Origin of the sequence: Streptomyces sp. AC550_RSS872, from assembly GCF_019049285.1 — a bacterium.
GTDB lineage: Bacteria > Actinomycetota > Actinomycetes > Streptomycetales > Streptomycetaceae > Streptomyces.
On the sequence record NZ_JAGMUL010000173.1, the window covers coordinates 40185 to 97855 of the forward strand.

Here is a 57671-nt window from a genome sequence, read left to right on the forward strand (position 1 = left end):
CGAGCCGGCGGCGGTGGTGGGGCACTCGCAGGGCGAGATCGCCGCCGCCTGCGTGGCCGGCGCACTCACCCTGGAGGACGGCGCGCTGCTGTCCGTGCTGCGCAGCCGGGCCCTGACCGCGCTCGCGGGCCGGGGCGGGATGATGTCGATCGTCGCCCCCGAGGCGCGGGTGCGGGAGTGGATCGCGCCGTTCGGCGAGCGGATCTCGGTGGCGGCCGTCAGCGGCCCGTCCGCCGTGGTCGTCGCCGGTGACCCGGACGCACTGGACGAGCTGCTCGCCGCCTGCGAGGCGGACGGCGTGCGGGCCCGCCGGGTGCCGGTGGACTACGCCTCCCACACCGCCCACGTGGAGGAGCTGCGTGAGGAGCTCCTGGAGTCCCTCGCCGGGGTGCGGCCGCGGGCCGCCGAGGTGGCCTTCCACTCGACCGTGACCGCGGGCCGCCTCGACGGCCCGGAGCTGGACACCGCCTACTGGTACCGCAACCTGCGGCAGCCGGTGCGGTTCGAGGAGACGGTCCGTGCCCTGGCCGAGGACGGGTACGGGGTGTTCCTGGAGGTCAGCCCGCACCCGCTGCTCACCATGGCGATCCAGGACACGGTGGACGCCGCCGCCCGCGACGCCGTGGTGGCGGAGACGCTCCGCCGCGACGAGGACGCGCGTCGGCGCTTCACCCTCTCCGCGGCCGCGCTGCACACCCAGGGCGTCGCGGTGGACTGGACACGGGCGTTCGACGGCATGGACGCGCGGATCGTCGAACTCCCCACCTACGCCTTCCAGTCGAAGCCCTACTGGCTGCGCGCGCCCGAGCCGCTGCTCGGCGCCCCGCTCGAACTGGCCGACGGCGATCGGACGGTGCTCACCGGCCGGCTGTCCCGGCGCACCCATCCCTGGCTGGCCGACCACCGGGTGCTCGGCCGGATGGTGGTGCCGGGCACCGCCCTGCTGGAGATGGCGCTGCTGAGCGGCCACGCCGTGGACGAGCTCGTCCTCCAGACCCCCGTCGTGGTGCCGGAGCAGGGCGGGGTCGAGATCCAGCTGGTGGTGGATCCGGCGGACGGCGGCGGCCGGGCGCTGCGGCTGTACGCCCGCGCACCGCAGGCCGACTGGCAGCTGCACGCCACCGGAACCCTCGTCGCGGCCGATGAGCCGGGCACCGCGATCGACTCCGGGTCGTGGCCCCCGCCGGCCGCCGAGCGGGTGGACCTGGCCTCCTGGTACCCGGACCTGGCCGGGCAGGGCCTGGAGTACGGCCCCGGCTTCCGGGGCCTGCGGGCGCTGTGGCGCCATGACGGCGAGCTGTTCGCCGAAATCTCACTGCCGGAGGCGGTCCGCCCCGCGCTGCTGGACGCCGCCCTGCACGCCCTGGACCTGAAGACCGAGCCGGGCCTGCCGTTCTGCTGGCGCGGCGTGCGGTGGCTGGACGTCGACGCGGCCGACGAGCTGTCGAGCGCACGCGCCCGGCTCACCCGGCTGGACGACGGATCGGTGGCCGTGCGGATCACGGACGACACCGGCCGCGGCGTGCTGTCGGCCGACTCCCTGACGCTGCGTCCGTTCGACGCGGCGCTCCTCGCCGGCCAGGGCGACGGCGCCCTCCACGAGTTGGACTGGCTCCCGGTGCGGCCGGGCACCCCCCGGGCCGAAGACGCGGGCGCGACCCTGCTGCCCCGCCAGGCCGTGGACGGTGTGCCGTCCGCCCGGGCCCTGGCGGCGGCCTCCGCGGTGCTCGCGGACTTGCAGGCTTGGCTCGCCGACGAGGACACCGGCGACGGGCGCCTGGTGGTCGTGACCCAACGGGCCGTGGCGACCGAAGCCGAGGCGGCGGACGCCGAGGCGGACCCCGCCGAGGCCGCGGTGTGGGGGCTGGTGCGTTCGGCGCAGACCGAGCACCCGGGCCGCATCGTGCTCGTCGACACCGACGACCCACAGGGCGTGCCCGAGCTGCTCCCCTCGCTGCCGGTCGGCGACGCGCCGCAGTTCCTGGTCCGCGACGGCGAGGTCCGGGTGCCCCGGTTGGTGCGGTCGAAGGACACCGGTACCCCCGCCTTCCCCACCGACGGCACGGTGCTCATCACCGGCGCGTCGGGCACCCTCGGCAGCCTGGTGGCGCGTCATCTGGTCGAGGCGCACGGCGTGCGCGACCTCCTGCTGGTCAGCCGCCGGGGTGCCCCCGAGCTCGCCGCCGAACTGACCGCGGCCGGTGCGCGCGCGACCTCGGCGGCCTGCGACGTCGGCGACCGCGCGGCGCTCGTTGACCTGCTGGCGGAGATCCCCGCGGAGCGGCCGCTGCGGGCGGTCCTCCACGCGGCCGGGGCGCTGGACGACGGCGTGGTCGGCTCGCTGACGCCGCAGCGCCTGCGGTCGGTGCTGGCGGCGAAGGCCGACGGCGCCTGGCACCTGCACGAGCTGACCCGCGACCTCGACCTCGGGGCCTTCGTGCTGTTCTCCTCGGTCGCCGCCACGCTCGGCACCGCCGGGCAGGGCAACTACGCTGCGGCCAACGCGTTCCTCGACGCGCTGGCGCGGCTGCGCCGGGGCGCGGGCCTGCCCGCCCTGTCGCTGGGCTGGGGCCTGTGGGCCGAGCGCAGCGCCCTGACCGGCCGGCTCGACGGAGCCGACCTGGCCCGCCTCACCGACGCCGGGGTGCTGCCGCTGGAGACCGGGGACGCCCTGCGGCTGTTCGACGCGGCCCTCGGCACCAACCGGGCCCACCTGCTCCCGCTCCGTACCGGCGGCACGCCGCCACAGCTGTTCCGCGAGACGGCCCCGGCCCGGCGCAGCCGGCCGGACGCGCCGCAGGCCGGTCCCGCGTCCGCCGCTCTGCCCGCCGGTCTCGGCGCCGTGCCCGAGACCGAGCAGGTCGTCGTCGAGCTGGTGCTGCGCGAGAGCGCATCGGTGCTGGGGTACGGCACGTCGGCCGAGGTCGACCCGGGTGCGGAGTTCCTCCGGCTCGGCTTCAACTCGCTGGCCGCGCTGGAGCTGCGTAACCGGCTCAGTTCCCGTACCGGCCTGCGGCTGCCGGCGACGATGGTCTTCGAGCACCGCACCCCGAAGGCGCTGGCCGCCTACCTGACCGGCAGGCTGTCCGCCGACGCTCCCGGGCCGGTGCAGGAGACGGCGGGCGAGGCCGCGCCGGTGGCCGCCGCGCAGGAGCCGGCCGACGACCGGATCGCGATCGTCGGCGTGGCCGGCCGCTACCCGCTGGCCAGGACGGTCGGCGAGCTGTGGGAGAACCTGGCCGCGGGGCGGCACTGCATCCGGGAGGTGCCCGCCGACCGCTGGGACGCGGACGCGCACTACGACCCGGAGGGCAAGCGCGGCGCCTACAGCAAGTGGGGCGGCTTCCTGGACGACGTGGACGCCTTCGACCCGCTGTTCTTCCACATCTCGCCGCTCGAGGCCGAGGCGATGGACCCGCAGGAGCGGCTTTTCCTGGAGACGGCGGCGGCCACCCTGGAGGACGCCGGCTACCCGCCGGCCCGACTCGCCGCCCAGGGCCCGGTCGGGGTGTTCGTCGGGGTGATGAACAGCGACTACGAGTGGCTGGCCGGCGAGGCGAACGCGTTCGGCGTGAGCACCGAGGCGCACTCCCGCCACTGGTCGGCCGCCAACCGGGTCTCGTACTCCTTCGACTTCACCGGGCCCAGCCTGGCGGTGGACACCGCCTGCTCGGCCTCGCTGACGGCCGTCCACCTGGCCTGCCAGAGCATCCGCGACGGCGAGTGCGCCGCCGCGATCGCGGGCGGGGTCAACCTGATCCTGCACCCGGAGCACCTGCGGGGGCTGGCCCGGGCGGGGATGCTCTCGCACGGCGACCGGCTCAGGGCCTTCGGGGCGGACGCGGACGGCTTCGTGGACGGCGAGGGCGTCGGCGCGGTGCTGCTCAAGCCGCTGGCGAAGGCGCTCGCCGACGGTGACCGGGTGCTCGCTGTCATCCGGGCCACGGCCGTCAACTCCGGTGGGAACAGCGGTGGTTACACCGTGCCCAACCCCGCCGCGCAGAGTGCCCTGGTCCGCACCGCGCTGGAGCGCGCCGGGGTGGCGCCGGACACCATCGGCTACGTGGAGGCGCACGGCACCGGAACCGCGCTCGGCGACCCGATCGAGATCGCCGGCCTGGTCGACGCGTTCGGTGGACGGATCGACCCGGCGCAGCGAACCCAGCGGCCCACGGTGGCGGTCGGCTCGGTGAAGACGAACATCGGCCACCTGGAGTCGGCCGCCGGGATCGCCGGCCTCACCAAAGTGCTGCTCCAGTTCCGCCACCGCACGCTGGTGCCGTCGCTGAACTCGGCGCGCACCAACCCGGAGATCGACTTCACCACCACGCCGTTCGAGGTGCCGCAGGCCGTACGGCCCTGGACCCGCCTGGAGCGTCCGGACGTCCCCGGCGGCCTCCCGCTGCGGGCCCTGGTGAGTTCGTTCGGGGCGGGCGGCGCCAACGCCTGTGTGATCATGGAGGAATACCCGATGGCCGACGAGCCGGAGCAGACCGAGGACGGGGCGCAGCAGCTCCTGGTGCTGTCCGCGAGGACCGAGGACCGGCTGCGTGCCTACGCCGGTGACCTGGCGGACCACCTGCGCCAGGACGCACCGGCTCCGTCGGGCGTGGGTACCGGCGTCGGCGCGGTGGGCGCGGACGCGGCCCTCTTGGACCCGCTGACCGACGCCCGCAGCCGGTGCCTGCGGCTGGCCGCCGAGCTGGCGGGGGTGGCGCCGGACTCCCTCGACCTCACCACCGACCTGATCGACTGTGGTTTCGGCCTGGCCGAGCGCGCCCGCTACTTCGCCCTGCTGTCGGAGGAGTTGGGCACCAGGCTGTCCACAGCGGCGGTCACGGCGGAGACCATCGGCGCGGTCGCTGAGGCGGTCGCCGGCCTCGGGCGCCGGGCCGAAGCCGAGGACGAGGACGAGGAGTGGGAGGCACCTCGCCGCCACCTGCGGCTCGCCGACATCGCCCACACGCTGCAATCGGGCCGTACCGCACACGAGTTCCGCCTCGCGCTGCCCGTGGGCTCGGTCGCCGAGGCGGCCCGGCTGCTGGCCGCGTACGCGACCGGCGAGGCCGTCGACCGGATCGCCACCGGCACGGTGACCCGTACCCCGGCGCAGCCGCCGGCCGCCGAGGCCCAGGCCCTGGAGGCGGCGCTGGCCGGCCGCGACCTGACGGCGGTGGCCGGACACTGGGTGACGGGCGCGGAGGTCGACTGGCCGCGGATCACCCCCGCCACCGCTCGCCGCATCGAGCTGCCCGGCTACCCGTTCGCCCGCAAGCGCCACTGGATCCCGGCCCTGCCGGACCGGCCCGAGCCTCCGCGCACCGCCACCGCCACCGTCACCGGCGCGGTCGAAGCCACCGGTCCGCAAACCCCGTCCGGCCCCGGCTCCGACGTGGCCGCCGTGCTGGCCGGCTTCGCGGAGCTGGACGAGGCCTCCAGGTCCGGGGTGTTCGGCGCCTACCGGCGGATGGGCGTCTTCCTGAGCGCCGGTGAGCGGTACCGCAGTGAGGAACTGCGGGCCAGGCTCCGGATCAGGGACAAGTTCCGGCGACTGCACGAGGCGCTGCTCGAGTTGCTGGTCCAGGCCGGCTTCCTGGTCCGGGAGGGCGACGAGCTCGTCACCACCGCCGAGGCGGCCGACCGGACGGACGCGGCCGGCGGCACGGACCGCTGGGAGGTCGAGCTCGACCGGCTCGTCGGCACCTACCCGGACATCGCTCCCACCATTACCCTCAACCGCGAGTTCCTACGGGTCTACCCGCAGCTGCTGCGCGGCGAGCTGGTGGGGACGGAGGTGATGTTCCCCGGCGCCTCGATGCAGCTGGTGGAGAGCCTCTACAAGGGCAACGCGCTCACCGACTTCTTCAACCTGCTGCTCGCGGACGAGGTCCGCGAGGCCCTGGCCGCCCGTCTGCCGGGGCTCGCCGACGGGGAGACGCTCCACGTGGTGGAGCTCGGCGCCGGGACCGGCGCCACCAGCGAGCGGGTGCTGCCCGTGCTGGCCGGGCACCCGGGCCGGGTCGGCTACACCTTCACGGACGTCTCGCCGCGCTTCCTGGAGCACGGCCGCGAGCGGTTCGCCGCCCGCTACCCGTTCGTCCGCTTCGACCTGCTCAACCTGGAACGCGGCCTGCCCGAGCAGGGGTTCGCCGACGGCACGGCCGACATCGTGGTGGCCACCAACGTGGTGCACGCCACCAGGAACCTGCGGGCCACCCTGCGCAAGGCCAGGACGCTGCTCAGGCCCGGCGGCCTGCTGCTCCTCAACGAACTCACCGCGATCCGGCCCTACCTGACCGTCACCGGCGGGGTGATGGAGGGCTGGTGGGCCTTCCAGGACGCCGAGCTGCGCATACCCGGCTCCCCGCTGGTCGCCCCCGAGGCCTGGCGCCAACTGCTGGCCGAGGAGGGCTTCGCCCGGACCCGGATCCTCGGCGGGACGACGGAACTGGGCCAGCACGTCCTGGTCGCGCAGAGCGACGGCCCGACGGACGACCGGCGTACGGCGGTGCCCGCTGCCGCCACCGCCACCGCCACCACTGCCGTGGCGGCCGTGGTCCCGGCACTGCCCGAGGCAGCCGGAGCGGCCACCGAGCGGCTGCGGGAGCTGCTGGAGCTGGTCCTGAAGCTGGACGAGCGCATCGACCCCGACCGCCGACTGGCCGACTACGGCTTCGACTCGCTCAGCGGGATGAAGATCGTGTCCGCCGTGGAGGAGGCGTTCGGCGTCTCGGTGCCGCTGGAGGAGTTCTTCGAGAAGCCGACGCTGCGCGACCTGGCCGCGCACCTGGTGGACGGCTGGCTGCCCACCGCGCAGACGCCCGCCGCCGGGCCCACGCCCGTCCTCGCCGGGCCTACGCCTGCTCCCGCCGGGCCTACGCCCGTCCTTGCCGGGCCCACGTCCGCTCCTGCCGGGCCTATGCCCGTCCCCGCCGAGTCCACGCCCGTCCTTGCCGGGCCTACGCCCGCTCCTGCCGGGCCTACGCCCGCTCCTGCCGGGCCTACGCCCGCTCCTGCCGGGCCTACGCCCGCTCCTGCCGGGCCTACGCCCGTCCTTGCCGGGCCTACGCCCGCTCCTGCCGGGCCTACGCCCGTCCCCGCCGAGTCCACGCCCGTCCTCGCCGGGCCTACGCCCGTCCCCGCCGAGTCCACGCCCGCTCCCGCCGGGCCTACGCCCGTCCTTGCCGAGTCCACGCCCGTCCTCGCCGGGCCTACGCCCGTCCTCGCCGGGCCTACGCCCGTCCTCGCCGGGCCTACGCCCGTCCTCGCCGGGCCCACGCCCGCTCCCGCCGGGCCCACGCCCGTCCCCGCCGAGTCCACGCCCACCCCCGCCACGTCGACCGCACCGCCCGTCTCCGCGTCCGTGGCCCGGGTGCTGCGCCCCCGGACCGACACCACGCTGAGCACCCACCCGGCCTCGCCGGGCCAGCACGCGTTGTGGGTGATCGAGCAGATCGCCCCGGGCAACCACGCCTACAACCTCCCGCTCGCCTTCTGGCTCGCCCCCGGCGTCGATGTGCCCGCCCTGCGCCTGGTCCTCCAGGACGTGCTGGACCGGCACGAGGAGCTGCGGGCCACGATGCGCACGGACGGCAGCGAACCGTACATCCGGATCGCGGCCGAACCCGAACTGCCCTTCCAGCAGGTCTTCCTGACGGCGGTGGCCGACGACGCCCTGCGGGAGCGGATCCACGCCGAGGCGAGGCGGCCGTTCGACCTCGCCCGGGGCCCGCTGCTGCGCGCCACCGTCTACACCCTCGGCGACGGCCGCCAAGCCCTGCTGTTGACGGTGCACCATCTGGTGCTCGACGGCCTGTCCATCCCGCTGCTGTTCCAGGAGGTGGAGCGCGGGCTGCGCGCCGTCGCCGAGGGCCGGCCGTTGCCGACCGGGCGGCCCGCCCGGACCTTCGGCGACTTCACGGCCTGGCAGCGCGAACAACTCGCCGGGCCGGAGGGGGAACGGCTGCGCGTGTACTGGGTCGACCGGCTGCGCGGCCGGCGGACCACGGTCGCGCTGCCGCTGGACCGCCCGCGCCCGGCGTTGCCCACCTTCCGAGGTGAGAGCGTGAGCGGGCGGATCCCGGCCGAGGTGTCGGAGCGGGCCCGGTCGCTGGCCGCCGCGGAGCGCACCTCGCTCTCCAGCGTCATGCTGGCCGCCTTCTTCGCCCTCCTGCACCGCTACAGCGGCCAGGACGAGATCGCCGTCGGCACCCCGACGGCGGGCCGCCCGCCGAGCGGTTACGACGACGTACTCGGCTACTTCATGAACATGGTCGTGCTGGCCGAGCGGGTCGACGCCCAGGAGGCCTTCCGCACCCTGGCACACCGGTTGCACCGGACGGTGCTGGGCGCGCTGGAGCACGGCAGCTACCCGCTGCTCACGCTCGCCGAGGAACTGCGCCGCCTGGACCCGGCGGCGTCGGCGGCGCCGTTCAACGTGGCCTACTACTTCCACAACTGGGCCCGAGACCTGGCCGGGGCCGGAACGATCCGGGACAGGGTCGAAGGTGTGCACCAGGAGGGCGAGTTCGACCTCACCCTGGACCTGGTCGACGTGCCCGGGGGCTGCCGGTACACGCTCAAGTACAACCCGGACCTGTTCGACGCCGGGACGGTGGAACGGCTGGGGCAGCACTTCGCCGCACTACTGGCCTGCGCGGTCGGCGCCCCGGGGACGCCGGTCGGCGAACTGGAGCTGCGCACCGAGGAGGAGCGGGCCGAGGAGGAGCGGGCCGCGTCCGCCGCGCGCGTCGACTACCCGGCCGACACGCTGGTCTGGGAGCTGGTCCGCGGCCAGGCCGAGGCGCGCCCGGACGCGGTGGCGGTGCGCTGCGCCGGAACCGAACTGACGTACCGGCAGCTGTGGTCGCGGGTGACGGACCTGGCAGCCCGGCTGACCGCCGCCGGCGTGGGCCGGGGCCGTACGGTGGGCGTTCTGCTGCCGCGCGACGTCGAGCTGCCGGTGGCGCTGCTGGCCGTGCAGGTGGCGGGTGGCATCTACGTGCCCTTCGACCCCGCCTACCCGGAACAGCGGCTCGCTCACATGGCGCAGGACGCCGGGCTGCATCTGATGCTCACCCGCTCCGGCATCCCCAGCGGCTACGCGGCGGTGCCTCGCCTGCTGCTGGACGACGCCGCCGCCGCGCCCGCCGCCCCCTCCCCGGGGCCCGCGGGACCCTCGGACGTCGCCTACGTGATCTACACCTCCGGCTCGACGGGCCTGCCCAAGGGCGTCCGGATCCCGCACCGGGCGCTGGTGAACCTGCTCTGGTCCATGGCCCGCGAGCCCGGGTTCGGACCGCAGGACACCCTGCTGGCCGTCACCACCGTCTGCTTCGACATCTCGGGGCTGGAGCTGTACCTGCCGCTGATCAGCGGCGGCACCGTGGAGATCGCGCCGAGCGAGACCGCCCGGGACGGCCTGCGGCTGCGCGAGCTGCTCGAATCCGGCCGCGTCACGGTGATGCAGGCGACGCCCGCCACCTGGCGGATGCTGCTGGCCGCCGGCTGGCGGGGCAACGCCGACCTCACCGTGCTGTGCGGCGGCGAGGCGCTCCCCGAGGACCTCGCGCAGGCGCTGCTCGCCGGCAACCGCGAGGTCTGGAACCTGTACGGCCCGACCGAGACCACGATCTGGTCGGCGGCGAGCCGGCTCGCGCCGGGCGAGCCGGTGACCCTCGGAACGCCGATCGCCAACACCACGATGCACATCCTGGACGGCGCGCGCCGTCCGCTGCCCACCGGGGTACCCGGCGAGCTGTACATCGGCGGGCACGGGGTGGCCGACGGCTACCTGAACCGCCCGGAGCTCACCGCCGAGCGCTTCCTGCCCGACCCGTTCGCGGGCGCCGCCGCGCGCCTGTACCGCACCGGCGACCTGGCCCGCCGACTCGCCGACGGGCGGTTCGAGTACCTGGGGCGGATCGACGAGCAGGTGAAGGTGCGCGGCTTCCGGATCGAGCCCGAGGAGATCGAGGCGGCCCTGCGGCGGCTGGACGGCGTGCGCGAGGCCGTCGTGGTGGCGCGCGGCCGCGACGGCGGCGACCGGTCCCTGCTGGCCTGCTACGTGTCGGCCGACGGGGCCGCCGAACCCACTCGGGAGCAGCTCGCGCACTGGCTCCCGGCCCACATGGTCCCGGACGTGCTGGTCCGGGTGACGGGCTTCCCGCACACCCTGAACGGGAAAGTGGACCGCACCACGCTGGCCGCGCTGCCGCTCGCCGAACTGCGCGCGCGCTTCGGCGCCGCGGGCGGGCACGGGTCCGAGGCCCCGGCGCGGTCCGAGGCCCCGGCGCGGCCCACGGACCGTGCCGAGGCACTCGCCGCCGAACTGGCCGGCCTGATCGGACGCCTGGCGGGGATCGCCCCCGAGGAGCTCGGCCCGCACGTCCCGTTCGGCGAGGCGGGCATGAACTCGGTGGGCTTCACCGCGCTCAGCGTGGACCTGCGCTCCACCTACGGCATCGAGGTCTACCCGACGGTGTTCTACAGCCGGGGCACCCTGGCCGCGCTCGCCGAGTACCTGTGGGACAACCACGCCGCCGAACTGTCCGCACACTTCGGCGCCGGCCTTCGGGAGGCCACCGCCGCGCCGCTGCTCCCGACGGTGGAGGCGCCGGCCTGCCCGCCGCGCGGCGAGGACGTCGCGATCATCGGGATGGCCGGGCGGCTGCCCGGCTCGGCCGACCTCGCGGAGTTCTGGGCCCACCTGCTCGCCGGGCACGACCTCGTCGGCGAGGCACCCGCGGACCGCCGCGGGCTGCGGGACCGGACGGGCTCCGGCCCGCTCCGGGGCGGCTTCCTGACCGACGTGGACCGCTTCGACGCCGCCTTCTTCGGGATCTCCCCCCGCGAGGCCGAACTGATGGACCCCCAGCAGCGGCTGCTGCTGGAGGTGGTCTGGTCGGCCGTCGAGGACGCCGGCTACCGGCCCTCCGACCTCGCCGGGAAGCGCGTCGGGGTGTTCATCGGCGTCGCCAACTCCGACTACCTGGAGGCGCAGCGGGCCGAAGGCTGCCCGCCCCGGGGACACACGGCGACGGGTGCGGCGCTGACGATGATCCCCAACCGGGTCTCCTACCTCCTGGACCTGCGCGGCCCGAGCGTCGCGGTGGACACCGCCTGCTCGGGCTCGCTCACCGCTGTGCACCAGGCCTGCGCCGCGCTGCGCGACGGCACCTGTGACCTGGCCGTCGCCGGCGGAGTCAACCTGATCCTGACGCCGAGCGTGTACGAGGTGCTCGCCGAGAGCCGGATGCTCAGCCCCGAGGGCCGGTGCAGGACCTTCGACAGCCGGGCCGACGGATACGTCCGCGGCGAGGGCGTCGGCGTGGTGCTGCTCAAGCCGGGCGGGCGGGCACGGCAGGACGGCGACGCCGTGCACGCGGTGATCAAGGCGTCGGCCGTCGGGCACGGCGGCCGGACCACCTCGCTGACGGCACCGAGCCCGGACGCCCAGGCGGACCTGCTGGTCGACGCCTACCGGGCGGCCGGTGTCCCCACCGAGACCGTCGGCTACATCGAGGCCCACGGCACCGGCACCGCCCTGGGCGACCCGATCGAGACCGCCGGCCTGAGCACCGCCTTCCGCCGACTGCGCGCCGAGCGCGGGGCGCAGCCCGGGCCCGCCTGCGCGATCGGCTCGGTGAAGAGCAACATCGGCCACCTGGAGGCCGCGGCGGGCATCGCCGGGCTTTTCAAGGCCGTGCTCGCGGTGCGCCACGGCGTCATCCCGGCCGGCCTGCACATCGAGGAACCGAACCCGTACCTGGAGCTGGACGGCGGCCCGTTCGAGCTGGCCGACACCGCCCGGCCCTGGCCGCGGCTCCGCGACGCCGGAGGAGGCGAGCTGCCGCGTCGAGCCGGGGTCAGCTCCTTCGGCTTCGGCGGGGCGAACGCGCACGTCGTGTTGGAGGAGTCGTACATGTCCGACGCCGGTGACGAGGACAGCGGCGAGCAGCTGTTCGTGCTGTCCGCCCGCACCCCCGAGGCGCTGCGCGGCGCCGCCGAGCGGCTCGCCGACCACCTGGCGGACCACCCGGTCCCGGCCGGCGACCTCGCGTACACCCTGCAACTGGGCCGCGAGCCGATGGCGCACCGCCTGGCCGTGGTGGCGGACGGGACCGCCGCCCTGCGGGCCGAGCTGACCGCCCACCTCGACGGACGGCCCTCGCGGGTGCGCACCGGTCAGGCGGAGCGCACGGCCCCGGGCGCGGCCGCCGCGACCGGTGACCCGGACCGGCTCGCCGACGCCTGGGTGGCCGGCGCCGAGGTGGACTGGACGGCGCTGCACCGGGGTGCGCGGCGGCGCCGGGTGCACCTGCCCGCCTACCGCTTCGGCGGAACCCGGCACTGGTTCCCCACCGGCACGGTGCCGCGGCAGGCCCCGGCCCCGCTGCACCCGACCCTGCTGGACGCCGACCTGTCCACGGGCACCGAGCGGGTGTACGCCAAGACGCTCACCGGCGAGGAGTTCTTCCTCCGCGACCACGTGGTCGGCGGCGAGATGCTGCTGGCCGGGGTGGCGTACCTGGAGATGGCCCGGCTGGCCGGGGACCTCGCCGAGGGCGGGCCGGTGCGCGGTGTCGACGGCCTGGTGTGGGCCACGCCGGTCCGGCTGCCCGCCGGAACCTCGCGCCGACTGCTCGTCCGGCTCACCGGCACCTCCTTCGAGGCCGTCACGGCCGGTGAGGACGGGGCCGCCCATGCCCGGGGCACCCTGCTGTTCGGCGAACCCGGGCCCCGGCCCGCACCGATCGACCTGGCGGCCGTGCGTGCTCGCTGCACCACCGTGAACAGCGGCGAGAGCTGCTACCAGGCGTTCTCCCGGCTGGGCTTCGACTACGGTCCGAGCTTCCGGGCGGTCGAGGAGATCGCCGTGGGGCAGCGGGAGGCGCTCGCGCAGCTGCGGCTGCCCGAGCCGCGGCTCGCCGACCGGGACGCGTACGTGTTCCACCCCTCGCTGCTCGACGCGGCGCTCCAGGCCGCGGGCCAACTGGTCCCCGGCGCGCGGGACTCCGCGCCGTCGCCGGACTACCTGCCGTACTCCCTGGGCTCGGTGCGGCTGTACGGCGAGCTGCCGCAGCAGCCGTACGCCTACGCCACCCCCAGCGCCCGCCCGCCGGCGGCCGGGACGCTCTGCTTCGACGTCCTGCTGCTCGACCCTTCCGGCGACGTGGTCGCGGCGATCGAGTCCTTCACGCTGCGCGCGGTGGGCCCGGCCGCCGGGGCGGACGAGGTGGTCGCGTTCGAACCGGTCTGGCAGGCCGCCCCGGCGGCCGGACACCAGCCGGCCGGCACCGTCCTGGTCCTGGACGCCGGCCGGGAGGGCCCGGTCGTGGCCGCCGCCCTGACCGCGGCGGGCCTGAGCGCCCGGGTCGTCGCCCCGGGGGCCGGGTTCGACCCGGCGGCGGAGATCCGCGCCGCCGGCCCCGGGCCGGTGCACGTCGTCCACCTGGCCGACCCGGACGGTGCCCCCGCCCGGGCGCTGGAGCGCGGCTTCCACCCGGCCGTGGCGTTCCTGCAAGCCTGGCAGCGGGAACGGCGCGGTGCGCTGCGCTACCTGTACGTGCACCGCGACCCGGCGCACTCGCCGGCCCACCCGGCCATGGCCGCGCTGGCCCGCTCAGTGCGCCAGGAACACCCGGCGGTCGACATCGGCGTGCTGGCGGTGGCGGACGGTCCGCTGCCCGAGGCGGTGGTGGCCGAACTCGCCGAGACCGGCGAGTCCGAGACCAGGGTGAGCGCGGCGGGCCGCAGCCGCCGCGCCTGGCGGCGGGTCGGCCTGCCGGCTGCCGGCGCGGGCAGCACCTTCCTGGGGGGCGGGGCGCACGTGATCACCGGCGGCACCGGCGCGCTGGGCCTGCTGGTGGCCGAGCACATCGCCGGCGTACGGCGCGCGGCGGGCGTCACCACGGGCGGGATCGTGCTGGCCGCCCGCACCGCCCCCACGCCGCAGGCCCTGGCCCGGATCGAGGCCATCGGTGCCCGGGTGGTCCGGGCCGACGTGGCCGAGCCGGCCGACGTGCGGGCCCTGCTCGCCGAGGCCCGGCGCGCGCACGGCACGGTCGGCGGTGTGCTGCACGCGGCCGGAGTGCTGCGCGACGGCCTGCTGCACGCCAAGCAGCGGGCCGACGCGGAGGCGGTGCTGGCCGCGAAGGTGCACGGCACGGTGCTGCTGGACGAGGAGACCCGGCACGACCCGCTCGACTACTTCGTGGCCTTCTCCTCCGCCGCCGCCGCGCTCGGCAACGCCGGCCAGAGCGACTACGCGTTCGCCAACGCCTTCCTCGACCACTTCGCCGAGCAGCGCGAGGCGCTGCGTCGCGCCGGGCAGCGGCACGGCCGCACCCTGGCGGCGGCCTGGCCGGTGTGGGCCGACGGCGGCATGCACGTCGACGCCGCCACGCAGGAGTACGCGGCCCGGGTGGCGGGCCTGCGCCCGCTGCGCAGCCGGGCGGCGCTGGAGGGGCTGGAGCGGGCGCTGGCGGACGACCGGCCGAGGCTGCTGCTCGCCGCCGGAGACCCGGCCCGGATCCTGGCCGCCCTGGGCAGCGGCCCGCGCCCGGTACCCGAGGCCCCGGCCGCTGTGGCCGCTGTGTCGGCTCCGGCGGTCGCGGCCGATCCGGTGGGCGTGCGGGCGCGGGCGGAGCGGCTGGTGCTGCGGATCACGGCCGAGGAGCTGAAGCTCCCCGAGGCGGAGATCGTCGTCACCGACCCCTTCGACCACTACGGCGTGGACTCGCTGATCACGCTGAGCGTGACCCGGCGGCTGGAGGATGTCGTCGGACCGCTGTCGAAGACCCTGCTGTTCGAGTACGTGACGGTCCGTGAGCTGGCCGAGCACCTGGCCGCCGAGCACCCGGAGGCGTTCACCGCGCCCGAGGCCCGGGAAGCCGCAGCCGAAGAGGCCCGGCCCGGCCCGGACGGCGCCCCGTCCGCCCCGTCCGCCGCGTCCGCCGCGTCCGCCGCGCCGGCTCTCCCGACCGGTGACGGTGACATCGCGATCATCGGCGTCGCGGGGCGCTACCCGCAGGCCGACGACGTCGAGGAGTTCTGGCGCAACCTGCGCGCCGGGCGGGACAGCGTGGAGGAGGTCCCGGCCGACCGGTGGCGCCACGAGCGGTTCCACGACGAGCGGAAGTCACTGATCGGCAAGACCTACGGCAAGTGGGGCGGCTTCGTGCGCGGGGCCGACCGCTTCGACCCGCTGTTCTTCCGGATGTCGCAGATCGAGGCGGAGCACACCGACCCGCAGGAACGCGTGTTCCTGGAAACGGTCTGGCACCTGCTGGAGGACGCGGGCTACACCCGCGAGGGGCTGCGCGGCTCCCGCACCGGCGTCTTCGTCGGCATGATGTACGGCCAGTACCAGCTGTACGGCGTCCAAGAGGCACTGCGGGGCGAGGGCCTGCCCCCGCACTCGTCCTACGCCTCGGTGGCCAACCGGGTCTCGTACTTCTACGACTTCACCGGCCCCAGCGTCGCCGTGGACACCATGTGCTCCTCCGCGCTGGTCACCATCCACCAGGCGTGCCAGGCCATCAGGGCCGGCGACTGCGAGGTCGCCGTCGCCGGCGGCGTCAACATCACCAGCCACCCGGCCAAGTACCTCCAGCTGGCGTGGCGCGGCTTCCTCGCCGAGGACGGCCGGTGCCGGAGCTTCGGTGCCGGCGGCACCGGCTATGTCCCGGCGGAGGGTTCGGGCGCGGTCCTGCTGAAGCGGCTGGACGCGGCCGTCGCGGACGGCGACCGGATCCTCGCGGTGGTCAAGTCCTCGGCCGTCAACCACGGCGGTGCGGGCCGCGGGTTCACCGTGCCCAACCCCCGGGTGCAGGGCGACCTGGTGCGCGCGGCGCTCGACCGGGCCGGCCTGCGCCCGAGCGACTTGGACTACGTCGAGGCGCACGGCACGGGCACCGAACTGGGTGATCCGGTGGAGATCACCGGGCTGCTGCGGGCCTTCGGGGACGACCTGCCCCAGCGGCTGCCGATCGGTTCGGTGAAGTCGAACATCGGACACGCCGAGTCGGCGGCCGGCATCGCGTCGGTCACCAAGGTGCTGCTCCAGATGCGGCACGGCGAACTGGCCCCCTCGCTGCACGCGCAGGAGCTCAACCCGAACATCGACTTCGCGGGAACGCCGTTCGTGGTCCAGCGCGAGCCGGAGCCGTGGCCGCGCCGGGTCGGCGCGGACGGCGCCGAGCGGCCCCGGACCGCGGGGGTCAGTGCGTTCGGCGCCGGGGGCACCAACGCGCACGTCATTCTCCAGGAGTACCTGGGAGCCGAGGCTCCGTCCGCCGCCGCGGCCGGTCCGCAGCTGGCCGTGCTCTCCGCCCGGGACGCGGACCGACTGACGGAACAGGCCCGGCGGCTGGCCGCGCGGCTGCGCGCCGAGGTCGCCGGGGCGGCTCCGCGAGAGGTCGCCTGGACGTTGCAGTCGGGACGCGAGGCGATGGCCCACCGGCTCGCGGTGGAGTTCGATGACCTGGACCAACTGGCCGACCGTCTGGATGAGTTCGCCGCCGGCCGGGCGCCGGCCAGGAGCTGGACGGGCGTGGTCGATCCGCGCCGGCCGGCGGAGGGCGTCGCCCTGACGGCTGATCCGGCCGCGTTCGCCGAAGCCTGGACCACGGGCCGGCGGGTGGACTGGTCCGTGCTGCACGGCGGGCAGAGGCCCGGCCGGGTGTCGCTGCCGGGCTACCCCTTCGGCGGCGGGCGGGTCTGGCTCGCGGCCGCGGACGTCGAACTGGCCGCGCTCGGGGCCGCTCCTGCCGGGGTCGTTCCTGCCGGGGTCGCTTCCACCCCGGCCGTTTCCGCCGCAACCGTATCCGTCGCCCCCGGGGCCGAGGAGCGGCTGCTCACCCGGCAGTGGGTCCCCGCCGGGGCCGCCGCGCGGCTGGCCCTGCCCGGCCGCACGGCTGTCCTGGCCGTCCCCGGCGCCGAGGCCCTGGCCGCCGCGCTGGCCGCCGCGCTGCCCGGCGCCGAGGTGCTCACCACCGCCGCGCTCGACGCTGACCTGGCGCTGGCCGGCACCCGCTGGGACCGCTTCGACGCCGTGGTGGACCTGGCGGGGTGCGCCGAGCAGGGGCTGCCAGTGGACCGGACCGCGTTCTACACCTGGTGGCGCTGGCTCCAGCGGCTGGTCGACCAGGGTCCGCGTGACCTGCGCGCGCTGCTGGTCTCCCGGGAGACGCCGGCCGGTGGTGGCGGCGGTGCGGAGCGGGCGGGTCTGTACCGGATGCTTCAGAGCGAGTACCGCCACGTGCGCTCGCGCCACGTCAGCCTGGGCACGTGCCCGGACCGGCAGGCGGTCGCCTGGACGCTCGACGAACTCGCCGGTGCCGGGCCGGAGGCCGAGGTGGCCTACCGGGACGGCGTCCGGCACCGGGTGCAGCTGCGCGAGGTGCCGGACGGCGCGTCGCGCCCGCCGCGTTTCGCGGACGGGCACGTGCTCTGGGTGACCGGCGGCACGCGCGGTCTCGGCCTGCTGACGGCCCGCCACTTCGTCGCCCGTCACGGGGTGCGCAAGCTGGTCCTCACCGGCCGGGAGGAGCTGCCACCACAGGCCGAGTGGGCCGCGCACGTCGGCGCGGACACCCGGCTGGGCCGCAAGCTGCGCCCGCTGGCCGAACTCGCCGCCCAGGGCGTGGAACTGGAGGTGCTCGCCGTCGACCTGGAGGACGAGGGTGCGCTGGCCAAGGCCCTGACCGAGGTCAGGCTGCGACTCGGCCCGGTGGGCGGGGTGGTGCACGCCGCCGGTTTCGTGGACTCCGAGAACCCGGCCTTCGTCCGCAAGCCGGTGGAGGGTACGGCGCGGGTGATCGGCCCGAAGGTCTTCGGCCTCGACGCGTTGACGCGCGCCTTCCGGGACGAGCCGCTGGCCTTCTTCGTCCTGTACTCATCGGTCACCGCCGCGGTGCCCCGGCTGGCGGTCGGGCAGAGCGACTACGCGCTGGCCAACGCCTACCTGGACGCGGTGGCCGAGGAGCGTCGGTACGGGCTGCCGCTGGTCAGCGTGCAGTGGCCGAGCTGGCGCGACACCGGCATGGGAGAGGTACGCAGCGAGGCCTACCGGGCCACCGGGCTCGTCGCACTGACGGACCGGCAGGGGCTCGCCCTGCTCGACCGCGCGCTCGTCGCCGGCGAACGGGTGCTGCTGGCCGCGGCGGTGCGGCCGGACACCGACTGGAGTCCCGGACGGCTGACGGACGGCGGCCCCCCGGCTGACGCCGAGCCGGCAACGGGATCCGCCGTGCCGGACACTGCCCGCCGAGCGCCGACGAGCGCCCCCGACCGGGCCGCGGCGCCGTCCGGCGACAGTCAGGGCGCGCGTGAGGCGGTGGCCTCGTGGCTGCTGGACCGGCTCGCGGAGGAGCTGCGGTTCGACCGGGGCGTGCTGGCCGAGGACGTGCCGGTTCAGGACTTCGGCATCGACTCGATCCTGGTGGCCCAGCTGCTACAGACCCTCGGCAAGCGGCTGGACGTGTCGCTGGACCCGTCCTCGCTGCTGGAGTACCCGACGGCCCGGGAGTTCGCGGACTACCTCGCCGCCGAGCACCCGGCGGAGCTCGCCGCAGCCTTCGGCGCCCCGGCGCCCGAGGCCCTGACCGCCCCGGTGGCCACGGTCGATGTCACCGCTCGTGCCACCGCCCCGGACGCCGCTCCGGCCGCCGCACCGTACGAGCGGGCGGACGAGGACATCGCGGTGGTCGGCCTGTCGTGCCGCTTCCCGGACTCGGGCTCCCCGGACGAGTACTGGCAGCTGCTGCGGCAGGGCGGCAGGGCGCTGCGGCCCGTCCCGGAGCGGCGCTTCGCCGACCTGGGCGGCTTCCACGCCGGGCTGCTGCCCGGGGAACTGCGCTTCGACCCGGATGCGTTCCTGCTCTCCGATGCGGACGTCGCCGCCCTGGACCCGCAGGCTCTGCTGCTGCTCGAGGAGGTCGACCGGGCCGTGCACCACGCGGGCTACCGGCCCGCCGAACTCAAGGGACGGCGGATCGGCGTGTACGTCGGCGGCCGGAGCACCGGCATACCGGACGAGACGCTGGTCGAGCGGGCGCAGAACCCGGTGATGGCGACCGGCCAGAACTACCTGTCGGCCAACATCTCCCAGTTCTTCGACTTCCGCGGACCGAGCGTCGTGGTGGACACCGCCTGCTCCTCCGCACTGGTGGCGATGGAGACGGCCGTGTACGCCCTGCGGGCGGGCGCCGTCGAGGCGGCGGTGGTGGCGGGGGTGAACCTGCTGGCCGACGGCCGGGCGCACCGGATCTTCGCCCAGCGCGGGATCCTCAACCCCGGCGCCGAGTTCCACCTGTTCGACCGCCGGGCCGCCGGGCTCGTCCTCGGCGAAGGGGTCGGCGTGGTCGTGCTCAAGCCGCTGGCGCAGGCGCAGGCCGACGGGGACCGGGTGCTCGCGGTGCTCCGGGGCATCGCGGTCAACAACGACGGACGCACCGCCGGCCCGGCCACCCCGAACCTCCTGGCGCAGAAGGAGGTCATGGCCGAGGCGCTGGCCCGCAGCGGCCACACCCCCCAGGAGGTCGGCTGGGTGGAGGTCAACGGCTCCGGTTCCACCGTCACCGACCTGCTCGAACTCAAGGCCCTCCAAGCGGTTTACGGCACCGATCCGGTGCACCCGGTGGCGCTCGGTTCGGTCAAGCCCAACATCGGCCACCCGCTGGGCGCGGAGGGCATCGCCGGGTTCATCAAGGTCGTCCTGATGATGCAGCACGGGGAGCAGGTGCCGTTCGGCTCCGGCCAGGAACCGCTCGAGCACTTCGACTTGGAGTCCTCGCCGCTGTACTTCCCGCGGGAGGTCGTGGCGTGGCCGCACCGCGCGCCGCTGGCGGCGCTCAACTGCTTCGCCGACGGCGGGACCAACGCCCACGTCCTGCTCGCCCCGGCTCCCGAAGCCACCCGCCCCACCCGCGAACCCCTGCCCGAACGCACGCTGAACCGGAGGATCGTCATCCGAGGGAACCCTGAATCCGACTCCGCCACCGGCGGCCTGTTCTGGGACGGCTACCGATGAGCGGCACCCGGCCCACCGTCTTCCTGTTCTCCGGCCAGGGCTCCCAGTACTACGGGATGGGCCGGGAGCTCTACGACGCCAACGAGGTGTTCCGCACCGAGCTGCGCCGCTACGACGCGGTGGTCACCGAGACATCCGGGCTGTCGGTGCTGGCCTCGATCTTCGACGAGGAGAAGCCGAGGAACCACCCCCTCGTCGACACCGCGGTCTCCCACCCGGGCATCGTCATGATCGAGCTCGCGCTGGCCGCCGCCCTGCGCGCCGAGGGCATCGAGCCGGACTACGTCCTCGGCTACAGCCTGGGGGAGTACGCGGCGGCCGTCGTCGCCGGCGCGCTGGACCCGGTCGACTGCCTGCGGCTGCTGGTGCGCCAGGCCGGTGCACTGCGCGCGAGCGAGCCCGGCGGGATGATCGCCGTGCTCGCCGGGGCCGAGGTGCTGCGGCGGGTGCCCGAGCTGCGGGCCTGCGAGATCGCCGCGCGCAACTCTCCGGAGTGCTTCGTGGTCACCGCCCCGCAGGCCGAACTGGACCGCGCGGAAGCCGCGTTGCGCGAGACCGGGGTCCTGCACCTGCCGCTGCCGGTCGAGTACGCCTTCCACTCCCGGTTGATGGACCCGGCGTTGGAGGCGTGCCGGGCCGACTTCGAGGGCGTGTCGTTCGCGGCGCCGCGGATTCCGTGGGTGTCCTGCGTGACCGGCGAGCTGGTGGAACGGGCCGACGCGGACCACTTCGCGCAGGTGGCCCGGCGCCCGATCGAGTTCGAGCGGGCGATGGCCTGGCTGCGCGGACGCGACGACTTCCTCTACCTCGACCTCGGGCCCTCGGGCACCCTGCACAACTTCGCCCGGACACTGCTGCCCGAGGCGGGACCGGCGCAGTCGCTGCCGCTTCTCAGCCCGTTCGAGCAGGACACCGTCCTGTTCGAGCAGGTCCGCGTGCACGCCGCCCGTACGACACCACGCCGGACGGAGGCCGCGGCACCGCGAGCGGGAGGCGGCGTGCACGGCACCGGTCGTCCGAAGGTCTACGGCTTCCCCGGGCAGGGCTCGCAGCGTCGTGGCATGGGCCGGGAACTGTTCGCACGGTTCCCGGAACAGACGGCGGTCGCGGACGAGGTGCTCGGCTACTCGATCGAGGAGTTGTGCCTGCACGATCCGGAACGCCGCCTGGGCCGAACCGAGTTCACGCAGCCCGCGCTCTACGTGGTGAGCGCCCTGGCCTACCTGGACCGCGTGGCGCAGGACCCGGTGGCACCGGACCACCTCGTCGGACACAGTCTGGGCGAGTACGCCGCGCTGTTCGCGGCCGGGGTCTTCGACTTCGAGACCGGGCTGCGGCTGGTGCTCCGGCGCGGTGAGCTGATGGCCGCTGCTTCCGGCGGCTCGATGGCGGCGGTGGTCGGCGTCAGCGAGCAGGACGTGACCCGCACCCTCGCCGAGCCCGCGTTCGAGGCGCTGGACCTCGCCAACCACAACGCCCCGGACCAGTTCGTGGTCTCCGGCCCGCGGCCAGAGCTCGACGCGGCCTGCGCCGCGTTCGAGGCGATCGGCGCCCGCACGGTACGCCTGACCGTCAGCGCGCCGCTGCACTCGCGCTACATGCGCCCGGTGGCCGAGGAGTTCGGACATTTCCTGGACGGCTTCGAGCTGCGCCCCCCGACCGTCCCGGTGCTGGCCGGCGTGGACGCCCTGCCGTACACGGCGGCGACCCTCAAGGAGCGGCTGACGGCGCAGATCGCCTCCCCGGTGCGCTGGACCGAGACCGTGCGCGCCCTGATGCGCGAGGGCGACTTCGAGTTCGTGGAGCTGGGCCCCGGCCAGGTGCTCACCAAGCTCGTCGCCCGCATCAGGGCGGCCACCGCCCCGCGACCGCAGGCCGCAGAGCTCCCGCCGCCCACACCGGCGGCCGGGGCCGCTGCGCCCGTCTCCCCGACCGCAGCCGTCTCCGTGGGGGGTGCCGACTCCGCCGTCACCGCCGGGGGCCTGGGCGCCCGGACGTTCCGCGAGCGCTACGGTCTGCGGCGCGCCTACGTGCTGGGGTCGATGTACGCAGGCGTCTCGGGCCCGGAGCTGGTCCGCGCCGCGGCCAAGGCCGGCCTGCTCGCCTTCCTGGGGACCGGTGGGCTCGCCCTCGCCGAGGTGGAGCGGCGGCTGCACGAACTCGACCTGGGCGGCGCCCACGGAGTCAACGTCCTGCACCACCCCGACGCGCCGGAGCAGGAGGCCGCTCTGATCGACCTGCTGCTGCGTCACGGGGTGACGCTGGCGGAGGTGTCAGGCTTCCCGCGGGTGACCGAGCAGCTCGTGCGCTTCCGGCTCAAAGGAGGGCGGATCCTGGCGAAGGTGCCGCGGACCGACGTGGCCGCGGCGTTCCTCGCCCCGCCGCCCGCCCCCCTGGTGGCACGGCTGCTGGCGGCGGGCGCGGTCACCGAGGCCGAGGCCGAGGCGGCCGCCTCCCGCCCGATGGCCGACGACCTGTGCGTGGCGGCGGACGGCGGTTGGCTGTGCACGGGCGCGGACCCGCTGACGCTGCTTCCGGCGGTGCTGCGGCTGCGGGACGCCAGCGCGTCGCCGGGGCCCCGGGTGCACGTCGGCTGCGCCGGCGGCATCGGCACACCGGAGGCGGCGGCCGCGGCGTTCCTGCTGGGCGCGGACTTCGTGCTGACCGGGTCGGTGAACCAGTGCTCGGTCGAGGCGGCCACCAGCGACCGCGTCAAGGACCTCCTGCAACAGGCGAACGAATACGACGTGGACACCGCGCCGTCGCCGTACCAGTTTGAACTAGGGGTGCGGTCACGCTACTTGAAGCGCGGCCTGTTCTTCCCGGCGCGGGCGTCCGCGCTGCACGAGCTGTGGCGCCGGAACACCACGCCGGCCGACCTGGACGACGCGACCAGGACCCGGATCCTGGAGCGCTACCTGGGCGGCGAGTACCAGCCCCCGACCGGTCCGCGGACGACTCCGGCTCCGGACGCCGGGGCACGGTCGGAGGCGGCACAGCCGCTGCGCCGCTACTTCGACCGCGGCTTGCGTCTGGCGCTGGCGGGCGACCCGGACCACACCGTGGACTACCTGGTCCACTGCGGTCCGGCGATGGGCGCGTTCAACCAGGCGGTCGCCGGCACCGAGCTGGAACCCTGGCGGGCGCGCACCGTCGAGGCCGTCGGCGAAGTCCTGATGGCGGGTGCGGCAGCCCACGTCACCGCCCGGACCCAGGCACTCCAGGGCTTCCAGGGCATCCGAAGGAACCACGACGACTGACCCACGCACGAAGGAGGGCACCGGACCATGAGCACCGCTTCGCCGGACCAATCCGTGATCTTCTACCCCTTCACCCGGGAGTTCCAGGAGGACCCGTACCCGCACTACGCGGAGCTGCGCCGGCACGCGCCCGTGCACGAACACCCGGGCGGCTTCTGGATGGTCTCGCGCTACGAGGACGTGTCCGCGCTGGTGCGCTCGGACTTGTCCGTCGAACAGAGCCGCGTCGCCCCGGGCCCGTTCCGTGACGCCTACGCGAAGGCGGGAGTGACGGACAAGCCGCGCCTGAAGGGGCTGGCACTGTTGGACCGGGACCCGCCGGACCACACCCGGCTGCGCAAGCTGGTCACCCAGGCCTTCACGGTGCGCGCGGTCAACCGGCTGGAGCCGATGATCCACGGCCTGGTCACCGAGGCGCTCGACGGCGTCGCCGACGCGGGCGGCGGGGACCTGGTCGAGTCGCTGGCGTTCCCGCTGCCCTTCACCGTCATCTCGCGCATGCTCGGGATCCCGCCGATCGACACCGGGCACATGCGGATGCTCACCACGCTGCTGATGCGCTCGGTCGAACTCACCCCGGACCGGGAGGTGATGAGGGTGATCGAGGCGGCCGACGCGGAGATCTTCGAGGTGGTGAGCGACGCCATCTCCCGCAAGCGGCGCGAGCCGGGCGACGACCTGCTCACCGCCCTCATCGCCGCCGAGGACGACGGCGACACGCTCACCCACGACGAGCTGGTCGCCCAGGTCACCATGCTCTACGTCGCGGGCTACGAGACCAGCGTCAACCTGATCTCAGCCGGCGCGCACGCCCTGCTGCGCCACCCGGACCAGCGGGAACTCCTGCACAACAAAAGCGAGTTGGTGCCGAATGCGGTGGAGGAAGTGCTGCGCCATGAGCCGCCGGTGCACTTCAGCCGCCGCGTCACCCTCCAGCCCTACCGGGTCGGCGGCCACGAGATCCCCGCCGGTTCCTTCATCCTCGCCAACCTGGCGGGCGCCAATCGCGACGAGGAGGTCTTCGGCCCCGACGCGGAGGAAATGAAGGTCGATCGCGAGAACGCCCGCCGCCACCTCTCCTTCGGCGGCGGCATGCACCACTGCCTGGGCGCGACCCTGGCCCGGATCGAGGGCCGGGTCGCCCTCGGCGAACTCGTCCGCCGCTTCCCCGCCATGGCCCTGGACGGCAAGGTCCAGTGGAACGGCCTGGTCAGCCTGCGCGGCGTGACCCACCTGCCGGTCGTGGTGTGACCGTGCCGCGCTCTGCGCCCCGGCAACTGGGGCACAGAGCGCGCCCCCGCCCGCGGGGCGCGGGTGTGTCAATTCAACTGCTGATCTTGGTTCGTGCACATCATCCCCCGTTTCGGATCAAGAAAGCTCCGGGAGCCAGCAGGTTCTGTGTCTACTGGTGGTACAGCGCCTGCGAGCGGCTCGGTTGGTCCGCGTATGGTCCGGATCTTTCCTGTCCCGTGGCTTCGTGCGCGGGAGGGACTGCGGGCGACTGGAAGGGCAACGCCACATGGCACAGGCCGTAACGACCGTCCAGGGGCGTCCAGTCGATCCAGGGACGGGTGTGTTTCGGGGAGTCCGCACAGTTGGTGAGACCTGTGTGAGAGCGCTGGCGTGCAGGACTTGCGGGCCCGGGGTGGTCGCGCGGACTGGTCGGCCGTGTCGCTGACTTCGGCCGGGCCGGTGCAGTAGAGAAACTGGTCGCCTTCGCCGGGGGCGGCTGATGGCCGCGATCTTGCAGGATGTGGTGAGTCGCGCGGCCTCGGCTGCGGTGGCAGGGTGCGTTCGTGGTCGGCGAAGGTGTGGCCGGGCTCGGCCGGGTTGTCGCGCGGGCGGCGGCGATGACGCACGCACCCGTCTGCGTCCCGCCGATCCGGGTGGGAGATGGCGCCGAGTCCTGACAGGGCTCGGGTCCTTCGTAACTTGCTCCACAACAGACCAAAAGCCTGGCTGGTCCGGAGGGAAGTATGGACGTAGTGGGCTGAAGCCCTCTAGTCTTGTCGGTGTACCGTCACGGTCGTCGATGTGACCCGACAGCGCGGTAGCCATCGACTTCTCCTGTTTCCGAGCTGTTGCCCCCGCTCGGCGTAGTGGCCTGCTGAAGCACACCCAGCAGGCCGAAGCGACGCATCTCGCTACGGCATCGGCGCGGCAGCGCGCGCCCCAAGCCTGGCAGCCACCTGTTCAGGAAGGGGACTGCATTGTCATGTTCGCGAAAATCAAGAGGGCTCCCGCGCGTTGGCCGGCCATCTGTTCGGCTCTGCTCCTGATCGCGGCCGCTCTCACCGCGGCCTTGTCCAGTACGACCCCGGCCTCGGCGCACCCGATCAACGCCGCCGACTTCCAGCAGGTCCAACTGGCCCGCGGGGTCGCGGAGGTGGGTGAGCCGATGTCGCTGGCCGTACTCGCCGACCGGTCGGTGCTGCACACCGCTCGCAACGGGACCGTGCGCCGCACGGACGCGAGCGGCACCACCACGGTGATCGGCAGCATCCCCGTATACGTGCACGACGAGGACGGCTTGCAGGGCATCGGCATCGACCCGGGTTTCGCCACCAACCGGCACATCTACCTCTACTACGCCCCGCCGCTGTCCACACCAGGAGGCGACGCACCGACCACCGGCGGCAACTGGTCGGTGTGGCAGGGTGTCAACCGGCTTTCCCGGTTCACGCTCAACGCCGACTTCACGCTCAACCAGTCCAGCAGAGTGGACATCCTCGATGTGGCGGCTGACCGAGGTACCTGCTGCCACGCAGGCGGAGACATCGACTTCGACGCGGCGGGCAACCTGTACCTGTCCACCGGAGACGACACCAACCCGTTCGAGTCCGCCGGATACTCCCCACTCGACGAGCGGGCGGGCCGCAACCCGGCGTTCGACGCGCAGCGCACCGCCGCCAACACCAACGACCTGCGCGGCAAGATCTTACGGATCAAGGTGAACGAGAACGGGTCGTACTCGATCCCGGCAGGCAACCTGTTCCCGCCCGGTACGGCCAGGACCCGGCCGGAGATCTACGCGATGGGCCTGCGCAACCCGTTCCGGATGAGCGTGGACAAGGCCACCGGCATCGTCTACGTCGGCGACTACGGCCCCGACGCCGGCGCCACCTCGGCGCGCGGGCCGCAGGGCCAGGTCGAGTTCAACCGCGTCACGGGACCGGGCTTCTACGGGTGGCCGTACTGCACCGGCACGAACACGAGTTCCGAGACGTACGCCGAGTGGGACTTCGCCACCAACACGGCAGGCGCGAAGTACAACTGCTCGGGCGGGCCGACGAACAACTCCTCCCGCAATACCGGCTTGAGCACGCTGCCCCCCGCCAAGGCCGCCTGGATCCGTTACGGCGGCGACGCCGGCAGCCCGCCTGCGTTCGGCGGCGGCTCGGAGTCGCCGATGGCGGGCCCGGTGTACCGGTACGACCCCGACGTCAGCTCGCCCACGAAGTTCCCGCAGTCGTTCGACGGGCAGTTCTTCGCCACGGAGTTCGGCCGCGGCTGGATCAAGCCGATCCACCTCAACGCCGACGGCTCCCCGGGGACCATCGACAGCTTCCCCTGGACCGGCAAGCAGGTGATCGACTCGGCCTTCGGCCCGGACGGCTCCTACTACGTGCTGGACTACGGCACCGGGTGGTACCAGGGCGACCAAAACTCCGCCCTTTACCGCTTCGACTACGTCGGCGGCGGCAACCGGGCGCCCACGGCGGTGGCCGGCGCCAACCGGACCTCCGGCGCGGCGCCGTTGACCGTGACCTTCTCCTCGGCCGGCTCGTCCGACCCCGACGGTGGGGCACTGACCTATGCCTGGAGCTTCGGTGACGGCACCAGCTCCACCGCCGCCAACCCGACGAAGACGTACGAAACGAACGGCGACTACACCGCCAAGCTGACCGTGCGCGACCCGCAGGGTGCCACCGGCACCGCCGAGGTGCGGATCACCGTCGGCAACACCGCGCCGACCGTGACCATCGACAGCCCCGCCGCGGGGGAGATCTTCGCCTTCGGCGACACCGTGCCGTTCCGTATCACCGTGACGGATCCGGAGGACGGCACGGTCGACTGCACCAAGGTCAAGCTGACGTACATCGTCGGTCACGACAGCCACGGCCACCCGATCACCTCGAAGACCGGTTGCTCCGGCACGATCACCATCCCGGTCGACGGTGAGCACGACGACGCGGCGAACATCTTCGGGGTCTTCGACGCCGAGTACACCGACAACGCCGGACTCACCACGCACACACAGCACATCCTCCAGCCGAAGCACCGGCAGGCCGAGCACTACAAGACGTCGTCCGGCATCGCCACCCTCGACAAGTCGACCGCCGAGGGCGGCAAGTCCGTCGGTGACATCGAGAACGGCGACTGGATCGCATTCGAGCCGTACAAGCTGAGCAACGCCACCTCGTTCAGCGCCCGGGTGTCGTCAGCCGGCGCGGGCGGCACCTTGCAGGTCCGGGCCGGCTCGCCGACCGGCACCGTCCTCGGCTCCGCCACCGTCCCGGTCACCGGCTCGTGGACGAGCTTCACCACCGTGAGCGGCTCGATCTCCGGCGCACCGGCCGGCACCACCACGCTCTACCTGACCTTCGCCGGCGGCTCCGGATTCCTCTTCGACGTCGACGCGTTCACGTTCAATCCCGGCGGAGGCCAGACACCCGGCGTGGGTCCGGTCGTAGGGCTCGCGGGTAAGTGTCTGGACGTCCGTGGCGGCGGCTCGGCGGACGGGACGGCGGTGCAGATCTCGTCGTGCACGGGCTCGGCGGGGCAGCGGTGGACGGTGGCGCCGGGGGCGACGATCAAGGCGTTGGGCAAGTGCCTGGACGTCAGCGGCAACAGCTCGGCGGACGGGGCGAAGGTCCAGTTGTGGTCCTGCAACGGTGGAGCCAACCAGAACTGGCAGGCGTCCCCGGACGGGTCGCTGCGGAATCCGCAGTCGGGCAAGTGCCTGGATGTGTCGGGCGCCAACTCGTCGGACGGCACCCTCGTGCACCTGTGGACCTGCCACGGCGGAGCCAACCAGAAGTGGACCCTGCCCTGATTTCTGTCACCCGGAAGAGAGCGACGGACATGCGCAGACAACCCCGAAGCCTGCTCGGCGGGGCGGCCGCGACACTCGCCGCCCTGGTCCTCCTCGGGCAGCCCAGCCCCGTCAATGCCGCGGACACGTCCTACGACGTCCTCGTGTTCTCCAAGACGGCCGGTTTCCGGCACGACTCGATCCCGGCAGGGATCCAGGCCGTCCGCGACCTCGGCGCGGCGAACAGTTTCACGGTGACGGCCACGGAGGACGGCAACCACTTCACCACCGGCAACCTGAGCCGCTACGAGGCGGTGATCTTCCTCAACACCACCGGCGACGTTCTGAACGACGCCCAGCAGTCGGCGTTCCAGTCGTACATCGGATCGGGCGGCGGCTTCGTCGGCGTCCACTCGGCCGCGGACACGGAGTACAACTGGCCGTTCTACGGCGATCTGGTCGGCGCCTACTTCGCCTCGCACCCCGCGATCCAGCAGGCCGACGTCAAGGTGGAGGGGCGGGCGCACGCGGCGACCGCCCACCTGCCGCAGACATGGACCCGCACCGATGAGTGGTACAACTTCCGGACCAACCCCCGTACCACCGCGCGCGTGCTCACCACGCTGGACGAGTCGTCGTACTCGGGCGGCTCGATGGGCGCCGACCACCCGCACACCTGGTGCAAGACCCACTCGGGGGGCCGGTCCTTCTACACCGGTGGCGGGCACAGCCAGGCGTCGTACGCGGAGCCGGCGTTCCGGGCGCACCTGCTCGGCGGCATCCGGTACGCGGCAGGCCGGACCAAGGCCGACTGCCGGCCCGAGACCGGCTATACGACCCTCTACAACGGCTCGACCACCGGCTGGGCGCAGGCCGGCCCAGGCGGCTTCACCAACTCGGACGCCACCCTCGCCTCGTACGGCGGCCTGGGCATGCTCTGGTACAGCGCCCGGCAGTTCACCAACTACTCGCTGAAGCTGGACTGGAAGACGGCCGGCGACGACAACTCGGGTGTGATCGTGGGCTTCCCACCGTCGAGCGACCCGCAGTCGGCACTGAACAACGGCTATGAGGTCCAGATCGACGCCACCGACGCGCCTGACCGCACGACCGGCTCGATCTACGCCGTCAAGGCCCCGGACACCGCTGCCAGGGACGCGGCGCTCAACCCACCGGGCGAGTGGAACACCTTCGAGTTGCTGGTGGAGGGCGAGCGGCTCCAGGTCTGGCTCAATGGCGTGAAGATCAATGACTTCACCAACGCCGACCCCGCCCGCTCGCTCGCCGGCCACGTCGGCATCCAGAATCACGGCACGGGGGACGACGTATCGATCCGCAACGTGCGGATCAAGGAGCTGGGCGGCAGCCCGCCGCCCACGCCCGGCGTGGGTCCGGTCATGGGGCTCGGGGGTAAGTGTCTGGATGTCCGTAACGGCGGCTCGGCGGATGGGACGGCGGTGCAGATCTCGTCGTGTACGGGCTCGGCGGGGCAGCAGTGGACGGTGACGCCGGGGTCGACGATCAAGGCGTTGGGCAAGTGCCTGGACGTCAGCGGCAACAGCACGGCGGACGGGGCGAAAGTCCAGTTGTGGTCCTGCAACGGTGGAGCCAACCAGAACTGGCAGGCGGCTGCGGACGGGTCGTTGCGGAACCCGCGGTCGGGCAAGTGCCTGGACGTGTCGGGCGCGGGCTCGTCGGACGGCACCCTCGTGCACCTGTGGACCTGCCACGGCGGAGCCAACCAGAAATGGACCCTGCCCCCCTCCTGAGCCGACACGGCACGCTGGAAGGGCCACCTGCCACGGTGCGGTGGCCCTTCCGAGTTCTACGAACGAACACCGGGTCGACCGACGGCCAGGTCGGTGTGCGGCTTTCTCTGTTCGGCAGGCAGAAGGACGGCTCCGCCGCTCAACGACGGCTCCACTGCTGGTTGGTGCCGCCGTTGCAGGACCAGAGGATGGTCCTGGTGCCGTTGGCGGTGCCGCCGGCGTTGGCGTCGAGGCACAGTCCGGACTGGACGCCGGTGATCGTGCCGTTGGGGTTGACGTTCCACTGCTGGTTGTTCTGGCCGTTGCAGTCCCAGATGATGACGGCGGTGCCGTTGGTGGTGCCGCGTCCGCCGGCGTCGAGGCACTTGTTGCCGTGGACGGTCAGTTGTTTGCCCGCGGTGTGGGTCCAGGTCTGGCCGGCTGTGCCGGTGCAGTCCTGGAGTTGGGTCTGGGTGCCGTTGGTGGTGCCGGCGCCGGGGACGGTCAGGCAGCGGCCGGACTGCGCGCCCACGATCTGCTGAGCCGTCGTCGGCGGTGGGGTGGTCGGCGGCGTCGCGTCAAGGCCGAAGAAGCGGATGGTTTCCGCGGCCTCGTCCGGCAGCCCGTGCCCCCGGCCCTGCACGCTGATCGCCTCGACCGGCGCGGCGCCGCCCGTACCGCCGTACCGGGTGCGGGTGTAGCCGGCCTTCGGCGAGTCGGTGAACACGGGCGTCTGACTGAGGCCGTGCACGTTCGTCCACTGCTCGACCTGCTCCCCGAAGTTGGGGTACCGCAGGATGTCGTCGTTGGTGCCGTGCCAGATCTGCATCCGGGGCCGCGGCCCGGTGTACCCCGGGTAGGCGTTGCGTACCAGGTCACCCCACTGCTGCGGGGTCTTCGTGATCCGCCCCTGGGCGCAGTCGGAGTTCCACTCCGAGCCGTTGGTCGTGGCGAAACAGGCGAACGGTACGCCGGCGATCGAGGCACCCGCGGCGATCACGTCCGGATAGAGGCCGAGCAGGACGTTGGTCATCATCGCCCCGGACGACTCACCGACGGCGAAGACCCTGGCGGGATCCACGGGGTACCTCTGCTTCACGTGGTCGACCATCGACATGATCCCGACCGGGTCACTGCCTCCGCCGCGCCGCAGTGCCTGTGGCGACGCGACGTCCCAGCACTTGCTGCTGCGCGTCACCGACGGGTAGATCACGATGTAGCCGTACCGGTCCGCCAGCGAGGCGTACGGCCTTCCGTTGTGGAAGGCCGGGCCACTTCCCCCGCAGTAGTGCGAGGCGATCACGACGGGGGGCCGCGCCGCCAGGCGGTCCGGCACGTACAGGTACATGCGCAGGTTCGTCGGGTTGGTGCCGAAGTTGGTGACCTCGACGAGCGTGGCAGCGGCGGCTGCCGGCGACGCGACCGCCGGCCCTCCGAGCGACGCCACCGCGATGGCGAGCACCGCGGCGACCGCCATGAGGATCCGTCTCATCTCTGAGCTCCTCGGTAATCGGTATGAACACGCTGATGGAAGTGGTGCGCCCGGCTCGCCGGGATGGGAGTGAAGGCGGCACGTGATGTCACGTACCGCCTTCACCCGTCCGCCCATGCTCGCGTCCGGCGCTGGTCGGCGCTGGTCGGCGCAGGACGGAGCGACTCAGCGGTAGCCGGCGGCGATGATGTTGGCCTGTACCGCGTTCTCGGTTGCGTCGGACGGGTATCCGGACACCATCGCGCCCTCGTAGAAGGTGCCGGCGCTGAGGTTCGCGCCGCCGCCGGGCTTGCAGCAGTCACCACCGCTGCCGAGGATGATGGCGCCCTGCTTCTTCATGGGGCTGTAGCCGGGCGGAAGCGCGCCGTCCCAGAGCGTGGTCAGGCTTCCGGTCTGGGCGTTCCCACCCTTGAGCGCGAAACGGCTCGTCCCGTTGTTCTTCAACATCGCCGTCACGAACTTGCTGGTGAACGCCCGCTGGTTCGGGTTCCAGGTCTGACTGCCACCGGAGTAGAGACCCCATTCGAGGTCGGCCTGGACCCAGGGGCCCCTGCCGGCGCACCCGCCGAACCAGCACTGGGTGCTGAAATTGATGGCGTCCATCGCTCCGGCCGCGTCGGCCGCTCGGGTCGTCTCGCTGTTGCCGTAGTCGAAGCAGCAGCCGCCGTTGACATGGGTGCCGCTGGTCACCATGTACATGCCTTCAGGGGCGCTGCCGGTCGGCACGCCGGTCAAGTGGCCGTCCCGCCAGTAGCTGTTGCCGGGGTTGATGTAGAGCGAGTAGGCCTTGCTGCCGCCGACCGCCAGCGACTCGGACGTCGCTATCGCCGGGCGGCTCTGGTTGGAGCCGGGAACCACACTCGATCCCTGGTACCACAGGTCGTTCCCGCGGCCGGACTGGTCGTAGATGACGGTGATGACACAGGTGGTCCCGGCGCAGAACGAGTCCTGCGTCGCCGCGTCGGCGGTGCCACCCGCGCTCAGGACGCCGATGTTCCGGGTCGTGCTGTCGGACGAGCGCCGGACCTGGTAGAGGTTGCCGTTGTAGGTGCCGTAGAGCGCTCGGACGGTGCTGTGGGCGGCGATGCAGGGGGTGCCGCCCGAGGCGTAGATGTCGCATGTGCCCGCGCCGCCCGGCACCGGCGGGTCCGGTGGGTCCGGCGGCGGGGTCGGCGAGTTCCACCGTTGGTTGGTGCCGCCGTTGCAGGACCAGAGGGTGATCCTGGTGCCGTTGGCGGTGCCGCCGGCGTTGGCGTCGAGGCACAGTCCGGACTGGACGCCGGTGATGGTGCCGTCGGGGTTGACGTTCCATTGCTGGTTGTTCTGGCCGTTGCAGTCCCAGATGATGACCGCGGTGCCGTTGGTGGTGCCGCGTCCGCTGGCGTCGAGGCACTTGTTGCCGTGGGCGGTCAGTTGTTTGTCTGCGGTGTAGGTCCAGGTCTGGCCGGCTGTGCTGGTGCAGTCCCAGAGGTGGGTCTGGGTGCCGTTGGCGGTGCCGGCGCCGGGGACGGTCAGGCAGCGGCCGGACTGCGCGCCCACGATGGGGGCGCTCTGCCCGGGCTCGATCGGTGCCGCCACCGCGGTGGCGCCGACGGCGACAAGCACCAGGACGGTGCCCAGCGCGGACAGCCGTCCGTAGCGGCGGGGCCGGGGTATTCGAAACACCATGGCGGTTCCTCACCTGTTCGTAGGGTGGGATGCCCGGCGCGAAACCGCGCCGGGCATCCCGTCCGGACGGGCTATACGGCTGTGAACCGCCACTGTTGGTTCGTGCCGCCGTGGCAGCTCCATTGCAGGAGTCGTGCGCCGTCGGCCGTCGAGCCGCCGTTGACGTCGACGCACAGTCCACTGGGGAGGCTTTTCACCGTGTACACGCCTACCGTGGTGGTCGGTGTGACGAGGAACTTCTGCGGGTCGCTGTTGTCGCAGGCGGACTGCTGAAGGAACGCGCCCTGGGCGGTGGACCCGCCCGTGACGGCGAGGCACTTGTCGCTGTGCACCGCCTTCAGGTGGACGGCGTCGCCACCGGCGTCGACGGCCTGCCACTTCTGGTTGTTGCCGCCGGTGGCCGGCCACTGGACGATCTGGGCGCCGTCAGCGGTCGAGGCCTCGCTGACGTCCATGAACTTGCCGCTGTGCTGCGCCGCGACCGTCCAGGTCCGACCGGCCACGCCACCGCCGCCGCTGCCCGGTTCGCCGACCCCGTTGCCGCCGAAGGTGAGCGAGTCGAGGTCGAGCCAGTTGTTCGAGGTGCCCTTGAACACCAGGTAGAGCCGGTGGGAGCCGGCGAGATCGGCAGTGTTCACCGCCGGCGTGGAACGGTAGGTGTTCCAGCCGCCGGTGCTGGGCACCGGTGTCGTGGCCAGGAGCGTGCCGGTCGGGGAGTCGGCGCGCAGTTCGATCGATCCGCCGCCGCTCGGCGACGACAAGCGGTAGCTCACGCTCGTGATGCCCGACAGGCTCATCGGGTTGAACGCGATCCAGTCGCCGTCGGAGATGTTGCCGACCCGCTTGCCGCTCTCGGCGCCGGACTGCTCGACGATCTGCACACCCGACTGGTCCGTGTAGAACTCGGCCTGCTTGTGCTTGGGCTGGAGGATCGTGTGGGCGTAGCCGGTGAGCGGGGCCGCACCGCCTGGGCCGCCGTCGTCGGTGTAGCGGGCGTTGAGGACGTAGTACAGGTTGGCGCCGTCAGGGTGCCCGCCGAGCACCTTCGTGTCGATGGTGCCCGAGCACCCCGGGTAGCGTGGTCTCATGCTGGTGGTCGTCGTGGCCGAGGGCGGGGTTGACCAACACCTTGGTGCAGTCGATGGGCGCGCCGCCGGGGTCCGAGACGGACACCTTGTACGAGACGCGGTCGCCGAAGTCCAGCATGCCGCCGCCCGGCGGAATCGTGAGGGTGACGATCGGTGCGGTGTTGCCCACGGTGATCGGCACGTTGGCGAAGGCCGTCCTGCCGGTGTTGTCGGTGACCTTGAGCTGGGCGGTGTAGTTGCCGTTGGCGGTGTAGGTGTGTGACGGGTTGGCCGCGGTGGACGTGGTGCCGTCGCCGAACGTCCAGTGGTAGCTGAGCGTGCTGCCGGGATCCGGGTCCGTGGACCCCGCGCTGCTGAACTGCACGTTCAGTGGCGCGTTCCCGTTGGTGGGCGTTCCGGTGGCTTTGGCGATCGGCGACCGTCCGCCGTGGTTGTAGTCGATGCGGTAGAGCCCCGAGTCGTTGTTGCCACCGCCGAAGTTGGTGCCCCACTCGAGCAGGTACAGCGAGCCGTCGGGCCCGAACTCCATGTCCATCGGCTTGAGGAACTTGGCGGCGGGCATGAAGGGGTTGGTCCGGGTGACGGCGGTCGCGGAGTCGAAGTGGACCTCCTTGACGGTGTGGCGCGACCACTCGTAGAAGAAGTGGACCCCGTCGTAGTAGGGCGGGAACTTCGTCTCGGACGGGTTCGCGGCGTTGTAGCGGTAGACCGGTCCGCCCATCGGCCCCGAGCCGCCGGAGCCGAGTTCGGGGAAGTTCGGCGAGACGCCGTAGCCGTACCACATGTTCGGCGCGACGATCGGCTTGAGGCTGGTCAAGCCGGTGTTGTTCGGTGAGTTGTTGACCGGCGCGTTGCAGTTGAACTTGGGGCCGACGACCCGGGTGTCCGGGTTGTAGGGCGCGTAGGCCTGGTTGTCGCCGTGGCAGAACGGCCAGCCGTAGTTGCCCGGGGACTTGATGACATTGAGTTCGACGAGCCCTTCGGGGCCGCGGTTCGTCGCGGGCGGGTTCCGGTCCGGGCCGTAGTCGGCGAGGTAGACCCAGCCGTTGGCCGGGTCGATCGAGAAGCGGAACGGGTTGCGGAAGCCCATCGCGTAGATCTCCGGCCGGGTCTGCGCCGTGCCCTGCGGGTAGAGGTTGCCGGCCGGGACGGTGTAACCGCCGCCCGCCGACGGCCGGATGCGCAGGAGCTTGCCCCTCAGGTCGTTGGTGTTGCCGGCGGTGCGGGCGGCGTCGAGGTTGGCCTTGCCCGGCCGCCAGTCCAGCGGGGCGTAGCCCTGCCAGTTGGAGTCGAGGTTCGGCGGGACGTCGTCCCCGGTGCCGATGTAGAGGTTCTTGTCGGGGCCGAACTCGATGTACCCGCCCGTGTGTCCGGGCTCGGCGAACGTGCGGTCCCGGGTCGCGGGGATGTCGATGATCGTCACCTGGCTCGACATGTTCAGGGTGTCGCCGGTGAGCGTGAACCGGGAGACCCGGTTGATGTCGTTCGGGACTCCGGCCGGGGAGTGATACAGATACACGTAGCCGTTGTCGGCGAAGTCGGGGTCGAGCGCCAGTCCGGTCAGGCCGTCCTCGCCGCCGGTGTAGACGCTGAGCGTGCCGGCTGTCACGGTGCGGTTCGTGGTCGGTTTGAAGATCTTCAGCTGCCCGGCCCGCTCGACGTAGAGCACCCGCCCGTCCGGGGCGACCGCGAGGGCCATCGGGTCCGCGGTGTTGTCGTCGAGGGTGCGCTTCTCGAAGTTGCTCCACACAGTGCCGCCGCAGTCGCCGGGCTCCTTGCCGGCCGCCCACTTGACGCCCCCGAGGACGTGGTTGCGGAAATGGGTCTCGCTGTAGGCCGCGCTGCTGTGTCCCATGGCGGTGGCCCACACGCGGCCGCCGCCGCTGTTGCGGCACCAGGAGATGGGGTGGTCCGGCCCCATGGCGCGCGGGCCCGGGTTGTACGTGCGCTCGTCCGCGGTGACCAGGACATGGACGTCGCCGCGGGGGTTGCGGTCGAAGTTGTACCACTCCTCGCTGCGGTTCCAACGGTCAGGCAGGCCGGCCGTCGACGGGTGCTTCTTGTCCGCGACGATGGCGGTGCCGGGCAGCACGCCGGGGGAGTGCTCCGGCATGTGTGCGCCGCCGTTGATGGTCTGGTCCCACCACGGGTACTCGTTCTCTATGCCCATGTCCGTGGCGTTGTGGATCGCGACGATGCCCTTGCCGCTGGCGAGGTAGCCCTCCACCGCCTGGCGTTGGGCCGCCGTGGTCCACACCATTCCCGAGGTCTGGAACATGATGAGCACGTCGAAGGTGGCGAGGTTTTCCGGGGTGAAAACGCTCGAGTCCTCGCTGTGGACCAACTCGAAGTCGTTGGCCGCCGCCTGCTCCCGGAACATCGACAGGCCGGCCGGGATCGAATCGTGCCGGTAACCGGCCGTCTTCGTGAAGACCAGGGCTCGAAAGGCCGGCGCCGCTGACGCCGGTTGGGCGACGACGAGCGACAGGAGCACGCTCGCGATCGCCCCGAAGATAACGATGATGCGACGCAATGCCGTCTCCTATTTCGGCGGAGCAACGATGGCATGACCACGGGCACGCGTCGGCCGCACCTGAAGATGCGCCGGAGTGCCCGAGCGCGTCGTAGGCACGCATGTGCCGTCGGTTCGTCGTCCCGTCCGCCGTGACGGGCAGTCAAGTCCCTACGGAAGCAAGGGGAGTCACAAGCAAGGGGAGCCACACCAGATGCGACCTCTCCCGTGGTCTGCCGGCCAGCATGCAGCGGGGTATCGCAACAGTCAATATGAATCGGGTGCGGCCGATTCCATAACACTTTTTGCGCATCAGCCGTCGTGACTTGGCGCGCGACTGTCGTCGGGCCGATTCCATAACACATTTTGCGCATCAGCCGTCGTGACTTGGCGCGCGACTGTGGACGGGCCGATTCGATAACAGATTTTGGCTTATCAATCGCTGATGTCTGCTGGTATTGCCAGGCACTCATCCAGGCATTTACCCTCGGGGCCGCGATGTCGCCATCACGTCCGGCGAAAGTTCACGGCTATTCGACCTGACGACGCGAATACAGAGGTTCCCACGATGTCTGGCCTGCTGCCGTCGCCGCTGCTCGCTCTGCGAGGCATCGGCAAGTCGTTCCTCGGCGTGCGGGTGCTCGACGGCGTCGACCTCCAGGTCCGGCCCGGCGAGGTGCACGCGGTCGTCGGCGAGAACGGCGCCGGCAAGTCCACGCTCATGAAGGTGGTGTCCGGCGTCCACCAGCCCGACGAGGGAACGGTCGAGTTCGCCGGCGCACCACGGACGTTCCGCAGCCCGCGTGAGGCCCAACAGGCCGGTGTCGGCACCGTCTACCAGGAGCTGACCCTGCTGCCCGAGCGCACCGTCGCGGAGAACGTCTGGCTGGGCCGCGAGCCCCTGCGCCGCGGGCTCGTCGACCGCAGGGCGATGCTCAGCCACACCGCGGGGCTCCTCGCCTCGATCGGGGAGGGCTCGTTACCGCCCGACACGCGCGTGGGACGACTCGGCGTGGCGCAACAACAGGTGGTCGAGATCGTCAAGGCGCTCGCCCTCGACGCGCGGCTGCTCATCATGGACGAGCCCACCGCGGCTCTCGCCGACCACGAAGTCGACCAGCTCTACGCGCTCGTACGGCGGCTCCAGGAGCAGGGGATAGGCGTGCTGTACGTCTCGCACCGCCTCAAGGAGGTCTTCGACCTGTCCAGCCGGATCACCGTGCTCAAGGACGGCCGGGCGGTGGCCACCTTGGACACCGCGGACACCAGCGCCGATCAGCTGGTGCGCCACATGGTCGGCCGCGAGCTGTCGAGCTACTACCCCGCCCCGGCGAAGCCGCAGGAGCTGGGCCCGGTGCGGCTGACTGTCCGGGGCGGAGGCAACCGGAAGCTGCGCGGCATCGACCTACGGCTGCGCGCCGGCGAGGTGCTCGGCGTAGGCGGCCTTCAGGGCTCCGGCCGGTCGGCGCTGGCCCGCGCACTGTTCGGCGCCGCACCGTTCAGCACCGGCCAGGTGACCGTCGACGGAGCGCCGGTCCGGCTGCGCTCGCCCCGCGCCGCCATACGGGCCGGTATCGCCTACGTCTCCGAGGACCGCAAGGGCGAAGGGATCGTCGCCGAGCAGTCGGTGCTCGACAACGCGCTGTTGGCCGTCCGCGCCGCCCGCGCCGTCCGCGCCGTCCGCCCGGGCCGGGGCGGCCGCGGTGCCCGGACCGCGCGGGTCCGGGAGCTGCTCGCGGCCGTCGAGCTTCGCGCTGCGGGGGAGGACCAGGAGATCCGTTTCCTGTCCGGGGGCAACCAGCAGAAGGTCGTGCTGGCCAGGTGGCTCGTGCTCGCCCCGAGGATCCTGCTCTTCGACGAGCCGACCCGGGGCATCGACGTGGGCGCCAAGTCGGCGATCCACGATCTCGTCCGCCGGCTGGCCCGCGACGGCGCCGCCGTGCTGATGGTCTCGTCCGAGCTGCCCGAGCTGCTCGGCATGAGCGACCGGATCATCGTCATGCGCGACGGCCGGATCGCCGGCGAGCTGCCCGCCGGCGCGTCAGAGGAGGATGTCGTCGCCCTGGCGGTCGGCACCGTGGGGGAGGCGGCCGGATGAGCGGCGCGCTGTCCCCGCCGGCCCGGTGGACCCCGCCCGGCGTGTTCGTCGCCTTGGTCCTCACCCTGGCGATCGGCTGGATCGTCGTCACGGTCGACGGCGGCCGGCTGTTCAGCGTGCCGACGACGGTGAGCCTGCTGCACGTCGCCGCCGGTCTGGGCCTCGTCGCGGTCGGCCAGACGCTGGTCGTCGTCGGGGGCTCGCTGGATCTGTCCGTGGCGTACGTGGTCAGCCTGAGCACCCTCGTCGCCGCCGAGACCATGGCCGGTGACGACGGTGCGCTGCTGCCGGCGATCGGCCTGACGCTCGCCGTCAGCAGCGCGATCGGCCTCGTCAACGGCCTGCTCGTCACCACGGCGCGGATCAACCCCTTCATCGCGACCGTCGGCGTCGGACTGCTGCTGAAGGGATACCTCGACAACGGATACGACGGCCCGGCCGGCAAGACCGCACCCGCCCTGGTGCAGGGCCTGGGGTACCAGCGCATCGGCCCGGTGCCGCTGTCGTTCCTGCTGCTGCTCGCCGTCGCCGCCGCGGCCTGGTTCGTGCTGGCGCGCACCCGCTTCGGCCACCACCTGATCGCCGTGGGCGGTGACCCGGAGGTCGCCCGGCTCTCCGGCGTGCGGAACAGCCGGGTCCTCGTCACCGCCCATGTGCTGTGCGCCCTCTGCGCCGGCCTCGCCGGGATCTACCTCGCCAGTCGTCTCGGCGCCGGCGCACCGAGGGTCGGCACCGAGGGACTGTACGACCTGGAGTCGATCGCCGCGGTGGTGCTCGGCGGCACCGCCTTGGCCGGCGGGCGCGGCGGCGTTGTCGGCACGGTCGGCGGCGTGCTGCTGCTCGCGAGCATCGACGCCATCTTCAACCAGCTCGAGGTCGACGTGTTCTTCAAGCAGGTGATCCGCGGCGTGATCATCATCGCGGCGGTCGCCGTCTACGCCCGCCGGGCGATGCGAAAGGCGTCCTAGCATGCAGATCGCGCGCCCACTGCGGCTCCTTGGGTTCCGCTCCGGCAGTCTCGCACCGATCATCGTGATTCTGGCGGTGTTGCTGGTTCTGCTGACCGCCCGCCAACCGGACTTCCTCTCGCCGCCGTCGCTGATGTCGTTCCTCGGCCGCTCCGCGCCGGTCGTCCTGCTCGCTGCCGGCCAGTACTTCGTGATCGTCTCCGGCGAGCTGGACCTGTCCGTCGGCTCTCTGGTCACCGCGCAGGTGGTCGTCGCCGCCCGGCTGATCGACGGCGATCCGTCGGCCGGCTGGCCTGTCGTCGTGCTCCTGCTCGCGTTCGGCGTCGCCGTCGGCCTCGTCAACGGCCTCGTCACCACGCGGCTGCGGGTGCCGTCGTTCATCACGACCCTCGGGATGTTCCTGATCCTCGTCGGTGCCGTGTACCTGTGGTCCGACGGTGCCCCGAAGGGCGGCCTCTCCGAGGAGTTCCGCCGGCTCGGCCGGTCGGCGTTCGAGGACGTGCCCGCGCTGGGCCGGATACCGTATGCCCTCATCGTCTTGCTGGCGGCGGCCGCTCTCGCGCTGGTGCTGACGCGTTCGGACTTCGGCCGCACCCTGGTCGCGGTCGGCGGCAACCCGCGGACCGCCGAGCTGAGCGGCGTGCGCGTGTGGCGCGCCAAGACCATGGCGTTCGTCCTCAGTGGAGTCGCCGCCACGCTCGCCGCGGTCCTGATCGGCGGGTACAGCGGAGTGTCGTTCCAGGCCGGTGTCGGCCTCGAGTTCGGCGCGATCACCGCGGCGGTCCTCGGCGGTGTCGCCCTGGGCGGGGGTCGCGGTTCGGTCGTCGGCGCGATGCTGGGCGCGCTGACCCTCGAGACGCTCTTCACGCTCATGAACTTCTACGGCGTCTCCGGCGCCCTCAAACCGACCGTCCAGGGCGCGATCATTCTGCTCGCCGTGGCGGCGGCGTCCTTCCGTTTCCCGTCCAGATGAAGGGGATTCCGTGAGGCATTCCATGACGGTGCTGACCGTGAGCGCCTTACTGGTGCTGGCCGGCTGCTCCACCGACGAGCCCAACACCGGCGTATCGGGTTCGCCCTCCGCGAGCACCGGATCAGGCACCGGGTCGGGCACCGGGGAGCAGTCGAAGTTCTTCGTGCGGGCCGACTACGACGAGCAGCTCGCGCTCCTGGACGCCGAGCCCACCGGGCCGGCCGGCAAGCCCTGGGAGCAGGCGCTCAACCCGACGATGGTGGAGACCGCGAAGTTCAAGAAGCCCGGACCGTACAAGATCTGCTTCTCCAACGCGGGGCTGAACAACCCCTGGCGCCAGGTCGGTTTCAAGACCATGCGGGCCGAGGTCGACACGCACCGCGGTCGGATCTCCGAGTTCGTCCACGTCGATGCCGAAGGCAAGGACCAGAAGCAGATCGCCGACATCAACGACCTGCTCGGCAAGGGCTGCCACGCGCTCATCGTCTCGCCGAACACCACCGCGACGCTCACCCCGGCCGTGGAGGCCGCCTGCCAAAAGGGCCTGCCGGTCATCGTCTTCGACCGCGGCGTCGACACGACCTGCCCGGTGACGTTCATCAACCCGATCGGCGGCTACGGATTCGGCCACGTCGCGGCGGAGTTCGTCACCCAGAAGACGAAGCGGGGCGGCAAGGTGCTCGCGCTGCGCATCCTGCCCGGCGTCGACGTGCTGGAGACCCGTTGGTCCGCGGCGAAGGTCGCCTTCGACAAGGCGGGCGTCGACGTCGTCGGCGTCGAGTTCACCGACGGCGACCCGGCCAGGACAAAGAAGATCGTCAACGACTACATCCAGCGGTACGGCACGATCGACGGCGTCTGGATGGACGCCGGGGCGGTCGCGGGCGCGGCGGTCGAGGCGTTCGAGGACGCCGGCAAGCCCGTGCCGCCGATCAACGGCGAGGACCAGCTCGACTTCCTGAAGCTGTGGAAGGACAAGAAGTTCACGGCGATCGCCCCGACCTACCCGACCTACCAGTGGCGCACCCCGATCATCGCCGCGCTGAAGATCCTCGACGGCGAGCAGGTGCCGAACCCGTGGAAGCTGCCCCAGCCGACCATCACCCAGGACAACCTGGACGAGTACGTCGACCCCACCATGCCGCCGCTGCACTACGCGATGTGCGGCTGCACCGACCTGCCCGGCTACCCGAAGCGCTGGAAGTAGCCCGGTGTACACCATCGGTGTCAACCCGTGGGTCTGGGCCTCGCCGGTCGACGACGAGGCCCTGGCCGAACTGGTGCCGCGCATCGCCGCGTTCGGTTTCGACGCGGTCGAACTGCCGATCGAGCAACCCGGCGACTGGGACCCGGCCCGCACCCGGGACCTGCTGGCGGCGCACGGCCTGCGCGCGGTCGGCGTCTGTGCGGTCACCTCGCCCGGACGTGACCTCGTGAACGCCCCGCCGGAGGCCGTCGCCTCCACGGTGGCGTACCTGAAGGCGTGTGTGGACAGTGCGGTGGCCGTCGGCGCGCCCTGCGTCGGCGGCCCGGTCTACGCCGCGGTGGGGCGGACCTGGCGCATGTCACCGGTGGAGCGCGCGGCCTGCTACGCGGACGTCCGCCGTGCCCTGGGGCCGGTGGCCGACCACGCGGGGGAGCGGGGCGTGAGCATCGGCGTGGAGGCCCTCAACCGCTATGAGACGAGCGTCGTCAACACGGTCGAGCAGGCGGTGAAGCTGATCGACGGCCTGCCCGCGAACGTCGGTCTCATGATCGACACCTATCACATGAACATCGAGGAGGCCGACCCCTACGAGGCGCTCGTCACGGCTGGTCCGCACCTCAAGCACGTCCAGGTCAGCGGCACCGACCGCGGCACCCCGGGCGCCGACCACTTCGACTGGCCACGCTTCCTCGCCGGCCTGGCCACGACCGGCTACGGCGGCGCGGTGTGCATCGAGTCGTTCACCGCGCAGAACGAGGCCATCGCCACCGCCGCCTCGATCTGGCGGCCGCTCGCCCCGTCGCAGGACACCCTCGCCCGTGACGGGCTGTCCTACCTCCGAACCGTCCTGCGTGGACTGGAGAACGCTCCCTTGACCGGGTGATGGGGGCGGGGCCGTTTCTGCCGTCCTCCCCTCTGGCCCGGGAACCGCCATAAGGAGAAAAGTTGTTCAGAAATCTGACGATACGAAGGCGGCTTCTGGCCGGAGCCGCCACACTCGGTTTGACCGCGACCGCGGTGGTGGCGTTCCCCGCGCCCGCAGCCGCAGCTCCCCACACCGTGTACGTCTCGCCGTCCGGCACCGGCACCGACTGTTCCAGCGCGCAGCCGTGCTCACTGACAGCCGCACAGGCGGCGGTGCGATCGCTCAACGACGCCATGTCGGACGACATCGTGGTGCAGTTGGCCGACGGTGTGTACCGGCTGGCCCAACCCTTACGGCTGACGGCGGAGGACTCCGGCTCAGGCGGCCACACGGTCGTGTGGCAGGCCGCCCCGTCGGCGCGCCCGGTGATCACCGGCGCCCGGGCGGTCACCGGCTGGTCGGTGGCCGACGCGGCCAAGAACATCTGGAAGGCCGACGTGCCCGCCGGTCTCGACGCCCGGCAGCTCTATGTCGACGGCGCCCTCGCCACCCGGGCACGCACACAGGTCAACAGAGCCGATTTCACGGCCTCCAGCGCCGGAATGAGGTTCTCGAGCGGTGCGCTGAGCTATCTGAACAACCTGGGCAACCAGAGCCGGATCGAGGTGGAGAGTGTCAACTCCTTCACCGACCGGTACTCGCCGGTGCAGAGCATCAGCTCGAACTTCATCACGATGCAGCAGCCGGCGTGGAACAACAACAACTTCGGCTACGACACCCTGATGCGGCCGCATCGGGCCGGTCCGTTCTACCTGTCCAACGCGTACGAGTTCTTGGACTCGCCCGGCGAGTGGTACCTCAACCCCACGGCGGGATCCTTGTACTACATCCCCCTGGCCGGGCAGAACATGAGCACCGTCGGTGTGGAACTGCCGAGGCTTCAGTCGCTGGTGAGCGTCGGGGGCACCTACAGCGAGCCGGCGCACCACATCACGTTCAGCGGGATCACCTTCACCGGTACTAGCTGGCTGGGCCCCAGCAGCAACCAGGGTTACGTCGACCAGCAGACCGGCGCGTACATCTCCGGCAACTGGAACTGGCCGGGCTTCGACTCCTGCCACAACGGCTGCACACAGTTCGAGGCCGCCCGGCCGCACTGGCAGCAGATGCCGGCCGCCGTCCAGATCTCCGCCTCCAACACCATCACCTTCAGCGACTCCCGGTTCGTCAACCTGGGCCAGACGGCCATCGGTATCGGCAACGACGCGGGCGCGCACGCCAGCGGCGTCGGCCTGGGCGCCAACAACATCACGGTGACCCGGTCGGAGATCGCCCGGAGCTCAGCCGGTGGCATCCTCGTGGGCGGCGTGCGCGCCGACGCTCACCACCCCAGCGACCAGCGCATGGTGAACAGGGACATCACGATCAGCAACAACCGCATCCACGACCTCGGGGCGGATTACCGGGGCATCGTCTCCGTCCTGACCACGTACGTCACCAACAGCACCGTGGCCCAGAACGAGGTCTACAACATGCCGTACTCCGGCATGTCGATCGGGTACGGCTGGGGTTCCAACGACGCGGGCGGCAGCACCCACTACGCCAACCGCGGCCTGTACAACTACCAGCCGCGCTACACGACGCCGACCACCGCGTCCAACAACCGGCTCATCGGCAACTACATCCACGATGTCATGCAGCAGATGAACGACGGCGGCTGCATCTACACCCTTGGATGGAACCCGGGCGCGCAGATCAGCCGGAACCACTGCCTGCGGACCAACGGATACTTCGGCGTGTACTTCGACGAGGGCTCGAAGTACTACACGGCCACCAACAATGTCTTCTCGAACACCGGCACGTGGGCGACGGCCAACTACTGGGGTGGCGAGAACATGGGGAACTGGACCGTCACCAACAACTGGTCGACCAACGGCAGCACGAACATCACCAACGGGGACCGAGGCAACGTGGTCTCCGGCAACGTCACGGTCACCAATGGCAACTGGCCTTCCGGTGCCCAGGACGTGATGGCGTCCGCCGGACCGCAGGGCACCACCCCGCCGCCCACGGGTCAGCAGATCGTGGGCGCGCAGTCCGGCCGCTGCCTGACCGTCCCCGGCGCCGGCACCACCAACGGCACCCAGACCCAACTCCAGGACTGCACCGGCGCAGCCGGGCAGACCTGGACCCACACCGCGGGCAAACAACTGACCGTCCACGGCAACAAGTGCCTCGACGCGAGCGGACGCGGCACCACCAACGGCACGGCCGTCATCATCTGGGACTGCAACGGCCAGAACAACCAACAGTGGAACGTCAACCCCGACGGCACGATCACCGGCGTCCAGTCCGGACTGTGCCTCGACGCCAACGCCGGCGGCACCGCCAACGGCACCAGGACCATCCTCTGGTCCTGCAACGGCGGCACCAACCAGCAGTGGGCACTGCGATAGCGGAACCAACGCCTGTCCGCTCTTTTGGGACAGGAGCGGAGGCCGGCAGCGGGGCCCGAGTGGGTGCGGGCCCCGCCGCGCCTCGGTGGATCTGTGGCGCAGCACCAGCAGCATCGTCGTTTCAGTCGCCTCTAAAGCGTCTTTGCAGAAGGCCGTGAATAGGGCATCTCCGTTGTGTGGCTGGGATGTTGAAGGCCGAGCGGGTATGGGGGGAAGCGTTCACGGGGCTGCGGATCGATCAGTTCGGGCGGCTGTTGAAGGCGGTCCGGGCACATGGTGGTGACGGCTTTGGATGGGGGCTGCCATGGCGGCTGCCGCTGGCCGAGCGGGTGCCGATGGTGGCGATCTACTACCGCACGAACCTGGCGGATCCTCGGCAGTTGAGCCCGACCATCCAAGATCCCCGACAGAGTCAAGTGAGGAACGCAGGAAGCCCCGTCGGGGCAGGGTAACCGAATGGGGCCCCTGCCCCGACGGGGCTCGGTCGGCCGGGCGGCGGGTTACCGACGCCCGGCAGAGGCCGGTGCCGTGTGCAGTGCTTTGCGGCTCAGCCGAAGTTCACGTCGCTGCACCACATGTAGGCCTGGTCGAGGTGCGAGGCCTGCCAGATCACGAACAGGATGTGGTGTCCGGTGTAGCCAGAGGTCTGGACGGGGAACGTGATGTTCTGTGCCGGGGCGAAGCGGCCGGTCTGCGTGATGAAGTCGAGGTTGCTCCAGCCCAGGGTCTGGGTCATGGGGTTGAAGCCCTGCTTGCTCACGTAGACCTTGAAGTAGTCGGCACCGTGGGACGCCTGGTCGTACAGGTGGACCGAGAAGTTGTTGCCGATGGTGGTGGTCTTCCACGGTCCGGGCTTGTCCAGGCTGGCGTTCCTCGAGAGGTTGTTGCTGCACAGCGTCCCGTCGGGGGTCCGTGCCTGGAACTGGCCTCCGAGGCCGTCACGGAGCGCGCTCATCCAGTTCCACATGGTGTCGGGATTGGCCTGGAAGGCCTGCCAACACATGGGGTCTTGGGTCTGCATGGCCGGGTTCGTGTGGTTGTTGCCCCAGGTCTTCCAGCACTGGTACGCGCGGGTCGCGGGGCCGACGACGGTGCCGTGAGCCTGGACGGGGGTCGACCAGGCGAGGGCGCCGACGGTCACGGCGAACAGCATGACGAGCGCCTGGAGGGGCCGGCGGAGGGACGCCCGCGAACGGCCGGTTAACGGACTCTTTTTGCGCATGTGGGGGGAATCCTTCCAGTTGCGAGGCTGTTATGGGAGCGCTCCCAAAGTCGGGCCTTCTGAGTGAGATGTCAATGAAGCAGACGGAGTTGAATACAGGGGTGGGTGGCGAGCAGGGAATCTGCCGTGAGCCGGGAGTCGGAATGTTCGCGGGACCGGAAAGCGACGATGCGGCCTGGACCGGGTGTGCCTGGCCGGCGATGCCACCCTCTCCTGGCGCGACCCGACACCCGGGGATCAAACACTCATTCCGGGATAAAATATCGGGAGAAAACGACCTCTAGCGCAGCAGCCAGGTCGGCTCGCCCGGCCCGCTGCGGCGCACCACCCACGCGTCGGTGATGTGCGTGAACATCGCCTCGGCCGCACCCTTGGGGTCGTGCGCGGCGATCCGCTCGTAGATGCGCCGATGGCCGTGGTTGGACGCGACGCAGAAGGCGCGGCCGGTGCGGCCCATGTAACGGGTGGAGTTGATGACCTGCCGCTCCAGCGAACGGACCACGGCACGGCCGATGCGGTTCCCCGACGCCTGCATGACGGTGTCGTGGAACGCCCGGTCCTCTTCGTGGTACGAGGCGGGATCGTCGACGAGCTCGTCCATCCGCTCCACCAGGCTGCGTAGCCGGTCGATCACCTCGGCGTTCGCCAGGCGGGCGGCGACGTTGGCCATGTCGGACTCCAGCACGCGGCGGGTCGCGACGAGGTGGTCGAGGATGGCCAGGCTCTCGTCCTCGGCGATGGTTGCGCCGAGGACCAGCTCGTCAAGCATGTTCCACATCGCCGGCGGCGTGACCATCGTGCCGGCGCCCTGGCGGACCTGCACCAGCCCCTTCTCCTGAAGAATCTTCACCGCCTCGCGGACCACGGTGCGGCTGACCGAGAAGGTCTCGCAGAGCACGGGCTCGGGGGGGAGCGGCGAACCGGACGGATGGACTCCACGAACGATCCGCTCCACCAGCTCAGCCGTGACGGCGGCGGCAAGGTTCGCTGGGCGCCGACTCCAGGCGGGGGCCTCGGAGGCCTCTGCGGAGGACTGCGGTACTGCCGTCATGACACCCCCCGGGACCCGTGCCGTACCACGGATGCTCGCCAACTATACGGCATCCCTGTTGACGTCATACGTCATACGAGTTACATACGTCATACGAGTTGCGTTCCTCCTCAACCTCAACTGCCGGACAGCCGGCCACCTCAGGAGAGTGGGGCAGCAATGAAGCAGCGAACACTGTGGTCGGCGACCCTGGTTGCCGGGCTCCTTGTCTTATCCGGCTGCGGAAGCGCCTCCGACCCGGATTCGGCGTCCGGTGGTTCGAAGGGCAAGCTCGTCGTCTGGGACTGGAAGTCCGGCGACGCCGCAGCGTCCTCGTACGTCAAGAAGGCCAAGGCCGACTTCGCCAAGCAGCATCCCGGCGTGACGGTCGAGTTCGTCGCGCAGCCCTTCGAGCAGTACTACACCCTGCTCGGGGCCGCCATCCAGGCCGGCAAGGGGCCGGACGTCATGCTCTTCAACGGCGGCGGGCAGATCCGTGACCGCGCGGACTCCCTGCTGCCGTTGGACGAGTACGTCCGTGATGACAGGAAGCGGCTCGCCGGGTGGGAGGCCTTCACCAAGGACAGCAGGACCTACGCCGCTCCGGTGACCTTGCAAGGTCACCCGATCTACTACAACAAGTCGCTCTACCGGAAGGCAGGGCTGGACCCGGAGCAGCCGGCCACCAGCTGGGACGAGTTCGTCGCCGACTGCCGGACCATCACCGAGGCGACCGGTGCCAAGTGCTTCGCGCAGGGCAACAAGGAAGGCATCGGTATCCAGTTCTTCCTGTCCGGACTCGGCTCGGGCGTCCTGTCGCCCACGGAGTACGACGACTGGATCGCCGGCGAACGAGACTGGTCTTCGCCGGCGGTCAAGCGGGTCTTCTCGCTCTGGAAAGAGGCCGACGACAAAGGCCTGAACAACGACGGGGCGAACTCGACTGCGATGTTCAACGACGCGTTCGCGGTGTTCCAGTCCCAAAAGGCCGCCCACGTCATCGGGTTGATGTCGGACATCGGGCACTGGAAGGACTTCGCCGAATTCCTCGACACCGACGATGTCGGCGTCATGAAGGCGCCGGTCGTCACGGCCGGTGCCACTCCGAGCCTTCCCTACGACGGCGGCATCGGCTACGCCGTCGCGAAGTGGACCAAGGACCCCGAGGTCGCCGCCGACCTGGTGCGCTCCCTGACCTCGACCGACGCACTGAAGTCGTTCTACGCCGACGCGGGCGCCATCGCGGCCGACCGCACCGTGGACGTCTCGAGCGCCGGCCCAGCCGTCGCCACCATCGTGTCCGAGATCGACCGTGGCAAGCCCGCCCTGCATGTGGCCCTGCCGTCCAAGACGGTGGACCTGATGGGGCGGCTGTCCCAGCAACTGCTGAGCGGATCGGTCACGGTCGACGCGGCGGTCGAGCAACTGGCGGCGTCCGACCAGGCGGGCTGAGGCCATGTCACCCATTGGTTCGTCGGGCCGCGCCGCTCAAGCAGGGCGGAGCGACGGGGCGCGAGCAGGTGAGGCGGCAGATGGCCGCGGCCCTGCGTCGAAGTCTCCGCGAGTCCGGGGCGGCCGGCGCGCCGACCGCCTCGCCCCCTACATCCTGGTCGCTCCCGCTGTCCTGATCATCGTGGTGCTCCGGCTCTGGCCACTGGGACTGGGTGTCAACTTCTCCTTCACCGGTGACGGCGAACGCAACGGCGCCACGGTGGGGTTCGACAACTACGCGGAGCTCATCGACGACCCGCTGTTCCGCACCGCGCTGCGCAACGTCGGACTGCTGGTGCTGCTGCTGCCGGTCGCGGTCGCGATCCCGGGACTGCTCGCCACCTTCATCTACCTGCGGGTGCCTGGACACCGGATCTTCCGGAGCGTCTACTTCTTCCCGGCCGTGCTCTCACCGGTGATCGTCGGCGCGATCTTCAACCTGCTCCTCGCCTTCGACGGTCCGCTGAACGCCGTGCTCGGCGGCTCGGGGCTCGGCCCGGTGGACTGGCTCGGCGATCCCGACGTAGCCATGTTCACCGTCGTCGGCGTGCACATCTGGGCGACGTCAGGGATGGCGCTGGTGGTGTTCCTGGCCGGGTTCTCGACCCTGGACCCCGCGCTCCTGGACGCCGCACGGGTCGACGGCGCCTCGCTCGCGCGGATGATCTGGCACGTCATCATCCCGGGTCTGTCCCGCACCATCCAGTTCGTCGTCGTCACCACGATGATCGGGATGCTGACCTCGATGTTCGGGCTGCTCTACGTCATGACCAGTGGTGGCCCGGAAGGATCGACCTACCTGCCGGAGTACTACATCTGGGTCCAACAGGGGCAGATGAGCCGCCCGGCGCTCGCGTCGGCCGCGTCCACCTTCCTCTTCCTCATCATGCTGGTCGTGGGCCTGTTGCAGGTCGGCCTGCTGCGCCGGGCGGGGAGGGAGGACTGATGTCCCGCCTGGGACCGAGCAGATGGCTGGTCGCCGTGCCGATGGCGCTCCTCGCCCTGGCGACGGTCTACCCGCTGCTGTTCACCGTCAACGTCGCGATGAAGACCCGCCGGGAGTACGTCCTCGACCGGTTCTCCCTGGTAAGCGCTCTGAGGTGGGACAACCTCAGCACCGCGTGGAACAGCGACGGCATGGGGCGGTACTTCCTCAACTCCGTGATCGTGGTGACCTGCGCCGTGGCGCTGTTGCTGCTCATCGGGTCCATGGCCGGGTTCGCGCTGGCCCAGGTGCGGTTCCGCGGCTCGTCCGCGCTGACTCTGGTCTGCCTCGCGGCGCTGTTCATCCCGTTCCAGGTGATCATGGTGCCGCTGGCCAGGATCATGGCCGACGGCGGTCTCATCGACACCTATCCGGGGCTGATCCTCGCTTACGTCGCGCAGTTCCTGCCGTTCACCGTCTTCTTGATGACGAGCTACTACCGAGCGGTGCCCACCGAGCTCGTCGACGCCGCACGGATCGACGGCAACACCCTGTACGGCGTCTACCGGCGGATCATGCTGCCGATGGGTGCTCCGGCACTGCTGTCGGTGGGCATCCTCGACGCGCTGTTCTGCTGGAACGACGTGCTCATCTCGCTGCTGATGATGCCGTCGGCCGACCATCGCACCCTGATGGTGGGCATCACCTCGCTGCGCGGCCAGTACTCCGCCGACATCCCCACCTTCGCAGCCGGTGTCCTGATCGCCGGGCTCCCCGTGTTGGTGACCTACCTGTTCCTCCAGCGCCAGATCGCCGACGGCGTGACGGCCGGCGCGACGAAGGGATGACGCATGCGCATCACCGGGTACAGAACCCTGACGACGGCGCAGCGATGGGGTCGACCTGTCGGTGACGCCAACGGCGTCTACGCCGACGGCGTCATGCCGGTGCCGGTCGTCATCGTCGAGACCGATGAGGGGATCACCGGAGTCGGCCTGGGACCGCACGTCGAAGCCGACGCGATCTTCGCCGCCATCGACGGCCAGGACCCGCGCGCGGTGACCGCCCTCTACGACCGCATGCTGCGGCACACCTTCAAAGCCGGGCATGCCGGCGTGGTGTTCGGCACGATCGGCGCGTTCGACACGGCGTTGTGGGACATCAAGGCACAGGCCGTGGGTGAGCCGCTGTGGCGGTTGCTCGGCGGCAACGACCGCATGGTCCACGCCTACGCCTCCGGCCTGGACATCGGCCTCACCGACGACGAGCTCGTCGCCGCCTACCAGGTCTATGCCGAACGCGGGCTGAGGGCGGCGAAGCTCAAGGGCGGCCTGGACATCGAGCGTGACCGGCACCGGCTGTCTCTCGTACGCGAGGTATTGACCGAGGCCGCGCACGGAACCCGGCCAGGGCTCATGCTGGATGTGAACGAGTCCTGGAGCCGCAAGCAGGCGGTACGCCACGTCGCTGAACTGGAACGCACACTCGACCTGACCTGGATCGAGGAACCGGTCCGGCGCTGGGACGCCGACGGCTTGGCCGCTGTCAGCCGTGGCGTACGGACGGCGGTCGCCACGGGGGAGAACCTCACCGGCCTCGAGCAGTTCCGCCCGCTGATCGCGGCCGGAGGCGTCGACATCGTCCAGACGGCCGCGGTCTGGGGAGTCACCCACTTCCTGCGTGTCGCCGCGCTGGCGCACGCCTACGACCTGCCGGTCAGCCCGATCGGCAACACGCCTGTCGCGCTGCTGCACGCCGCGACGTCGGTGCCCAACCACCTCGTCAGCGAATTGCAGGGCCTGCGGCCGCCGATCGGCGTCGCGATGGACCTGCACGTCGAGGACGGCTCCTTCGTGCTCGGCGACATGCCGGGCCTGGGCATCCGGATCGACGAAACGGTGATGACCGCGGCCCCTCAGGGCACGGCACAAGCACCCGACGGACCGCACATACGGCCGGAGCAGGCCGGCCGGCGGCTGCTCGCGGTCACCCCTGGACCATGCCGATCCACCGCGGAAGGGACGTCAGACACCATGGAGATGGAGGATCGATGAATGCGGTTGTCCACTGCGGGGCCCGCACCCTCGAGACCGAGACCGAGATCGAGACCGAGAGCCGGGCCGCCGAGGCGCCGGCCCTGGCCAAGGAGTGGGGCGGGCGCGGCGTCAACGTCAACGCCATCGCACCGGGCCGCATCGCCACCGACAACACCGAGGCGTTACGCGCGGACCCCCAGCGCAACCCGGCGATCCTTGGCCGCCGGATCCCGGCCGGTCGCTGGAGACGCGCCGACGATCTCGCCGGGGCCACGGTGTTCCTCGCTTCCCCGGCGTCGGACCATGTCGACGGCATCGTTCTTCCCGTTGACGGCGGATGGCTGGGGCGATTATGAGCCGCCGCGCATTACCAGCCGGCCGCACCCGAGTCGATCGTGCGTGCGAACCCGAGGGTGGCGACGCGCGCGGCACCTGTGGCGGCCTTGCCCGGGGCAACATGTACGGGCTCGTGATGCGAGCCGGCCGAGCCGACGAGACGAGCCTGGTCGTCGCCGCACAGGCCGGCGATCCACGAGCGCTCGACGACCTGGCCGCGACGTACCTGCCGCTGGTGTACGCGATCGTGCGCAGGGCACTGGGCGAGCGCGCGGACGTCGACGACGTGGTGCAGGAGACGATGCTGCGGGTCCTTCCCGAGCTGCGCACGTTGCGCGCCCCGGAGTGCTTCCGGCCCTGGCTGGCCACGATCGCGACACGACAGATCAGCACCCATCTGAACCGGCGGCAGGCGGACGCCGAACGGACTGCCTCCCTCGACGAGATGGCCGACCCGCCGGATGCCGACGCCGAGAACCTGGCCCTGATCCACGTCGAGCTGTCCGGTCATCGCCGAAAGACCGTACGCGCCAGTCGATGGCTCGACCCGGAAGCCCGGGCGCTGCTGTCGCTGTGGTCGCTGGAGACCGCGGGCCGGCTGACAAGGGCGGAGCTCGCGGCGGCGCTGGGAACGAGCGTGGCTCATGCGGGTGTGCGCGTCCAGCGGATGCGCAACCAGCTGGAGCAGAGCCGGTCACTCGTCGCCGCGCTGGAAGCCAGCCCCCGGTGCCCACAGTTGACCGCCGCGCTGGGGGGCTGGGACGGCGTACCGAGCACGCTGTGGCGTAAGCGCATCACCCGGCACACCCGATCCTGTGCGGACTGCGGCCGGGCCGCCGACGAACTGGTCCCCCTTGAGCGGCTGATCGTCGCCTTGGCGCTGCTCCCCGTCCCGTCGGCGCGGTCGGCGACGGTGCTCGGCTTTTCGGCACTACGGCGACTGCGACTGTTCAAGCAGGCCGCCGATAACGAAAACTGTCGCGATTTACACGCGTCCGCCACTCCAATTCGCCGCCTGAAAACGTTATGAGGGGAGGCCGTCAATAGTCCTGCTTCTCCGGTTAGTTGTACGACGGCTCAGGCCGATATATATATGACGATTCCCTCTTGAATAGACCATGGCAATCTGTCAATCTTCTAGTCGTCGACGCGTGACGTTCCCCGTTCATGACCTGTGAAAGCGGAATCCGAAATCGGTCTACGGATTGCCAGTTGCAGTTCCTGAACCAGCTGACCGGAGATCCGGGCGAAGCCGGGGAGCGAGGCTTTCCAGGCGCCACGGCAGCGGCATGACGCTGACATGCTCGCTGCGCGAGCGATCTGGGAGGGGGCCGGCGCGGAGAGGGCAAGCTCCGCGCCGGCTCGGCCGGCTGCCGGCTGCCGTCAGGCGTCAGGCGTCAACAGATCCTGCACAGCGCAGACGTGACCACACCGCCAACCGGGAAGGCACGACCATGCCCCACCCCCATCGCCGGCGCTACCTCGCCCGGGCGCTCGCCTGCATCCTGACCGCTCTCGGCGCGCTCGCGGTCGTCGAGCCCCAGAGCGCCTCGCCGGCCGCCGCCGACACCGCCCAGTTCCGCGGCGTCAACTGGGCCCGGCTCGGTGACAACTTCCACGGTGGACCGCTGGTCCTGCACGGGTTGAGCGGCTCCGACAGCTACCAGACGGTCGTGGCGAAAGCCAACGCCGTCTACACCGGCTTCGAGAACAACCTCGGCGCCAACACCGTTCGGCTCCCGATCAACACCTATACCGTCGGGACGAGCTGGTGGGGCGCGTACACGGGCGCGATAGACGCAGCCACCGCGAAGGGGTTCAAGGTCGTCCTCTCCTACTGGGAGGACGGAGTGGCCGCCCGCGGCGGTCGCATCGTCAACACGAGCGCCTTCGACACCATGTGGAACACCGTGCTTGGCCGGTACGGCACCAACAGCCTCGTCCACTTCGAGCCGATGAACGAACCGGGCGGGCACAGCGCCGGAGAGTGGGCGAACGTGGTGAGCAACTGGATCAGCAGCCGCCCGTCGATTCCGCGGAACCGCATCTTCGTCAGCGGCGCCGGCCTGAACACCGACATCAAATCCATGTGCGCCGACCGCCGCCTCGACGGGACGTTCCTGTCACTGCACCACTACACGTTCTTCAGCGGCGCGAAGACCTACGACCAGTGGGTGGCGTACCTGCGGAACGCGATCGGCTCCTGCGCCGACCGTACTGTCGTCGACGAGTTCGGCGCGCCGATGGATACCGGGCTCAACTACCACGACGCCGGCAGCACCGACAACTTCGTGCGCTACTTCCGGGCCACCACAACGGTGCTCCGGGAACTGCGGATCGGCTCCGTCTACTGGCCCGGGCTGGGCGGGAAGATACGCGCCGGCCAGGATGACGACTGGTATGCCATGCAGAAACTGCACGGCACCGGCACCGACCTCACGCTCAGCACCCCCAGCGCCAGCGGCCGCGAGCGCCTCCGGTACGGCTGGGGGCTGGACGGCGACGCCCCGGCCCCGACGAGCTTGCTGCGCAACGTCGGCACCGGGCGCTGTCTGGACATCCCCGGCGGGAGCGCGGCGAACCTCCAGGTCCAGGTGGACACCTGCGCCAACTCGGTCGGACAGCAGTGGACCTCGACGGCCGGCGGACAGATCACCGCACTCGGGGGCGAGAAGTGCCTGGACGCGTACAGCAGCGGGACGACGAACGGCACCGTGGTCGGCACGTGGGCGTGCAACGGCGGCGACAACCAGCGTTGGACGGTGGGCGCTGACGGCACCGTCCGCAGCGTTCACTCCGGCCTCTGCCTCGACGTGAACACCGCCACCTCCAAGGTTCAGCTGTGGGCGTGCTGGGGCGGCGACAACCAGAGATGGCAGATCCAGAACACGGACGCGCGACGCGACGCCCGACGCGGCGGACACGGTGGACGGTGACCGCCGGCCGCGGCGCGCTCCGCGTGGGGATCAAGGGGTCGCTCGGCGCGGTCGCCTTCGACCTGGAGCGCCTCAACGAGCTGGAGTTCCACGACGCCACCGGGACCGCTTCCGTGCGCTGAACGCGATCGGCCACAACGGGCTGATCTCAGTCGAGTGGGAGGACGCCGGCGTGGCCTGCTGATCCGAGCGCCCGAGGCGCTGCCGTTCGTTCGGAAGCAGGCGTCCGGCCGTCGCCTTTCTCACCGGTGGTTTGTCATCACCGAAGTCAGTGACCTGCTCCAGTCCGTGAAGGGAGAACGACATGTCCGATGTGACACGCAGACGGTTTCTCGCCGCCGGGGCGGCGGCTGGAGCAGGGATCGTGCCCAGTGGGTGGACGGCCTTCGCCAAGGGCGGCTCGGCCGCGCCGCCGGAGGTTCTGGCCGCCGACGACCTCGCCCTGTGGTACGACAAGCCGGCCGGCGCGGACTGGCTGCGGGCACTGCCGATCGGCAACGGACGCCTCGGCGCGATGGTGTTCGGAAACGTCGACACCGAACGGCTTCAGCTCAACGAGGACACCGTCTGGGCCGGCGGTCCGTACGACTCCGCCAACCCTCGCGGCGCCGCCAACCTCGCTGAGATCCGGCGGCGGGTCTTCGCGGATCAGTGGGGGCCGGCGCAGGACCTGATCAATCAGACGATGCTGGGCAGCCCGGCCGGACAGCTGGCCTACCAGCCGGTCGGCAACCTTCGGCTCTCCTTCGGCAGCGCCACCGGTGCGTCGCAGTACAACCGGACGCTCGACCTCACCACCGCCACGGCCACCACGACCTACGTGCTGAACGGCGTGCGGTACCAGCGCGAGGTGTTCGCCAGCGCACCCGACCAGGTGATCGTGGTCCGGCTGACGGCCGACCGGGCCAACTCCCTCACCTTCACCGCCACCTTCGACAGTCCACAACGGACCACGGTGTCCAGCCCGGACGGGGCCACGATCGCCCTGGACGGCATCTCCGGCACCATGGAGGGCATCGCAGGGCAGGTCCGGTTCCTCGCCCTGGCCAACGCCGCCGTGACGGGCGGCACGGTCAGCAGCTCGGGCGGCACGCTGCGGGTCTCCGGCGCCACCAGCGTGACGGTGCTGGTGTCGATCGGGTCCAGCTACGTCAACTTCCGGAAGGTCGACGGCGACTACCAGGGGATCGCGCGGAGCCGCCTCACCGCTGCCCGCGACGTCGGCATCGACGAACTGCGCAGTCGGCATCGCGCCGACTATCAGGCGCTGTTCAACCGGGTGTCGGTCGATCTGGGACGTACGGCGGCGGCCGACCAGCCGACCGATGTACGGATCGCACAGCACGCGCAAGTCAACGACCCGCAGTTTTCCGCCCTGTTGTTCCAGTTCGGCCGGTATCTGCTCATCTCGTCCTCGCGGCCGGGCACCCAGCCGGCGAACCTCCAGGGCATCTGGAACGACCAGATGGCCCCGTCCTGGGACTCGAAGTTCACCATCAACGCCAACTTGCCGATGAACTACTGGCCCGCCGACACCACGAACCTGTCCGAGTGCTTCCGCCCGGTCTTCGACATGATCGACGACCTGACCGTGACCGGCGCCCGGGTGGCCCAGGCGCAGTACGGCGCCGGCGGCTGGGTGACGCACCACAACACCGACGCGTGGCGGGGCGCCTCGGTCGTCGACGGAGCGCAGTGGGGGATGTGGCAGACCGGTGGCGCATGGCTGGCCACCCTGATCTGGGACCACTACCTGTTCACCGGTGACATCGACTTCCTCCGCTCGAACTACCCGGCCCTGAAGGGCGCCGCGCAGTTCTTCCTCGACACCCTGGTCGCCCACCCGACGCTCGGACACCTGGTCACCAACCCGTCGAACTCTCCGGAGCTCGCTCACCACGCCAACGCCACCGTCTGCGCCGGGCCCACCATGGACAACCAGATCCTGCGCGACCTCTTCAACAGCGTCGCCCGCGCCGGCGAACTCCTCGGCGTGGACGCCACCTTCCGCGCTCAGGCACTGGCGGCCCGGGACCGGCTGGCGCCGACGCGGGTCGGCTCCAGGGGCAACATCCAGGAGTGGCTGGCCGACTGGGTGGAGACCGAGCGGACTCACCGGCACGTCTCCCACCTGTACGGCCTGCATCCGAGCAACCAGATCACCAAGCGCGGGACACCCCAGTTGCACGAGGCCGCGCGGCGGACGCTGGAGTTGCGCGGTGACGACGGGACGGGATGGTCGCTCGCCTGGAAGATCAACTTCTGGGCGCGGATGGAGGACGGCGCCCGG

At 71.5% G+C, this 57671-nt stretch carries 23 protein-coding genes and 3 pseudogenes (1 of these 26 only partly in view); 21 read left to right on the forward strand and 5 right to left on the reverse strand.

Annotation, left to right across the window (positions count from 1 at the left end):
* From KUM44_RS39525 to KUM44_RS39545, 5 genes are all read left to right on the forward strand, one after another.
* Positions 1-20035, forward strand: a 20035-nt coding sequence (locus KUM44_RS39525; RefSeq protein ID WP_254390782.1) for a non-ribosomal peptide synthetase/type I polyketide synthase, incomplete at its 5' end; no start/stop codon positions are given.
* Entirely contained in the window at positions 20032-23295 is a 3264-nt protein-coding gene (fabD, locus tag KUM44_RS39530; RefSeq protein ID WP_217214599.1) for an ACP S-malonyltransferase, read from the forward strand. The genes KUM44_RS39525 and fabD, both read left to right, overlap by 4 nt.
* Before the next feature lie 27 nt (positions 23296-23322).
* Positions 23323-24546, forward strand: coding sequence for a cytochrome P450 (locus tag KUM44_RS39535; RefSeq protein WP_217214600.1), 1224 nt, complete (start codon positions 23323-23325; stop codon positions 24544-24546).
* A 964-nt stretch (positions 24547-25510) separates the two neighbouring features.
* Positions 25511-28351: an RICIN domain-containing protein gene (locus KUM44_RS39540; RefSeq protein WP_217214601.1), complete on the forward strand. Its 2841-nt coding sequence runs from the start codon at positions 25511-25513 to the stop codon at positions 28349-28351.
* Positions 28352-28380: 29 nt separating this feature from the next.
* On the forward strand, positions 28381-30099 hold the full coding sequence (locus tag KUM44_RS39545) for a ThuA domain-containing protein (RefSeq protein WP_217214602.1): 1719 nt from the start codon (positions 28381-28383) through the stop codon (positions 30097-30099).
* A gap of 139 nt (positions 30100-30238) precedes the next feature.
* Here the strand turns inward: KUM44_RS39545 and KUM44_RS39550 are convergent, their stop codons facing one another.
* The 3 genes and pseudogenes from KUM44_RS39550 to KUM44_RS39560 all read right to left on the reverse strand — a co-directional run bounded on the left by KUM44_RS39550 (position 30239) and on the right by KUM44_RS39560 (position 36859).
* Positions 30239-31570 (reverse strand): PHB depolymerase family esterase, encoded by a 1332-nt coding sequence (locus tag KUM44_RS39550; protein WP_374202121.1) that lies wholly within the window; start codon positions 31568-31570, stop codon positions 30239-30241.
* Positions 31571-31735: 165 nt separating this feature from the next.
* A complete protein-coding gene (locus KUM44_RS39555; protein WP_217214603.1) occupies positions 31736-33238 on the reverse strand; it encodes an arabinofuranosidase catalytic domain-containing protein in 1503 nt (500 codons plus the stop codon).
* 71 nt (positions 33239-33309) lie between these two features.
* A pseudogene (locus KUM44_RS39560) lies at positions 33310-36859 on the reverse strand (ThuA domain-containing protein).
* Positions 36860-37406: 547 nt separating this feature from the next.
* Between KUM44_RS39560 and KUM44_RS39565 the strand changes: the two are divergent.
* From KUM44_RS39565 to KUM44_RS46345, 7 genes and pseudogenes are all read left to right on the forward strand, one after another.
* Entirely contained in the window at positions 37407-38936 is a 1530-nt protein-coding gene (locus tag KUM44_RS39565; protein ID WP_217214604.1) for a sugar ABC transporter ATP-binding protein, read from the forward strand.
* Positions 38933-39904 carry an ABC transporter permease gene (locus tag KUM44_RS39570; protein WP_217214605.1) on the forward strand — a complete coding sequence of 324 codons (972 nt, stop codon included), beginning with the start codon at positions 38933-38935 and terminating at the stop codon, positions 39902-39904. The genes KUM44_RS39565 and KUM44_RS39570 overlap by 4 nt, the downstream gene beginning before the upstream one ends.
* A gap of 1 nt (position 39905) precedes the next feature.
* Positions 39906-40877 carry an ABC transporter permease gene (locus tag KUM44_RS39575; protein WP_217214606.1) on the forward strand — a complete coding sequence of 324 codons (972 nt, stop codon included), beginning with the start codon at positions 39906-39908 and terminating at the stop codon, positions 40875-40877.
* Positions 40878-40899: 22 nt separating this feature from the next.
* On the forward strand, positions 40900-42084 hold the full coding sequence (locus KUM44_RS39580) for a substrate-binding domain-containing protein (protein ID WP_217214622.1): 1185 nt from the start codon (positions 40900-40902) through the stop codon (positions 42082-42084).
* Positions 42085-42088: 4 nt separating this feature from the next.
* Entirely contained in the window at positions 42089-42967 is an 879-nt protein-coding gene (locus KUM44_RS39585; protein ID WP_217214607.1) for a sugar phosphate isomerase/epimerase, read from the forward strand.
* A gap of 119 nt (positions 42968-43086) precedes the next feature.
* Entirely contained in the window at positions 43087-45405 is a 2319-nt protein-coding gene (locus KUM44_RS39590) for a ricin-type beta-trefoil lectin domain protein (RefSeq protein WP_217214608.1), read from the forward strand.
* A gap of 176 nt (positions 45406-45581) precedes the next feature.
* Positions 45582-45794: pseudogene (locus tag KUM44_RS46345) on the forward strand (IS5/IS1182 family transposase); the annotation flags it as partial.
* 158 nt (positions 45795-45952) lie between these two features.
* Here KUM44_RS46345 and KUM44_RS39595 read toward each other — a convergent pair.
* Together KUM44_RS39595 and KUM44_RS39600 are read right to left on the reverse strand one after the other, a co-directional pair.
* Positions 45953-46558 (reverse strand): lytic polysaccharide monooxygenase, encoded by a 606-nt coding sequence (locus KUM44_RS39595; RefSeq protein WP_217214623.1) that lies wholly within the window; start codon positions 46556-46558, stop codon positions 45953-45955.
* Between the two features lie 349 nt (positions 46559-46907).
* Positions 46908-47678 (reverse strand): FadR/GntR family transcriptional regulator, encoded by a 771-nt coding sequence (locus KUM44_RS39600; RefSeq protein ID WP_217214609.1) that lies wholly within the window; start codon positions 47676-47678, stop codon positions 46908-46910.
* 159 nt (positions 47679-47837) lie between these two features.
* On the opposite strand from KUM44_RS39600, the gene KUM44_RS39605 reads away from it, so the two are divergent.
* The 9 genes and pseudogenes from KUM44_RS39605 to KUM44_RS39645 form a co-directional block, all read left to right on the forward strand.
* A complete protein-coding gene (locus tag KUM44_RS39605; RefSeq protein ID WP_217214610.1) occupies positions 47838-49109 on the forward strand; it encodes an ABC transporter substrate-binding protein in 1272 nt (423 codons plus the stop codon).
* Between the two features lie 184 nt (positions 49110-49293).
* A complete protein-coding gene (locus tag KUM44_RS39610) occupies positions 49294-50094 on the forward strand; it encodes a sugar ABC transporter permease (RefSeq protein WP_308402823.1) in 801 nt (266 codons plus the stop codon).
* Complete coding sequence (locus tag KUM44_RS39615; RefSeq protein WP_217214611.1) at positions 50094-50921, forward strand: carbohydrate ABC transporter permease; 828 nt, start codon at positions 50094-50096, stop codon at positions 50919-50921. The genes KUM44_RS39610 and KUM44_RS39615 overlap by 1 nt, the downstream gene beginning before the upstream one ends.
* A 3-nt stretch (positions 50922-50924) precedes the next feature.
* A complete protein-coding gene (locus KUM44_RS39620) occupies positions 50925-52127 on the forward strand; it encodes a mandelate racemase/muconate lactonizing enzyme family protein (RefSeq protein WP_217214612.1) in 1203 nt (400 codons plus the stop codon).
* Between the two features lie 80 nt (positions 52128-52207).
* Positions 52208-52465, forward strand: a pseudogene (locus KUM44_RS39625) (SDR family oxidoreductase); the annotation flags it as partial.
* A complete protein-coding gene (locus tag KUM44_RS39630) occupies positions 52462-53475 on the forward strand; it encodes an RNA polymerase sigma factor (protein ID WP_254390784.1) in 1014 nt (337 codons plus the stop codon). The pseudogene KUM44_RS39625 and the gene KUM44_RS39630, both read left to right, overlap by 4 nt.
* Positions 53476-53899: 424 nt before the next feature.
* Positions 53900-55381, forward strand: coding sequence for a ricin-type beta-trefoil lectin domain protein (locus tag KUM44_RS39635; RefSeq protein ID WP_217214614.1), 1482 nt, complete (start codon positions 53900-53902; stop codon positions 55379-55381).
* Positions 55378-55503 carry a hypothetical protein gene (locus tag KUM44_RS47015; protein ID WP_302186113.1) on the forward strand — a complete coding sequence of 42 codons (126 nt, stop codon included), beginning with the start codon at positions 55378-55380 and terminating at the stop codon, positions 55501-55503. The genes KUM44_RS39635 and KUM44_RS47015 overlap by 4 nt, the downstream gene beginning before the upstream one ends.
* Before the next feature lie 182 nt (positions 55504-55685).
* A protein-coding gene (locus KUM44_RS39645) for a glycoside hydrolase N-terminal domain-containing protein (RefSeq protein ID WP_217214616.1) crosses the window boundary here: on the forward strand, positions 55686-57671 show its 5' portion. Its footprint extends 936 nt past the window's final position; the window shows 1986 of its 2922 coding nt (coding positions 1-1986); its start codon is at positions 55686-55688; the stop codon falls past the right edge of the window.

Bases quoted from the DNA above. Each gene is read 5' to 3' on its own strand.
- fabD (WP_217214599.1), top strand. From the start codon at position 20,032: ATGAGCGGCACCCGGCCCACCGTCTTCCTGTTCTCCGGCCAGGGCTCC.
- KUM44_RS39535 (WP_217214600.1), top strand. From the start codon at position 23,323: ATGAGCACCGCTTCGCCGGACCAATCCGTGATCTTCTACCCCTTCACC.
- KUM44_RS39540 (WP_217214601.1), top strand. From the start codon at position 25,511: ATGTTCGCGAAAATCAAGAGGGCTCCCGCGCGTTGGCCGGCCATCTGT.
- KUM44_RS39545 (WP_217214602.1), top strand. From the start codon at position 28,381: ATGCGCAGACAACCCCGAAGCCTGCTCGGCGGGGCGGCCGCGACACTC.
- KUM44_RS39550 (WP_374202121.1), bottom strand. From the start codon at position 31,570: ATGAGACGGATCCTCATGGCGGTCGCCGCGGTGCTCGCCATCGCGGTG.
- KUM44_RS39555 (WP_217214603.1), bottom strand. From the start codon at position 33,238: ATGGTGTTTCGAATACCCCGGCCCCGCCGCTACGGACGGCTGTCCGCG.
- KUM44_RS39565 (WP_217214604.1), top strand. From the start codon at position 37,407: ATGTCTGGCCTGCTGCCGTCGCCGCTGCTCGCTCTGCGAGGCATCGGC.
- KUM44_RS39570 (WP_217214605.1), top strand. From the start codon at position 38,933: ATGAGCGGCGCGCTGTCCCCGCCGGCCCGGTGGACCCCGCCCGGCGTG.
- KUM44_RS39575 (WP_217214606.1), top strand. From the start codon at position 39,906: ATGCAGATCGCGCGCCCACTGCGGCTCCTTGGGTTCCGCTCCGGCAGT.
- KUM44_RS39580 (WP_217214622.1), top strand. From the start codon at position 40,900: ATGACGGTGCTGACCGTGAGCGCCTTACTGGTGCTGGCCGGCTGCTCC.
- KUM44_RS39595 (WP_217214623.1), bottom strand. From the start codon at position 46,558: ATGCTGTTCGCCGTGACCGTCGGCGCCCTCGCCTGGTCGACCCCCGTC.
- KUM44_RS39600 (WP_217214609.1), bottom strand. From the start codon at position 47,678: ATGACGGCAGTACCGCAGTCCTCCGCAGAGGCCTCCGAGGCCCCCGCC.
- KUM44_RS39605 (WP_217214610.1), top strand. From the start codon at position 47,838: ATGAAGCAGCGAACACTGTGGTCGGCGACCCTGGTTGCCGGGCTCCTT.
- KUM44_RS39615 (WP_217214611.1), top strand. From the start codon at position 50,094: ATGTCCCGCCTGGGACCGAGCAGATGGCTGGTCGCCGTGCCGATGGCG.
- KUM44_RS39620 (WP_217214612.1), top strand. From the start codon at position 50,925: ATGCGCATCACCGGGTACAGAACCCTGACGACGGCGCAGCGATGGGGT.
- KUM44_RS39630 (WP_254390784.1), top strand. From the start codon at position 52,462: ATGAGCCGCCGCGCATTACCAGCCGGCCGCACCCGAGTCGATCGTGCG.
- KUM44_RS39635 (WP_217214614.1), top strand. From the start codon at position 53,900: ATGCCCCACCCCCATCGCCGGCGCTACCTCGCCCGGGCGCTCGCCTGC.